The 57527-nt window shown below is 59.9% G+C and carries 50 protein-coding genes and 2 pseudogenes (2 of these 52 cut by a window edge); 25 read left to right on the top strand and 27 right to left on the bottom strand.

The annotated features are described in order from the left end of the window. A protein-coding gene (locus tag MRBLRC7O_RS14775; RefSeq protein ID WP_080570359.1) for a VOC family protein crosses the window boundary here: on the bottom strand, positions 1-248 show its 5' portion. The gene continues 226 nt to the left of window position 1, outside the view; the window shows 248 of its 474 coding nt (coding positions 1-248); it begins with the start codon at positions 246-248; its stop codon lies off the left edge, out of view. Between the two features lie 490 nt (positions 249-738). Here MRBLRC7O_RS14775 and MRBLRC7O_RS14770 point away from each other — a divergent pair, with 490 nt between their 5' ends. The 3 genes from MRBLRC7O_RS14770 to MRBLRC7O_RS14760 all read left to right on the top strand — a co-directional run bounded on the left by MRBLRC7O_RS14770 (position 739) and on the right by MRBLRC7O_RS14760 (position 4278). Next, positions 739-2523, top strand: a complete 1785-nt coding sequence (locus tag MRBLRC7O_RS14770; protein ID WP_087745477.1) for a methyl-accepting chemotaxis protein — start codon at positions 739-741, stop codon at positions 2521-2523. Positions 2524-2805: 282 nt separating this feature from the next. After that, a complete protein-coding gene (locus MRBLRC7O_RS14765; RefSeq protein ID WP_367727476.1) occupies positions 2806-3699 on the top strand; it encodes a lytic transglycosylase domain-containing protein in 894 nt (297 codons plus the stop codon). Between the two features lie 165 nt (positions 3700-3864). Then, the gene (locus tag MRBLRC7O_RS14760; RefSeq protein ID WP_111794125.1) at positions 3865-4278 is read left to right on the top strand and encodes a hypothetical protein; all 414 of its coding nucleotides are present in this window, start codon (positions 3865-3867) and stop codon (positions 4276-4278) included. A 36-nt stretch (positions 4279-4314) separates the two neighbouring features. On the opposite strand, the gene MRBLRC7O_RS14755 is transcribed toward MRBLRC7O_RS14760, so the two are convergent. Then, complete coding sequence (locus tag MRBLRC7O_RS14755) at positions 4315-5217, bottom strand: hypothetical protein (protein ID WP_060723491.1); 903 nt, start codon at positions 5215-5217, stop codon at positions 4315-4317. 191 nt (positions 5218-5408) lie between these two features. Here MRBLRC7O_RS14755 and MRBLRC7O_RS14750 point away from each other — a divergent pair, with 191 nt between their 5' ends. The 6 genes from MRBLRC7O_RS14750 to MRBLRC7O_RS14725 all read left to right on the top strand — a co-directional run bounded on the left by MRBLRC7O_RS14750 (position 5409) and on the right by MRBLRC7O_RS14725 (position 11706). Continuing rightward, a complete protein-coding gene (locus MRBLRC7O_RS14750; protein WP_020812846.1) occupies positions 5409-6389 on the top strand; it encodes a 3'-5' exonuclease in 981 nt (326 codons plus the stop codon). A gap of 181 nt (positions 6390-6570) precedes the next feature. Then, positions 6571-7656 (top strand): ABC transporter ATP-binding protein, encoded by a 1086-nt coding sequence (locus MRBLRC7O_RS14745; RefSeq protein ID WP_020812847.1) that lies wholly within the window; start codon positions 6571-6573, stop codon positions 7654-7656. A gap of 30 nt (positions 7657-7686) precedes the next feature. After that, the gene (locus MRBLRC7O_RS14740) at positions 7687-8976 is read left to right on the top strand and encodes an ABC transporter substrate-binding protein (protein ID WP_099086929.1); all 1290 of its coding nucleotides are present in this window, start codon (positions 7687-7689) and stop codon (positions 8974-8976) included. A gap of 228 nt (positions 8977-9204) precedes the next feature. After that, on the top strand, positions 9205-10116 hold the full coding sequence (locus tag MRBLRC7O_RS14735) for an ABC transporter permease (protein WP_003508215.1): 912 nt from the start codon (positions 9205-9207) through the stop codon (positions 10114-10116). Positions 10117-10120: 4 nt separating this feature from the next. Next, positions 10121-10939 (top strand): ABC transporter permease, encoded by an 819-nt coding sequence (locus tag MRBLRC7O_RS14730; RefSeq protein WP_026372407.1) that lies wholly within the window; start codon positions 10121-10123, stop codon positions 10937-10939. Between the two features lie 11 nt (positions 10940-10950). Continuing rightward, entirely contained in the window at positions 10951-11706 is a 756-nt protein-coding gene (locus MRBLRC7O_RS14725; protein WP_080866705.1) for an aspartate/glutamate racemase family protein, read from the top strand. On the opposite strand, the gene MRBLRC7O_RS14720 is transcribed toward MRBLRC7O_RS14725, so the two are convergent. Continuing rightward, entirely contained in the window at positions 11649-12275 is a 627-nt protein-coding gene (locus MRBLRC7O_RS14720) for a hypothetical protein (RefSeq protein WP_080866704.1), read from the bottom strand. The two genes, MRBLRC7O_RS14725 and MRBLRC7O_RS14720, sit on opposite strands and share 58 nt — an antisense overlap. Positions 12276-12353: 78 nt before the next feature. Between MRBLRC7O_RS14720 and MRBLRC7O_RS14715 the strand changes: the two genes are divergently transcribed. The 6 genes from MRBLRC7O_RS14715 to chrA all read left to right on the top strand — a co-directional run bounded on the left by MRBLRC7O_RS14715 (position 12354) and on the right by chrA (position 18714). Continuing rightward, positions 12354-12521, top strand: a complete 168-nt coding sequence (locus MRBLRC7O_RS14715; RefSeq protein ID WP_155272865.1) for a hypothetical protein — start codon at positions 12354-12356, stop codon at positions 12519-12521. Between the two features lie 594 nt (positions 12522-13115). After that, positions 13116-14018 carry a hypothetical protein gene (locus MRBLRC7O_RS14710; protein ID WP_107677477.1) on the top strand — a complete coding sequence of 301 codons (903 nt, stop codon included), beginning with the start codon at positions 13116-13118 and terminating at the stop codon, positions 14016-14018. Between the two features lie 50 nt (positions 14019-14068). Further along, positions 14069-15937: a hypothetical protein gene (locus MRBLRC7O_RS14705; RefSeq protein WP_003508220.1), complete on the top strand. Its 1869-nt coding sequence runs from the start codon at positions 14069-14071 to the stop codon at positions 15935-15937. Between the two features lie 217 nt (positions 15938-16154). After that, a complete protein-coding gene (locus tag MRBLRC7O_RS14700) occupies positions 16155-16697 on the top strand; it encodes a hypothetical protein (protein ID WP_060723484.1) in 543 nt (180 codons plus the stop codon). Between the two features lie 139 nt (positions 16698-16836). Continuing rightward, complete coding sequence (locus MRBLRC7O_RS14695) at positions 16837-17319, top strand: hypothetical protein (RefSeq protein WP_087745469.1); 483 nt, start codon at positions 16837-16839, stop codon at positions 17317-17319. A 165-nt stretch (positions 17320-17484) separates the two neighbouring features. Continuing rightward, on the top strand, positions 17485-18714 hold the full coding sequence (gene chrA / locus MRBLRC7O_RS14690; RefSeq protein WP_111798448.1) for a chromate efflux transporter: 1230 nt from the start codon (positions 17485-17487) through the stop codon (positions 18712-18714). Between the two features lie 3 nt (positions 18715-18717). Here chrA and MRBLRC7O_RS14685 read toward each other — a convergent pair whose 3' ends face one another. Next, positions 18718-19599, bottom strand: coding sequence for a LysR family transcriptional regulator (locus MRBLRC7O_RS14685; RefSeq protein ID WP_111821038.1), 882 nt, complete (start codon positions 19597-19599; stop codon positions 18718-18720). 133 nt (positions 19600-19732) lie between these two features. On the opposite strand from MRBLRC7O_RS14685, the gene ampC reads away from it, so the two are divergent. The 3 genes from ampC to MRBLRC7O_RS14670 all read left to right on the top strand — a co-directional run bounded on the left by ampC (position 19733) and on the right by MRBLRC7O_RS14670 (position 23855). Then, complete coding sequence (gene ampC, locus MRBLRC7O_RS14680) at positions 19733-20890, top strand: class C beta-lactamase (protein ID WP_367727474.1); 1158 nt, start codon at positions 19733-19735, stop codon at positions 20888-20890. A 133-nt stretch (positions 20891-21023) separates the two neighbouring features. Beyond that, positions 21024-22187: an MFS transporter gene (locus MRBLRC7O_RS14675; protein WP_060723480.1), complete on the top strand. Its 1164-nt coding sequence runs from the start codon at positions 21024-21026 to the stop codon at positions 22185-22187. Between the two features lie 345 nt (positions 22188-22532). Then, positions 22533-23855: a solute carrier family 23 protein gene (locus MRBLRC7O_RS14670; RefSeq protein ID WP_035213212.1), complete on the top strand. Its 1323-nt coding sequence runs from the start codon at positions 22533-22535 to the stop codon at positions 23853-23855. 80 nt (positions 23856-23935) lie between these two features. On the opposite strand, the gene MRBLRC7O_RS14665 is transcribed toward MRBLRC7O_RS14670, so the two are convergent. The 4 genes from MRBLRC7O_RS14665 to MRBLRC7O_RS14650 form a co-directional block, all read right to left on the bottom strand. Then, on the bottom strand, positions 23936-24508 hold the full coding sequence (locus MRBLRC7O_RS14665) for a cytochrome b (RefSeq protein WP_367727473.1): 573 nt from the start codon (positions 24506-24508) through the stop codon (positions 23936-23938). 66 nt (positions 24509-24574) lie between these two features. Beyond that, positions 24575-26113 (bottom strand): MFS transporter, encoded by a 1539-nt coding sequence (locus MRBLRC7O_RS14660; RefSeq protein WP_060726485.1) that lies wholly within the window; start codon positions 26111-26113, stop codon positions 24575-24577. Between the two features lie 164 nt (positions 26114-26277). Continuing rightward, positions 26278-27342 (bottom strand): ATP-binding protein, encoded by a 1065-nt coding sequence (locus tag MRBLRC7O_RS14655; RefSeq protein WP_107677486.1) that lies wholly within the window; start codon positions 27340-27342, stop codon positions 26278-26280. Further along, entirely contained in the window at positions 27339-28028 is a 690-nt protein-coding gene (locus MRBLRC7O_RS14650) for a response regulator (RefSeq protein WP_003508238.1), read from the bottom strand. Before MRBLRC7O_RS14650 ends, MRBLRC7O_RS14655 begins: the two co-directional genes overlap by 4 nt. Positions 28029-28191: 163 nt before the next feature. Here MRBLRC7O_RS14650 and MRBLRC7O_RS14645 point away from each other — a divergent pair, with 163 nt between their 5' ends. After that, positions 28192-29358 carry an efflux RND transporter periplasmic adaptor subunit gene (locus MRBLRC7O_RS14645; RefSeq protein ID WP_087745456.1) on the top strand — a complete coding sequence of 389 codons (1167 nt, stop codon included), beginning with the start codon at positions 28192-28194 and terminating at the stop codon, positions 29356-29358. A gap of 14 nt (positions 29359-29372) precedes the next feature. Next, positions 29373-32453, top strand: coding sequence for a multidrug efflux RND transporter permease subunit (locus MRBLRC7O_RS14640; RefSeq protein WP_367727472.1), 3081 nt, complete (start codon positions 29373-29375; stop codon positions 32451-32453). Between the two features lie 43 nt (positions 32454-32496). On the opposite strand, the gene MRBLRC7O_RS14635 is transcribed toward MRBLRC7O_RS14640, so the two are convergent. After that, complete coding sequence (locus tag MRBLRC7O_RS14635) at positions 32497-33381, bottom strand: SDR family oxidoreductase (protein ID WP_367727471.1); 885 nt, start codon at positions 33379-33381, stop codon at positions 32497-32499. 107 nt (positions 33382-33488) lie between these two features. Here MRBLRC7O_RS14635 and MRBLRC7O_RS14630 point away from each other — a divergent pair, with 107 nt between their 5' ends. Next, entirely contained in the window at positions 33489-34307 is an 819-nt protein-coding gene (locus tag MRBLRC7O_RS14630) for a helix-turn-helix transcriptional regulator (protein ID WP_060726481.1), read from the top strand. A gap of 15 nt (positions 34308-34322) precedes the next feature. Here the strand turns inward: MRBLRC7O_RS14630 and MRBLRC7O_RS14625 are convergent. Then, positions 34323-35874: pseudogene (locus MRBLRC7O_RS14625) on the bottom strand (FAD-dependent monooxygenase). 428 nt (positions 35875-36302) lie between these two features. After that, positions 36303-37484: a citrate/2-methylcitrate synthase gene (locus MRBLRC7O_RS14620; RefSeq protein WP_223565229.1), complete on the bottom strand. Its 1182-nt coding sequence runs from the start codon at positions 37482-37484 to the stop codon at positions 36303-36305. Between the two features lie 44 nt (positions 37485-37528). Here MRBLRC7O_RS14620 and MRBLRC7O_RS14615 point away from each other — a divergent pair, with 44 nt between their 5' ends. Together MRBLRC7O_RS14615 and MRBLRC7O_RS14610 are read left to right on the top strand one after the other, a co-directional pair. Continuing rightward, a complete protein-coding gene (locus tag MRBLRC7O_RS14615) occupies positions 37529-38677 on the top strand; it encodes a citrate synthase/methylcitrate synthase (protein ID WP_309957621.1) in 1149 nt (382 codons plus the stop codon). 29 nt (positions 38678-38706) lie between these two features. Further along, a pseudogene (locus MRBLRC7O_RS14610) lies at positions 38707-39280 on the top strand (L,D-transpeptidase); the annotation flags it as partial. A 95-nt stretch (positions 39281-39375) separates the two neighbouring features. Here MRBLRC7O_RS14610 and MRBLRC7O_RS14605 read toward each other — a convergent pair. Continuing rightward, positions 39376-39894: an Lrp/AsnC family transcriptional regulator gene (locus MRBLRC7O_RS14605; protein ID WP_060726479.1), complete on the bottom strand. Its 519-nt coding sequence runs from the start codon at positions 39892-39894 to the stop codon at positions 39376-39378. 161 nt (positions 39895-40055) lie between these two features. Here MRBLRC7O_RS14605 and MRBLRC7O_RS14600 point away from each other — a divergent pair, with 161 nt between their 5' ends. Then, the gene (locus tag MRBLRC7O_RS14600; RefSeq protein WP_060726478.1) at positions 40056-40622 is read left to right on the top strand and encodes a PPC domain-containing DNA-binding protein; all 567 of its coding nucleotides are present in this window, start codon (positions 40056-40058) and stop codon (positions 40620-40622) included. Beyond that, a complete protein-coding gene (locus tag MRBLRC7O_RS14595) occupies positions 40609-41016 on the top strand; it encodes a PPC domain-containing DNA-binding protein (RefSeq protein WP_060726477.1) in 408 nt (135 codons plus the stop codon). Before MRBLRC7O_RS14600 ends, MRBLRC7O_RS14595 begins: the two co-directional genes overlap by 14 nt. Positions 41017-41054: 38 nt before the next feature. On the opposite strand, the gene MRBLRC7O_RS14590 is transcribed toward MRBLRC7O_RS14595, so the two are convergent. The 15 genes from MRBLRC7O_RS14590 to MRBLRC7O_RS14520 form a co-directional block, all read right to left on the bottom strand. Continuing rightward, complete coding sequence (locus tag MRBLRC7O_RS14590; protein WP_080864998.1) at positions 41055-41948, bottom strand: PCC domain-containing protein; 894 nt, start codon at positions 41946-41948, stop codon at positions 41055-41057. After that, entirely contained in the window at positions 41945-42724 is a 780-nt protein-coding gene (locus tag MRBLRC7O_RS14585) for an SDR family NAD(P)-dependent oxidoreductase (protein WP_060726475.1), read from the bottom strand. The genes MRBLRC7O_RS14590 and MRBLRC7O_RS14585 overlap by 4 nt, the downstream gene beginning before the upstream one ends. A 31-nt stretch (positions 42725-42755) precedes the next feature. Beyond that, positions 42756-44396 (bottom strand): acyl-CoA synthetase, encoded by a 1641-nt coding sequence (locus tag MRBLRC7O_RS14580; protein WP_111797091.1) that lies wholly within the window; start codon positions 44394-44396, stop codon positions 42756-42758. Further along, positions 44393-45562 (bottom strand): acetyl-CoA acetyltransferase, encoded by a 1170-nt coding sequence (locus MRBLRC7O_RS14575; protein WP_060726473.1) that lies wholly within the window; start codon positions 45560-45562, stop codon positions 44393-44395. The genes MRBLRC7O_RS14580 and MRBLRC7O_RS14575 overlap by 4 nt, the downstream gene beginning before the upstream one ends. After that, positions 45559-46422, bottom strand: a complete 864-nt coding sequence (locus MRBLRC7O_RS14570; RefSeq protein ID WP_060726472.1) for an IclR family transcriptional regulator — start codon at positions 46420-46422, stop codon at positions 45559-45561. Before MRBLRC7O_RS14570 ends, MRBLRC7O_RS14575 begins: the two co-directional genes overlap by 4 nt. A gap of 1 nt (position 46423) precedes the next feature. Beyond that, on the bottom strand, positions 46424-47227 hold the full coding sequence (locus MRBLRC7O_RS14565; protein WP_162266699.1) for an SDR family NAD(P)-dependent oxidoreductase: 804 nt from the start codon (positions 47225-47227) through the stop codon (positions 46424-46426). A 76-nt stretch (positions 47228-47303) separates the two neighbouring features. Next, positions 47304-48314, bottom strand: a complete 1011-nt coding sequence (locus MRBLRC7O_RS14560) for a TRAP transporter substrate-binding protein (RefSeq protein ID WP_060726470.1) — start codon at positions 48312-48314, stop codon at positions 47304-47306. A gap of 65 nt (positions 48315-48379) precedes the next feature. Further along, positions 48380-50257 carry a TRAP transporter large permease gene (locus MRBLRC7O_RS14555; protein ID WP_003508278.1) on the bottom strand — a complete coding sequence of 626 codons (1878 nt, stop codon included), beginning with the start codon at positions 50255-50257 and terminating at the stop codon, positions 48380-48382. A gap of 742 nt (positions 50258-50999) precedes the next feature. Then, on the bottom strand, positions 51000-51809 hold the full coding sequence (locus tag MRBLRC7O_RS14550) for a cyclase family protein (RefSeq protein ID WP_107677504.1): 810 nt from the start codon (positions 51807-51809) through the stop codon (positions 51000-51002). Between the two features lie 94 nt (positions 51810-51903). Further along, positions 51904-53016: an FAD binding domain-containing protein gene (locus MRBLRC7O_RS14545; protein WP_087745440.1), complete on the bottom strand. Its 1113-nt coding sequence runs from the start codon at positions 53014-53016 to the stop codon at positions 51904-51906. Between the two features lie 110 nt (positions 53017-53126). Continuing rightward, on the bottom strand, positions 53127-54374 hold the full coding sequence (locus MRBLRC7O_RS14540; protein WP_060726467.1) for an oxalate decarboxylase family bicupin: 1248 nt from the start codon (positions 54372-54374) through the stop codon (positions 53127-53129). 1 nt (position 54375) lies between these two features. Further along, positions 54376-54843: a hypothetical protein gene (locus tag MRBLRC7O_RS14535; RefSeq protein ID WP_087745436.1), complete on the bottom strand. Its 468-nt coding sequence runs from the start codon at positions 54841-54843 to the stop codon at positions 54376-54378. Between the two features lie 312 nt (positions 54844-55155). Further along, the gene (locus MRBLRC7O_RS14530; RefSeq protein WP_003508307.1) at positions 55156-55530 is read right to left on the bottom strand and encodes a response regulator transcription factor; all 375 of its coding nucleotides are present in this window, start codon (positions 55528-55530) and stop codon (positions 55156-55158) included. 66 nt (positions 55531-55596) lie between these two features. Further along, positions 55597-56253 (bottom strand): response regulator transcription factor, encoded by a 657-nt coding sequence (locus tag MRBLRC7O_RS14525; RefSeq protein ID WP_060723814.1) that lies wholly within the window; start codon positions 56251-56253, stop codon positions 55597-55599. After that, positions 56246-57527: the 3' portion of a sensor histidine kinase gene (locus tag MRBLRC7O_RS14520; protein ID WP_364653781.1), read on the bottom strand. The gene runs 299 nt beyond the window's last position; only the last 1282 of its 1581 coding nucleotides appear in the window; its start codon lies off the right edge, out of view; it ends in the stop codon at positions 56246-56248. Before MRBLRC7O_RS14520 ends, MRBLRC7O_RS14525 begins: the two co-directional genes overlap by 8 nt.

Below are 57527 nucleotides of genomic sequence, written 5' to 3'. Positions count from 1 at the left end.
TCTTCGGTCGATATCTGGAACGAAAAAGCTTCGCTCTGTTTGAAGGCCGGTCCGCCATTGAGGCCGATGCAGGATACGCCTGCAACGGTGAACTGCACCGTCAGCACGTCTCCCTTCTTGCCGGACGGATAATCGCTCGGCGCATGGTGGACGGCGGTTACCGCGCTGTCTGGAAAGGTCTCGGCATAAAATCTGGCGGCTGCCTCCGCATCCTTGTCGTACCAGATACAGATCGTGTTCTTTTCCACGTGCATAATCCTCCCTAGTTGAAATCGTCCCCCTGTCGCCGGTCAACTTGCTTGCCTATTGCCGGCTCCCCATCAGGCATAAAATGCAGCCGCGGCGCAAACGTTCCGAAAACGCTGCGTCGACCACCGTTAAGCCAGCGCCAATAGGGCGGTCAGCCAATAAAATCCGCCGACATAGGCCCACACCGCAAACACGACCATCAAATCAGCCATGTTTTCCCAATGCATTGTCGAGCCTTGCGATCTAGACGGAAAGCAAGCTACCGACCCGGAGCCAAAGTAACTATAGAACTGTTACACCGTCGTGACTTCAACCACGGGAACACGCCTGAAATTTTTAAAGGAAAACCGGAGAATGGACATTTTTATGGGCCATTTAAATACATATGACAAAAATCAATATTGCCCTTAAATGTAATTTAATAATGTAATCGTAATATTCGTGAATAATTTTGGATGGAAACATTCTATTTTAATCGGAGGATTGTGCGTGAGTATTCTTGATCGTGGTGCCAATGCTTTTGCGGTTCTCGCCGCGCTTTCCAAATCCCAGGCCATTATAGAATTCGACCTTTCGGGAAAGATTCTTACCGCCAATGAGAATTTTTGTCGGGCGCTCGGTTATGAGCTTTCGGAAATCGTCGGCAGGCACCACAGCATGTTCGTGGAGCCCTCCGTCGTGTCTTCGCAGGATTACAAGGCCTTCTGGTCCAAGCTTTCGGCCGGCCAGTTCGATCAGCGGCAATATAAGCGCATCGGCAAGGGCGGCCGCGAAGTCTGGATCGAGGCATCCTACAATCCGGTGTTTCGTCGCGGCAAGCCGGTGAAAGTGGTCAAGATCGCCACCGATATCACCGATCGCAAGCTGAAGGCGGCGGAAGATGCGGGCAAGATCGACGCCCTGTCACGGGCGCAGGCCATCATCGAATTCTCCCCTGATGGAGAGGTGCTGACCGCCAACGAGAATTTTCTGGCGGCGCTGGGGTATTCGCTGGCGGAAGTGCAGGGCAGGCATCATTCCATGTTCTGCGAACCGGCCTATACGCAGTCGCCGCAATATAAACAGTTCTGGGAAAGGTTGGCCGGCGGCGATCTCGTTGCGGACGAGTTCATGCGGCTTGGCAAGGGCGGCCGCAAGGTCTTCATTCAGGCGTCCTATAACCCGATCTTCGATCTCAGCGGCAAGGTGTTCAAGGTCGTCAAATTCGCGACCGATGTGACCGGCCGCGTCGAAAATGTCGAAAAACTTGCGCAATGCCTCACCGATCTGGCCGAGGGCGATCTTGCCCAGAGCATCGACAAGCCTTTCATCCCTTCGCTTGAAAGATTGCGCACGGATTTCAACGCTGCTTCGGAAAAGCTCAAGAGGGCAATGACGCTGGTGTCTGAAAATGCCGGCGCGATTTCTTCCGGCTCCAACGAGATCAGGTCCGCTGCCGATGATCTCGCTCGCCGTACGGAGCAGCAGGCCGCCTCCATCGAGGAAACGGCAGCCGCGCTGGAAGAAATTACCACTGCCGTCAACGATTCAAGCCGCCGCGCGGAAGAGGCGGGCAAGATCGTCGCCCGCGCCCGTGACCATGCGGAACATTCGGGCCAGGTGGTGCGTGATGCGATCGGCGCCATGGACCAGATTGAAAAATCATCGCGTGAGATCTCCAACATTATCGGCGTGATCGATGAGATCGCGTTCCAGACCAATCTTCTGGCGCTGAATGCCGGCGTGGAAGCCGCCCGTGCGGGTGAGGCGGGCAAGGGTTTTGCCGTGGTTGCGCAGGAGGTTCGCGAACTCGCGCAACGCTCCGCAACGGCGGCCAAGGAAATCAAGAGCCTGATCAATGCCTCCGGCACGCAGGTGGAAAACGGCGTCGGTCTTGTCACCAGGGCTGGCTCGGCGCTGCAGGAAATCGCCGAGCAGGTGCGGGACATCAACACCAATGTCGTGGCGATTGTCGATGCAGCGCGCGAACAGTCCACGGCGCTTGCGGAAATCAATCAGGCGGTCAACACCGTCGATCAGGGCACCCAGCAGAATGCCGCCATGGTGGAGGAGCAGACCGCCGCAAGCCACAGCCTTGCGCGGGAAGCGACCGCGCTGTTCGAGCTTCTCGGGCAATTCCGGTTCGATGACGCGACACGATACACAGCCTCGCCGCGGGGGGGCTTCGAGCAGCAACCCGTGCCGGCGAGCCCGCGTCGTGGCGCATCTCGCCCGCTTGCGGCGCGCGGTTCAGCTGCGGTTGCTGTCAATCATGAGGAATGGCAGGACTTTTAGAGTCGGGCTGCAGTCGCCCTGAGCCCGGTGGTAAAGTGCGCATCCTCTCGACGTCATCCCCGGCCTCGTGCCGAGGATGACGTTTAATAAAATCACGCCGACATCATCCTCGGGACAAGCCCGAGGATGATGTCGGCGTGATTGGCTTGGCTCATCCTCCCATCTGACGATACGGGATGACAAGCCCCCAAACTGGGCATATCTTCCTGACTGGCCGATAACAGGCATATTGTGTTTGGAGTTTTCGGGGACGCGCGCTTGGCAGGGATATCGATAAGCCGCTTGGCTCTTGTCATCTGTCTGCTGGCCGCAGCCTCCGGCGCGGCGCAAGTGGAAGAGCCCGCCAAGGGAAAGACCTCCTGCGCCTACACCCATGATGTCGCGCCGGAATTATGCATCAATGCCGGCAGTTACAATAATGATCTTTGCCACGCCATGGAGGTTCTGGCCGCCCGCCATGCCGTTCCGCCTGATTATTTCGCACGGCTGATCTGGCGGGAAAGCCTGTTCCGGGCGAGTGCGGTCAGCCCGAAGGGGGCGGAAGGCATCGCCCAGTTCATGCCGGGAACGGCGCGGCTTCGCGGTCTTGACGACAGTTTCAACATCATCGCCGCCCTTGAGGCATCTTCCCGTTATCTCTCCGAATTGAATGTGCAGTTCGGCAATTTCGGCCTTGCCGCCGCAGCTTATAATGCGGGCGAGGCGGGCTTGCGGAACTTCATCGCCAACGGCCGCCTGCCGACCGAGACCCGGGATTATGTGTTTGCGATCACCGGTTATCCGGTGGAGACCTGGAAGGACAACCCGCCGGAAAAGGCGGCGCCGGCACTGGATGACAGCCGCCCTTTCCTTGATGCATGCGTGCGCCTCGCCGACACCCGCACCATGAACGATCCCGTCCTCATTGCATCAGCCGACTGGGCGCCCTGGGGCGTGCAGCTTGCGGCGCATTATAACCCTGTTGTAGCGAACCGGCTGTTCACCCGGGCGATCCTGCAGCTTTCGGAACCGCTGAATGCCGAACGGGCTCTGATCGTGCGGCAGAGGGGTGGAAACTTCGGGTCGCGGCCGCGTTATGCCGCCCGCATCGGCCGCGAAACCAGAGCCGAAGCCAACACCCTTTGTGGCGATATCCGGCGGGCGGGTGTTCCCTGCACCGTGTTCCGCAACCGGTAAAAACGGCCGCGTCGGACCGATAAGTCTTCCTCCCGCGACAAGGCTGATCATAACAAGTTGATCGGCTTGAAGGCCGTCCCATCTTTCAGGGGGGAGTGATCGTGCATAGATTTGCCGCGAATGCTGGCCGACAGGGGTCGGCTGCATGTGGGGAATGATCTGGAAATGAAATGGTTTGAAACCGGATGTCTGGCGGCCGTTCTGGTCGTCGTTGCAGCGTGCACCAGCACCGACGAGACGCAGGTCTCCCGCACGGTCGCAAGTTTCGTGGGGCAACCGCGTGACGCCGCAATCGCCCGGCTTGGCCGCCCGAACAAGGTTATCATCGAAAACGGCGAAACCGAGTCCTATTGGCTGAAGGTCGATGTGGAGACCTATGCCGGCCTCAGCAATAGGCGCGAAGTCAAGACCGTGGACGGGCAGGCGAGGGTCTCGGAAACCGAAGGCATGAAGATCAAGGAACATCGTCGCGACTGCATCATCAAGATCACCGCGAATGCCGCCTCAACCATCAAGACGAGTGAGATCATCGGCAATCCCGCCAACTGCGAGACGCTTCTCAATCGTCCAGCCTCCTGAGAAGGTCCGTCGCAGCCGCTCCGGTTCCCGAGTGCCTCAGAGCTCCATCTTGATGGTCAGCATATATTCGGTGCCCTTTGCCCGGTCGCGCGTGCGGGATACTTCAAGTGTGACCTTGTCCAGTTTGTGCCCGAGGCTTTCCTTGATCGTTCCGCCCGGCGTGTCTTCGCGCCGGAACGAGGTGTTGCCGTAACCGACGCCCATTTTGCGTGTAATGGCGTTTTCCGTGTAGGTTCTTCCGAACATGGCGGAAGCCTGGCCGCTGCGCACCGTCGTTTCGAAGCCGCGGGAATCGATATCCCGATAGGCCGAGGCGGCAATCGAATTGTCCGAACTGCTATAGCTGCCGCCAGCACTTATTCTGGCGAGGCGATGACCGTCGTGCTCGAGAGAGAAATTGCCGTCGGCCGAAGGTCCGAAACGCCCGCCGTTCATGGCGTCCTTATAGGTGAAGCGGAAGCGGCCGCTGCGCGCATCCACCTGATAATTATAGGAGGCGTCGCCGCTGCGGATCTGGATGCCGGGCGCCGGCTCGCTGCCGAGGATCGGCGAAACCTTGTCCGCGAACTGGAACAGTGGTTTGGTGACCTGATCGAACTCCGACTTCGACAATTCCAGCGGCTTGCCATCGGGGTCGAATTTCCCAACCGCCAGGCAGGGGCGCTGGTTGATGATGCTCTTCAGGGCAAAGACTGTGCAATTGTCGCTGGTCGTGCCGGCAATCGCGGCGTGGACGGAATTGCGCAGTGTGTAGCTGCCGCAGCAGGAGAAGGCTTCATTGTCCAGACTCGCATCGCGCGTATAGCCCGTAAAAACAATGCCGCTCGCCCCGTTGGTCAGGCCGACATTGGCAAAGTGCGGGCCGCTTTGTAGCGGAAAGAGCTTCAACTGGCCCTGGTCGGCAAGCGTTTTCGGGTTGGAAGGTGATGGAAGCGGCATTCTTCTTCTCTCCTGAAACACGGGAACGGTGTGTTTTTTTTACCATCGTAAATTGAAGCCGCAACCCTTAACTGTACCCCGTGATATATCCCGTTCCTGTGGATGAGAGTGACCGCTGTTGTTACTGTGAGCCTGTGCGCATATGTTGGAGTACTTAATCTTGATTTGCGTGCAAGGCGGACAGGCGCATAATGACCTCCCAGTTGGATTTTTTCGCACCCGCGTCAGCGCGGCTTCCTCAGGCTGAAAGAGGGCGAAAAGCGGGTGGTCGCGAAACGACCCAAAAGACCGCTACGGACGATGAGACCCTTGCCGGATACCTTGAATCCACCGGCAATTACCGTGTCCTGCGCCGGCTGCAGCCGCGCGCGGTCGTCGACCGTCCAAGGCCGGAATTTCCCCGCCAGGGCGTCATCCTCGATACGGAAACGACGGGCCTCGACCATCGCACGGACGAGATCATCGAAATCGGCGTCATCACCTTCACATTCGACGATAACGGTGCGATCGGCGATGTCACCGGCATCTATGGCGGGTTGCGGCAGCCTGCTATTGCCATTCCCGAAGAGATCACCCGCCTGACGGGGATTACCGACGAGATGGTCGCGGGACAGTCGATCGACATGGCGCGGCTGACTTCCCTCATTGCCGATGCCGATTTGATCGTCGCTCACAATGCGAGTTTCGACCGCCCCTTTTGCGAGGCGTTTTCACCGATTTTCCGTGACAAGGCATGGGCCTGTTCCGTTTCGGAAATAGACTGGCGGGTGCGTGGTTTTGAGGGCAACAAGCTTGGCTATCTGATCGGACAGTCAGGCTATTTCCACGACGGCCATCGCGCGGTGGACGATTGTTTCGCCCTGCTGGAAGTGCTGGAGCAGACGCGCCCCGGCCAAAGCAGCGCGCCCTTTGCCGAACTCCGTGAGGCGAGCCAGCGGTCAAGGGTGCGCCTCTACGCGGAAAACAGCCCCTTCGACATGAAGGATCATCTGAAAAAGCGGGGTTATCGCTGGTCCGACGGTTCCGATGGCCGGCCGAAATCCTGGTGGGTGGAACTGCCTGAAGAAAAGCTCGATGAGGAACTGCATTTCCTGCGGACCGAAATCTACCGCTGGGATGCCGACCCGACAGTCAAATATCTCACCGCTTTCGACAGGTTCAAGGCTGGCTGAAACGCGAGATATTTCGGGCTTCAGATTGCATACAATTTCTGCAATGAATCGAAAACAATCGATGTAAAATTGAGCAGGTCCGCACACGGGTTTCGGGTGCGCAGAAAAATATCATTTTACATCAATGGCTAAGCCGATTGGCACGCCTCCTGCATGACAAAGACGTCGCAGGAGAGTGTTTATGAGCAAAGCCGCAGCAATCGACATCGCTTCCGTATCCAAGATTTACGGCAACACCACCGCCGTGCATGCGATAAGCCTCAAGATACCGGCCGGGAGCTATTGCTGCCTGCTCGGCCCGTCGGGCTGCGGCAAGACCTCGACGCTCAGGATGATCGCTGGTCACGAGAGCATCTCCAGCGGTGATATCAGGCTCGGCAATACGGTGGTGACCGATCTGCCGCCCGCCAGACGCGGCACGGCGATGATGTTCCAGTCCTACGCGCTGTTTCCACATCTCGATCTCGTCGACAATGTCGCCTTCAGCCTCAAGATGAAGGGTGTGGACAAGGAAGCTCGCCGGGCGAAGGCGCTTGAGATGCTGCAGCTGATGCAGCTTGAGCCCTATGCCAACAGGCGTCCGGCCCAGCTTTCCGGTGGGCAGCAGCAGCGCGTGGCGCTGGCGCGTGCGCTCATCACCGATCCCGAGGCGCTGCTGCTGGACGAGCCGCTTTCGGCGCTCGATCCGTTCCTCAAAATCCGCATGCGCGCCGAATTGAAGAAGCTGCAGACCTCGCTCGGCATCACCTTCGTCCACGTCACCCACAGCCAGGAAGAGGCCATGGCGCTGGCCGATATCATCGTCGTCATGAATGACGGCCGTATCGAACAGTCAGCCACCCCGCGCGAGGTGTTCGAGCGTCCCGCCACCGCCTTCGTTGCCCGTTTCATGGGCGACCACAACGTTATTTCCGGGCGTTATCGGGAAAAATCGGATGATCTCGTCACGCTCGAAGTGGTGGGCGGCGGCACTTTCACAGCAAGCGGCGTCGCCCCCGATGACGGCGCAGTCGACATCGCCGTGCGCACCGACCGCGTCCGCGTCGGTGAAGCAGACCAGCCGGGGCTCGGTTTCACCGGCATCGTCTCGAATGTCGAATATCGCGGCGCGAGCGTGAAAATCGCCGTGACCGGCGCGGGCATCGAGGATTTCAACGTCATCCTCAGCGATGCCGCCTTCTTCGAAAATCCGGTCAGGACCGGTGACGCCATACCGCTTTCATGGAATGCGGCCGATGCCATCGTGCTCGGCCGGGTAGAGAAGTGACCCCAAAAATAACCAGAGGAGAACTTTGAAATGACAGATACTACCAACAGCAAAATGGGCCTGTCCCGCCGCGGCCTCCTGAAGGCGGGCGCTGCCGCCACGGGCGCCGCAATCGGCTCCGGCCTCATCACCGGCTTCCCGACCATCTGGGCGCAGAACCCCATTACCATCCGCCAGTTCGGCACGGGTGTGTCGAACCTCAACGCCATTGCCGAAAAGTGCAAGGCCGATCTCGGCATCACGCTCGAGATGACGGCGACGGATTCGGATGCTGCCGCCCAGCGCGCCGTCACCCAGCCGAACTCCTACGATATCGCCGATATCGAATACTGGATCCTGAAGAAGGTCTATCCCGCCGGCGTCATCCAGCCGATGGAAATCAAGAAGCTCAAATATTACGACAAGATCGTGCCGCTGTTCAAAAACGGTAAGCTGAAGCCGGACAGCGTCGTGGCGCAGGGCACGGCCCCGCACACGGTTGGTTTCGTCGAAAAGCCCGGCGACAAGAAGTTCGCCAAGGGTGAGACCGATTATTTCACCATGGTCCCGACCATCTACAATGCCGATACGCTCGGCATCCGCCCCGATCTCGTCGGCCGCGATATCACCAGCTGGGCCGATATCATGGACCCCAAGTTCAAGGGCAAGACCTCGATCCTCAACATCCCCTCCATCGGCATCATGGATGCGGCGATGATCATGGAAGCCATGGGCAACATCAAATATGCCGACAAGGGCAACATGACCAAGGAGGAGATCGACAAGACCATCGACTTCCTCATCAAGGCCAAGAAGGACGGCCAGTTCCGTGCCTTCTGGAAGAGCTTCGATGAAAGCGTAAACCTCATGGCCTCGGGCGAAGTCATCATCCAGTCCATGTGGTCTCCCGCCGTCGCGGCGGTCCGCTCGAAGGGGATCGCCTGCAAATACCAGCCGCTGAAGGAAGGTTATCGCTCCTGGGGCGGTGGCCTTGGCCTCGCCAAGCATCTTTCCGGAGCCAAGCTCGATGCGGCCTATGAATATATCAACTGGTACACCTCGGGCTGGGTCGGCGCTTACCTCAACCGCCAGGGCTATTATTCCGCCGCCATGGAAACGGCTAAGGAGCACATGTCCGCCGACGAGTGGGGTTACTGGGTCGAAGGCAAGCCGGCGCAGGGCGACATCATCGCGCCCGACGGCAAGGTCATGGAAAAGGCCGGCGCGGTGCGCGATGGCGGCTCTTTCGAGGAGCGCATGGGCAAGGTCGCGTGCTGGAACTCCGTCATGGACGAAGACCGCTACATGGTCCGCCGCTGGAACGAATTCATCGCGGCCTGATGTTTTTCAAGGACGAAGCCGGCGGCGAAGGCCGCCGGTTTTGAGAACGACAGCGCGTTCAGACCTCTCCGCCGTCATCCTCGGGCTTGACCCGAGGATCCATGATCACGCCGGGTTGTGGATCCTCGGGTCAAGCCCGAGGATGACGGGAGAGTGGAGGGAGCCTCGTAAATATTCTCATCGGCGGTCAATGCCGGTGTTTCTCCAAATTCAGCGAAAGGCACAACCATGGTGACGGTCAGGCTCATCGGCGTCAGCGACAAAAAGGACAGGCCGCCCCGCAGCTTCGCGCTGCCGCAAAAGCTTGTGTCCTATGTGCAGGCCGCCCCGCTTCTGCTGATCCTCGGCTTTTTCTTGGCTTTGCCGATCCTCATGATCGCCGTCGTCAGTTTCTGGGATTACGATTTCGCCCAGATGTATCCCGACTTCGTGACCTTCAATTATCTGGAAACGCTCGGCTCGTGGGTCACCTGGCAGACCTATCTCAACACCCTGAAATATGCCGCCGTGGTCTGGGCCATAACGCTGTTCTGCGGTTTCTGGGTGGCCTATTTCCTCGCTTTCCATATCCGCACCACCACGATGCAGATGGTGCTGTTCCTCGTTTGCACCGTGCCCTTCCTGACGTCGAACATCATTCGCATGATTTCCTGGATCCCGGTTCTGGGACGAAACGGTCTCGTCAACAGCGCGCTGGTCGGCACCGGCATTATTCCCGAGCCGATCGAATGGCTGCTTTATTCGGACTTCGCCGTGGTGCTGGCCATGGTGCATCTCTATACGCTGTTCATGGTCACGCCGATCTTCAACACGCTGATGCGCATCGACAAATCGCTGATCGAAGCGGCGCGTGATGCCGGTGCGACGGGCTGGCAGACGCTCAGCAACGTCATCATTCCCCTTGCGAAGCCCGGCATGGCCATCGGCAGCATCTTTGTCGTCACGCTGGTCATGGCCGACTTCTCCACGGTTCAGGTCATGTCCGGCGGCCAGAGCGCGTCGGTGGCGCTGATGATGAAGAACCAGATGTCGCTGCTGCAGTATCCTGCCGCCGCCGCCAATGCCGTCATCCTGCTCATCCTCGTTCTTCTGATGGTCGCGGGCATCCTGCGCATCGTCGATATCCGCAAGGAGCTATAGTCCCATGCATCAGGAAAAACGCGGCCGCGAATTCTATATCCTCGCCTTCTTTTTCGCCCTCTTCGTGCTGTTTCTTTACGGCCCGTTGTCGGCCATCCTCATCCTCGCCTTTCAGGGGCCGAATGGCGGCCTGACCTTCCCGCTGAACGGCGTTTCGCTGCACTGGTTCGGCAATCTCTTCGAACAGCAGGCGGTCGGCGATTTCGGCGGCTCCTTCCGCCGCTCCTTCGGCCTCGGGCTGATGGTCATGGCCGTCACGGTGCTCGTGTCGCTGCTGGCGGGCCTTGCCTTCCGGCGCAGGTTCATCGGCGCGACGCCGCTATTCTACCTGTCGGTCGCCAGCCTGGTGGTGCCATCGATCATCATTTCGCTCGGAATTGGTGTTCTTTTCCAGCAGCTTGGACTGGAACCTTCATGGTATACATCAGCTTTCGGGGCACATCTCACCTGGACGCTGCCCTTCGGCGTACTCATCATGCTCGCCGTCTTCAACCGCTTTTCGCCGTCCTATGAAGAAGCTGCCCGCGATCTCGGCGCGTCTTCCTGGCAGACCTTCGCCCATGTGGTGCTGCCGATGATCGCGCCGAGCCTGATCGGCGTCGGTCTGTTCGGCTTCACGCTTTCTTATGACGAATTCGCCCGTACATTGATGACGTCAGGCACCTACAACACGCTGCCGCTGGAAATCTACGGCATGACCACCAATGTCACGACGCCGGTGCTTTATGCGCTCGGTGCTGTTACAACCCTGTTTTCCTTCCTGGTGATTGCGGCCACGCTTGGCCTGATCGTTACGCTCAATCGCCGCCATTCACGCGGATAAAGAAACGTAAAATGCGCATTCTCGTCATCAATCCCAATACCACGCAATCCATGACCGCGACCATCGCCGACGCCGCGAGGCGGATAGCCGGCCGCGATACGGAAATACTGGCCGTCACCTCGTCCATGGGCCCCGTCTCCATCGAAGGTTATTACGACGAGGTTTTCGCCGTGCCCGGCCTCCTGCTGGAGCTTGCAAAGGCCCCGGCGCTGGGAGCCGACGCGGCGGTCATCGCCTGTTTCGACGATACCGGGCTCGATGCGGCCCGCGCGCTCGCCGATATTCCCGTTATCGGCATCTGCGAGGCGGCGGTCTCCGCCACCGCCTTCATCGCGCAGAAATTCACCATCGTCACAACGATGGAACGCTCACGGCTGCCTCTGGAACATCTCGTCCACCGTTACGGCATGTCCGCCCGCTGCAACGTGCGCGCTGCCGATATTCCTGTCCTGTCGCTGGAAGATCCCGGCTCGAACGCCCGCGAAAGGCTGCGGGAGGAAATCTCGCTGGCGCTGAAAGAGGACAGGGCGGAGGCGATCGTGCTGGGTTGCGCCGGCATGGCCGACCTTGCCGCCGAACTGCGCGATGAATTCGGTGTACCGGTTGTCGATGGCGTCGCGGCGGCCGTCAAACAGGCGGAATCGTTGGTGTCCATGGGGCTGTCAACCGCAAAGCGCGGCGCTTATGCCACGCCACTTGTCAAACCCTATCACGGATTGCTGGAGGTATTCCGGCCGGACAGGCTCTCCGGAGTATCGGGAGATTGAGATCGTGAGGTTTTCACTATCTCCGACCACAAAATGACGAATGCCAGCTGATAGGCCAGATCGCGCTGGACGTTGTGCAATGTCAGATCGCTCAGAACTATTCTTGATCCATTTCTCTTCAGCATGTTCAGCCGCTCGGCCCTGGCAAGCATGGCCGTGACGTGAGCGCGGCTGATCCCATAGGCCCGTGCCGCCGCCTTGCGGGAGAACGCGCAACCCGTCGCATCGCAAGCGCCTGTTTTCGCGGCCGACAGCAAGTCCAACAGGATGGGGAAACCGGGCGCATGCCCAAGGAACATCCGCATCTCCTCCGAAAGAAAAGACAAGTCCTGCGCGTGCCGCAGTGACCAGCTCACACCGTCGATAACGGCGTCTGTTCCGATAGCCTCTTCGTCTGATGCCTCCATTGCCGGGGAGATTCCCCATGGCGAAGCCGCGGTGAGATAGGCCGTGGCGAGCGTCTCGATTGCCGCAATGAGCCAGCCATTCAGGCTCCACGGCCGCTCGCGATTATCGCCGCCTGGCGGGTGCCGCTGCGCTGTATCTTCCAGTTCCAGCCAGTCGATCAATGCGCGTGTCCTGCGGCTGGATGCCCAGCCAGGTGGAACGACAACTGCCTGAACCGCCGCCAGCGTAAATTGCCCGCCATGAACAGATCCGAGGCCGACGGCGCACATGACGGTGGCGAAAGCGCCGAAGTCTCCGAACGCGCGGACGAGGCGCTGCTCCTGTTTGAAGACGGCCGATATGTGGGTGCAAAGATGGGTGACAGCATCACCAAAGGCGTCATCGTTCAGGATGCGGTTCGCAAGTAAGCCCAGCCTCTCTCGAAGCACGTCCGGCTGAGACCGGACGAAGTCCCTTTTGGGGTGCGTCTTTGAAACTGGAGCGCCTGCTTTTCCGGATACCTTTCTCCCGTGGTTTTTTGCTCTTCGCTACTTTATGGCGAATTCGAAAACGTGAGTTCTGCTCGCTGACGACGGCTGCTTGGGGCAGGCGTGACAGCCGAAAGGTTCCGCTCCGGAAGATGCGTGCATTTTGTTGCACTCCCCCGAGGCTCTGTTGCGCGGTATTAAAAAATACTCTCATAAATTGAATGTTAAGGGGCGCGTTAAAATGTGTTCCCTTTTGAGACGGTTTGTGAAGGTGACGCTGACAATGACATTATCTACTGTTTTTATTGCATAATTTAATGAAGCCATGGATGCGAAATCTTTCGTCCATTTGCCGTGAATACAATCTTTGATGGTTGCTTTTTAGGCATTGACGGCGTCGCGAAAGATGCATCCGAAACCACATGACACCCGAATGTTACTGCCATGTCTCTGGCACGGTCGGCAGCGATGCCGGGCGGCGTGTAGAGCCCGTCATGCCTTTTATTCATCCCCAATTCTCCAGAGGAGGTTGAAATGATGCAACTTAAACATGTTTTTCTTGCCGGCCTTGCGGCCATCGCGATGCAATTCGATATTCCGTCCATGGGCCAGCCGGCCCTTGCGAACGCGGCCACCCTCACCACCGAACAGGTGGCGGATTTCCAGTCGAAACTGGAGCAGGCGGAAGCGAGCCGCGAGCTGCTCGGCCGCCGATCCGTGTGCCTGATGGAGCATCTGACGGCGCAACAGCAGCTCAGCGCCGACCGCGAGAAGGCGCTGGGGCAGGCCATGTACCTGCAGATCGAGCTGGAGCGGCAGGTGGTGCAGTCCGAAACCAGCGTGAAGGGCTATGAGGAGCTGGTTCAGTCCGAGAGCGAGAACGTCAGGACGCGTCAGATCGCCTTCGAAAAAGCCCGGAGGGAAATGGACGAACAGGCCAAGAGAGTAAAAATATGCAGCGGGGTCCTCTTCTTCCTGCCGGGAATCTGCCAGGCCGGTGACGCTGCGGTCAAGGCGTTCGGCTGGATGAAGGATGCGGAGAGGGAATACCGCACCGCGCAGCCACGTCTGGACAACGCCCGGGCGGCTCTTGAAGGCGTTCGCAACCAGCTCGAAAACAATCGCCGCCAGCTTGCGGCGGCACAGCAGAGCCACGCGGAAAACCAGAAGGCGGTGAAAACTCTGGAAGAGCAGATCACCAGGCTCAAAGCCACGATCTCCACCATCAACGTCAAGGTTCAGGACTTCAACATTCAGGTCGGCAACTTCACCAGTGCTCTCAAGGAAGCGAGCGAGGTCAATCCTGACGACGCGAAAATACGTCAGGTTACGCGGCTGTCCACCGAGATCGACGGCCTGACCAAAGACGTGCCGCAGTTCATTTCCTCCACCGAGGCCGGACTGCCGGACGACGCGAAGAAGCAGTGCGGATCGTGAACGATCAATCCCATGACTCTCCGTAACCACCCATCAACAGGAGCATGAAAATGAACAATGTCGTGACTTTCGAAAGCCGGACCGCCCAGATCAACAGCGCAATCGACGCCGGCGTCGATGCGATCGTTTCGCAACCGAATTTCAGCCTTCCCAAGTCGGATACGGCGCTTGTCCGGTCCTATGTCGATAAGATCCAGGGAACCTATGATGTCGAGCGCGCCAAGCGCGACACCGACAATGCGATTGATCTGCTTTACATCGCCTACAACACAACACCGCAGGAAAACGGCGATATTCGCGTCCGCATCAGCGCTATCATGAACAGGCTGATCACGTCGCAGCAGAAAAGCGAAATAGTCATGAAGAACGCGATGGAGGCGGCCACCCGCATCGGCCTGTCCATCGCCGATCTTTTCCCGGACTGGCTCGATGTCAGGGAAGAAAACGATCAGGCCGAAATAAAGGCATTCGTCTCCAACGATCTGATAAAGCTCGCAACGGGCATCCGGGACAGGGCGCTCAGCGTTCGAGACGAGCTTCTTGCCCTTGCTGCGACCTATGACGCCATCATCAGGGACACGGCCCAAACCACGGATATGAGCGAAACAGCCTTGAGCAAACGCCTCGCCGATAAAGCGGTGATGGAACGGGAAATCCGGGAGGCGGACGCACGACGGGAACAGCTTGAATCGCTTGTCAACGATCTCAAGGAACAGGTTGCGGCATTCGAAAAGAAGGCTCGGGAATATGAGCAGCGGGCCAATACGGCCGAGCAGCGTGCTTTTGTCATGTCGATCGTCCGGGTCGGCGCGCAGATGATTTCAAGCGCGATTCCCGCCATTGCCATGGTGGCGGGCGGTCCCGCCTCCATGCTGGCCTCGTCGGTTGGCGGCGCGCTTTCGGGACAGTCCAAGGCCGGACAGGATACGGACGGGCAGGGGCAGGGCGGCGGCTCCCGCACCCCGTCAGGCGGCGGAAGCAAGGCCGATGCGGCCGCCAAGCAGAGCGAGCTTTCCGAAAAGAAAGCCGAGCTTCGCAAGAGCGAGGAAAAACGCGACGCTCTGAAGGGGGATGTCAAGTCGCTCGAGGACGCCAAGGCAAAGCTTGCGGAGGACGCGGAGAGCGCCGACCCCAAATCGAGCAAGGCCATCGAGCTTGCCGAACTCGATAAACGTCTGGCTGCACGCGCCGCAGAACTCAAGGCGCAGGAAGAAAAGATCGCCGCTCAGCAAACGGTTATTTCCAGCCTGCAGGCCTCGCTCGATGCTTTGGACAAGGGGCTGGGCAAGCTTTCCGAAGAGCAGCAGCAGCAGGCGGCCAGCCTGCGCGAAATCCAGATGCAGATGATCGACAAGGCGGAGGCCTATGAGAAGGAGCGCCGTACCCAGGCGGCCGAGCTCATCAGGATCAACGCCCTCCTGAAGGGAAAGCAGGCAGAGGATGACAAGATCAAGCTTGCGGTGCAATCGCTCAATGTCAGCATTTCGGCGCTGAAACGCATGAAGGAAATCGTTGAAGAAATAGCCTTCTTCTTCAAGGGCTTCGCCGATTTCATGCAAGCGGTTGCAGATGATGCCCAGCATCAGATCACCGGCATTGAAAATGTCGCCGGGCAGGAGACGCTGCGAAAGAACCGCTTCGCGCAGCTCATCCGTTCTGTCGACGAGTTCTTCGTCAGGCAAACCGCCCAGTGGCACGCGGTGGTGATCGTCTCCGACCGCTTCAACCGCAGCTTTGCCGAAGGATGGTCGAAGCTGAACAAGTTGCAGGGCGGATATATCGACAGTGCCAATCTGCCGGCCTATCTGGCAGGTGTCGCGGAGAAGCTCTCGGCCATCGTCGCCGAACGCGAGGCCGCTGCGGACGCAAAAATCGCGTCGCTGCAGGCCTATCGTCAGGATCTGAGCAAGACCGCCTGATCCCCTGAGACCCTGCCGTTCCCTTTCCGGCCCGGCAGGAAGCGCATCCATGGTCTCAGCCGGAATCGTCCCCCTTGGCATGGATCATGGGCATGTCCTGCCGGCGCATATGCCGGCAGGACGGCCGCCGGAACTTCGACATTCACCAAATCAACGACGGGCACCGGGCCGCCATCGAAGCGCCCCATGCCGCGTCATTTTCAGAAAGGAGAAGACCATGCCGACAGTCAATAACCCTCCCGTTTTGGTGCCTCAGGACACCGCCGCCTGGTGCTTTGCCGCCGTCGAGCAGATGGTGCGGGCCTATCGCGGGCTTCCTGCGGCCACGCAATACGACATTGCGAGACGCAATACCGCAGCGCTCGCGACCGTCGATCCGCAGGTTCAGGAACGCTGGGAGCTGGCGCAAGTTCTGGATCAATCCGCCGGCATCCTTGAACTGGGTGGGGCAAATCCGAACAGCAATATCGTCAAGCTGGTGTCCAGCCAGTGGAACGCCTTCGATCACACCACGACCGGCGGCCATTTCGTCAACGGTCTGACGGCCGATATCGTCAGGAGCGAGATCGATAACAACCGCGTCTTCGTGATCGGAACCGAATACCATTATTACCTCGTCTACGGCTACACTGTGAACGGCAAGGATCTCGAACTGCATATTCTCGACCCATGGCCGGCCGGGCGGGGCGGGGCCAGAACGCGCCTCGGCCTGCAGGAATTTTTGGGCATGCCGGCCCGCGTCGCCATTACCTTCGGTTAGGCCGGCAAGCCGAACACTGACCACATTCCCATCGATTGCCGGAGATATTCCGGCACCCAATCAACACAGAATCCCACCATGCGATCCCGCACGTCAACGTCCGGAAACAGGTGGCTCATGTCCAAAAAAGGAGACAAACATGCCAATTCTCAGCAATTTCGTGGTCAAGCATATCCGGCCCTTTGGTGAAGCGGGCTATGACGCTTTCGGCAATGCGCAGACCATCGAATTCCTCTCAAGCCTCGGCCTCAGCACGGGGGATATCACCAATATCTTCGCGGCATGGCGCCTGGCGGCCCTGGCCGATCCCGTCGGCGAGAGCAATCTTCTCGTTGCCGCGGCAAATGCGCTGGCGCAGGCGCGATGGGAGAACCTCTATGAGACCCAGATGAGCACGGTGCTGTTCCTCGATGATGTCCAGCTTGAATCCCTCAGCCATCTCGAGCCCGGTCCGAACCGCAACTTTTCGTGGCGGTCGCCGACCCCCATCGCCGCCGCGGTGACCATTCACAACGGCAGCAACAGGCATCACATCATCTGGGAGGCAACGGGTTTTTCCGGCGGCACGGATGAAAATGGCTGGATTTCGCACTTCACCGACTTATTGCCGACCGAGCGATAGGCCCTTCGTCGGATAATCGCCAGACGACGCCGGAAAGTTATCGCAACTTTCCGGCGTCCCTGCCGCCAGCCCCTTCATATCCCTGTCATAATGGTGTCTGATACCGAAACCGTCTTGAGGCCGATATGTGTTGACGAATAACCGTTGCACGCAGGGAGTTCTTTCGTGAAATCGTCAACACGAACCATAGAGACCGAAGTGCGCAGCCAGAGGCACGGCACGCCCGGCGAGGTTTTTGCGGCCTTCCTGAAGCTCGGCGTCACCTCTTTCGGCGGCCCCATCGCTCATCTCGGTTATTTTCGCGATGAGCTGGTCGTGCGGCGCAAATGGATCGATGAGGCCGGTTACGCCGATCTTGTGGCGCTGTGCCAGTTTCTGCCCGGCCCGGCCTCCAGCCAGGTGGGGTTTGCGCTGGGGCTGCTGCGCGCAGGTCCGCTCGGCGCGCTGGCGGCCTGGACGGCATTCACATTACCATCCGCCATTCTCCTCCTTCTCTTCGCCATGGTCGCCGCCTCCATCGATGGGCCGGTCGGCACCGGCCTCCTGCATGGGCTGAAAATCGTCGCCGTCGCCGTCGTCGCGCAGGCGGTCTGGGGCATGGCGAAAAGCCTCGCGCCGGATCGTGAACGCGCCAGCATCGCGCTGGCCGGCATCGTCTGCGTGGTGTTTGTCGCCGGCGCCTTCGGGCAGGTTCTGGCGCTTGCCATTGGCGCCGTTGCCGGGCTTGTCTTCTGTCGTTCGGATGCCGCGGGGCAGGCCACCCATCTCGCCTTCCGGGTGCCCAAAAGCGTCGGATACGTAGCGCTTGCCGCCTTCGCCCTGCTTCTCGCCCTCCTGCCGCTGCTTGCGGCTGCGGCAGCTTCACAGGGCCTCTCCTTGTTCGACGCCTTTTATCGCGCAGGCGCGCTCGTCTTCGGCGGCGGCCATGTGGTGCTCCCGCTGCTGCAATCCGAAGTCGTCGCCACAGGCTGGGTTACGGAAGATGCCTTTATCGCGGGTTATGGCGCAACCCAGGCCGTGCCCGGCCCGCTCTTCACCTTCGCCGCCTATCTCGGTGCGGTGGTGGGGCCGCAGCCCAACGGTGTTGCGGGCGCGGCGATCGCCCTTGTTGCGATCTTCCTTCCCGGCATGCTGCTGCTCGTCGGCGCGCTGCCCTTCTGGGAAGGGTTCCGCAAGCACCTTCTGGCGCAGGCTGCCATGCGTGGCGCAAATGCCGCCGTCGTCGGCATTCTCGGCGCAGCGCTTTATGATCCGGTCTGGACAAGCGCCATCTTCACCCCGAAGGATTTCGCCCTGGCGCTGACAGGCTTCATCCTGTTGACGATCTGGAAAACGCCGCCATGGGCCGTGGTGGTCCTCTGCGCGGCCGGCGGCGTTCTACTTGCCTTGATATAGTCGTCATACTGCGGTGCCCATGGTCTCGAACATCCAGTCGGAGAAGGCCTGCATGGCGGGTGTGGGCGGTTTCGATTGCAGCCGGGTCAGCCAATAGCTTCCGAGCGAAATGGTAACCGGAAAAGGCTGGATGATTGCACCGGAGGCGAGATGCCGCGAAAACATCGATGGCGGCGCCAGCGCCACGCCGAGCCCCTGCAGGGCGGCTTCCATCATGCCCAGAGACGTGTCGAAAACAATGCCTGCATTCACCTGTGCTGCAGGCGTTACGCCGGCGGCCGCAAACCAGTTGCTCCATTCATCGGCCCTGTAGCTGCGCAGCAGCGTCGCTTCCATCAGATCGGCGGGCGTTTTCAGCGTCTCCGCCAGTTTCGGGGTGCAGAGTGGGGAAAGAGGCGCCTCGAATAGTCGAAAGGCATCCGTGCCGTGCCAGGAGCCCTGGCCGAAACGGATGGCGAAATCCAGCCCTTCCGCCGCCATATCGACGCGGTTGTTATTGGTGGAAACCCGCAAATCGATGAAGGGATGCTGCTTTTGAAACGCCTGCAGCCGTGGCAGCAGCCAGCCCACGGCAAAGGTTCCCACGACACCCAGAAACAGCAGCTCGCGCACCTGTCCGGCCTCGATCCGGTCGAGCGTCGTCGCCATCTGGTCGAAGGAGCTGGTCACCGTCGGCAGCAGGGCCTCACCTTCGGCGGTAATTTTCAGCCCGCGTGGAAGCCGCTGAAACAGCGCAACCCCCAGCCGCTTTTCCAGCCCCTTCACCTGCTGGCTCACGGCCGCCTGCGTCACGCACAGTTCGATGGCCGCGCGGGTGAAGCTCAGGTGCCGGGCGGATGCTTCAAAGGCCCGCAAGCCGTTCAGGGGAAGAAATTGCCGAACCATTCAAGACCTAGATTTTCTTGTGTCTCTTCCGAGATATCATGATTTGTTCGTGCAATGTAGGGCAGTTAAACGTTTTTCGCTGGGGATGGCGAACAAGCCGAAAATCCACTCAAGGTTTTGGAGAATGCAAAAGATGAAACTTAATCGCAGACATATCGCACTGGCTGCGTTGCTCTCGACGAGCCTGTTCACGGAGGCCTTTGCCGCCGATGAAACGAGGCTGAAAGCGATAACGGATGCCGCGATCAAGCCGGTCATGGAGAAGAACGGCATCCCCGGTCTTGCCGTTGGTATCAGCGTTGATGGTCAGAGCCACATCTTCACCTATGGCGTCATGTCCAAAAGCACGAATGAGCCCGTGACCCCGCAGACGCTGTTCGAACTCGGCTCCATCTCCAAGACATTCACCGTCACGCTCAGCACCTATGCCGAGATAAACGGCCAGCTCTCGCTTTCCGGCAAGGTCGAAGATTATCTTCCTTCCATGAAGGGCAAGCCTTTCGGCGATGTCACGCTGATGCATCTCGGCACCCACACTGCCGGCGGCTTTCCGATTCAGGTGCCCGACAACATCAAGACGGAACAGCAGTTGCTGGCCTATCTCAAGGCCTGGAAACCCTCCTACAAGCCCGGAACGCACCGAAGCTACGCCAATCCCAGCATCGGAATGCTGGGATACATCACCGCAAAAGCCATGGGGCAGAGCTTTGATGGCGCCATGCAGGACACGCTGTTCCCCGCGCTTGGCCTGAAGAACACCTTCACCGTGGTGCCCAAGGCAAAGATGGGTGACTACGCGCAGGGTTATAAACGAACCGGCGAACCAGCCCGCATGACGCCCGCCATTCTTTCATCCGAGGCCTACGGCGTCAGATCGACAGCGCAGGACATGATCCGCTTCGTCAACGCCAATATGGGCCTTGAAAAGCTGGACGGAAAAATCCAGCAGGCGCTCACCAACACCCATACGGGATATTTCAGCGTCGACGCCATGACGCAGGATATGGTCTGGGAGCAATATGCCCATCCAACGCCGCCTAAGACGCTGCGAGAGCTGAATTCCGGTGCGTTGCTCAAGACCGTTCCGGCTTCTGAAATCTCTCCGCCGATGAAGCCGCGTCAGGATGTCTTCATCAACAAGACCGGCTCCACCAATGGTTTCGGCGCCTATGTGGCGTTCATCCCCAGACAGAAATTGGGCATCGTCATTCTGGCCAATAAAAACTATCCCAACGAGGAACGTGTCTCCGCGGCCTATGAGATCCTGACGACGCTTGAAAAGGCGGAATAGGAAGCGGCATTTCGGTGCTCCTCATTGCGACGCGGGAACTCGTTACCCTCGCGCCATTCGCACCGGTCACCCCGGAGGCGGGTGGTGCCCGCGCCGTCATCAGGCCATCACGCTTCGGTTCTAAGGGTGGACGATGCACTCTCGTTACGTCCTCCTTCTCATTGCTCTTACCCAGATAACCGGCTGGGGTGCGGTTGGCATCCTGCCCGTCCTGGCCGGCCCGGTCGCGACAGAATTTGCGACCTCCCTGCCATCGGTTTTCGTGGGAACCTCTGTCATGTTCGCGGCAATGGGGCTTGCCGCGCCTTGGGTGGGTCGCGCGTTCCGGCGGTTCGGTACGCGGCGTGTCATGGCGACCGGTGCCGGCATCATGGGATTGGGCCTGTTCCTGCTCGCCCTGTCTGTGAACCTCGCCATGTTCTGGATGAGCTGGGCGTTGACGGGACTTGCCGGCGCGATGTTCCTCACAACGTCTGCTTATGCCTATATTGCCGAATATGCAGCGGACAGGGCGCGCAGCCTGATTGGAACGCTGATGCTGGTGACCGGACTGGCCGGCAGTATCTTCTGGCCGATCACCACGTTCCTCGATCACGGGCTGGGATGGCGCGGCGCTGTCTCCATTTACGCCGGCATCATGCTCATGGTTGTCTGCCCGCTGGTGTTTTTTGGCCTGCCGGTCACCGATGGAGCGGCTCAGCCCACGGCGAGACCGGGCAGCGAGAGAAGAGGGCGGGTTTTTATCTTTCTGGTCACCGCCATCGCCTTGAACAGCTTTGTCACCTTCGGCGTCGATGCTCTTGGCATACAGCTTTTGCAGGCGATGGGAATGGAGCTTGCCGGCGCCGTTGCGGTCGCCTCCCTGCTCGGTGTTTTCAAGGTTGGAGGGCGCGTCATTGACCTCGCGGGTGGACAGAAATGGGATGGGCTGTCCACGGCGGTCATATCGGGGGTGATGATCCCCATGGGCCTCACCGCAATCTGGCTCGGAGGGGCGGGATTTCTGTCTGTGGGCGGTTATCTTGCGTTGTTCGGTATCGGCAGTGGCGCCTTTGCCGTCGCGCGGGCGACCATGCCGCTGGTGTTTTTCGAAAAGTCTGATTACGCGGCTGCAATGGCCACCATCGCCCTGCCGATGAACCTGATCAACGCCCTGGCTCCGCCGGTGCTGGCGGCGTTGATGGGCAGTATCGGCCCACACGCGGTGTTTGCCGTGCTCGGTATCATGAGCACAGCGGCATTGGCGGTCCTGCTGCGGTTGAACGGTATGAGGGCGAAGCCAGCCCCGGCTGAATAATCATTTGGGACGGTATCGCGAATGTCGCGTTGCGGTCCCCAAAGGAAACCTCGGGTCAAAACGACGGGATGCTATGGCACGAGGAAAGCCAGGGCAGGCAAGGTGGCGCGGCTTCAACCTTCACGACTACACTTCGCCGCCAATCCGCCTCAAAAATGCATCCCGGTGGAAACAATCCATTCCCGATGACAGCGACATCTAATCGCGCTAACGGAGAAAAGATGCGCCGGCTGCCGATTCGATCTCGGTTACACGCGCAAATCATAAAAGCAAATCTCTGCGCGGCTACGAACTGAAACGGGAAAGCCCGGGAAGCGCGTGCCGGCTGTTTCCTGGGGGGACGACATGAGCGATACCGGTGGTTATTTTCCGCGCTGGCGACTGAAAACCGAAGGGCGCATCCTGCCCGATGAGCGGCTGCCTGCGGGACAGACAGCGGTGCTCGGTCTTCAGCATGTCGTGGCGATGTTCGGTTCCACGGTTCTTGCGCCGCTGATCATGGGGTTCGATCCGAATGTCTCGATCCTGTTTTCGGGTATCTCGACGCTCATTTTCTTCATTGCCGTCGGCGGTCGTGTGCCGAGCTATCTCGGCTCCTCCTTTGCCTTCATCGGGCCCGTGCTTGTGGCAACGGGTGCAGCCGCGGGTGCGGCAAGTCCTGATATCGCGCTGGCACTCGGCGGAATCATCGCCGCCGGTGTGCTTTATGCGCTGATCGGCGTCATCGTCATGATCGCTGGCCATAACTGGATCGAAAAGTTGATGCCGCCGGTTCTGACCGGCGCGATCGTTGCAGCAATCGGTCTCGTTCTCGCCCCCATTGCGATCGCAAGCGCTTCCGGCTCCGGCCCCGGCAATCCCGATGGCGACCAGCTGTCGCGCTGGATTGCGATCCTGACTGTCACATCGGTCGGTGCGATTGCTGTCTATGCCCCCGGCATGGCGCGCCGTTTGCCCATTCTTCTCGGCGGCGCGATTGCCTATCTCGCTTATCTCGTGCTCGCCAACGGCTTCGGCTTTGGCAAGTCTGTCGACTTCTCGGGCGTGGCGGCTGCACCGTGGTTCGGATTGCCGACATTCACCGCACCGGTGTTTTCAGGATCCGCGATTGCCCTGATCGCGCCGGTCGTCGTCATTCTGGTGGCGGAAAATCTCGGACATATCAAGGCGATAGGCGCGATGACCGGGCAGAACCTTGATCGTTATCTCGGCCGCGCCTTTATCGGCGACGGCATTGCGACGATGTTTTCAGGCGCCTTCGGCGGAACCGGCATGACGACCTATGCCGAAAACATGGGCGTCATGGCGATAACCCGCATTTTCTCGACGCTCGTCTTCATCGTGGCTGCTCTGGTCGCCATCATTCTCGGCTTCTCGCCGAAATTCGGTGCGCTCATTCAGACTATACCGGGGCCGGTCATCGGCGGCCTTTCTGTCGTGGTCTTCGGTCTCATCGCTGCGACCGCCGGACGGATCTGGGTTGAAAACAAGGTCGATTTTTCCGAACCCCGCAACCTCATCACCGTGGGTATTGCGCTGGTATTGGGCGCGGGCAACTTCAAGCTTAATGTCGCCGGCTTCACGCTTGATGGTATCGGCACGGCAACAATTGGGGCGATTGCCTTTTACCACCTGCTGGGCCTTGGCAGGCCGGCGTCGGGCAAGTGATGCCTGCCGCCTGAACATCCACCATATCGAGAGGCGGCATCGGTTTTCCGATGCTGCCGGGATTTATCGGTCAAGCCCCGTCATAACATGCGCGGAAGCACATCGGTCGGGCCGCGTCTGTCCATGAGCCTGTGTTTGAGAGCACCCAACACGTGAAGGCCGATCAGAACCAGAATTGCGTAAGCGCCGTATCGATGCAGCGTTTGGAAAACCACGAAGGCGCTGTCGTTTTTGGGGAGCAGCTCCGGCAGATGTGAAATCACGAAAAACGGTACCCCGTCGCTCTCAGAAAAACTGCTGGACAGCGAATATCCGAGCAGCGGCACAAGGAAAGTCAACAGGATCAGGAGCTTGTGTACCGCATGGGAGAGAATTCTCTCCCATGGCGCCAGACCCGATGGCGCTGAAGGCATGATCTGCCTGTAGCGCCAGCGAAGCGCCAGATGAACGAGGGCAAGCAGCCAGACCAGAACGCCGAACTGTTTATGGTTGGGATAAAAGATCGAGGCGGTGGCCATGTCGCTTTCCGGCAATCGCGTCATGTACCAGCCGGATGCGATAAGCCCGATGATGAGCGCCGCCCTTACCCAATGCAGACAGCGTATCGGCAGGGGATATTTTACGGCTCGGCTCTCATTGATGATGTGTGACATCGCAATATCTCCTTGATCGAGGTCCATTCGGCCCGATTGATTTTGGCGAATGATGAAAAGACGGGCTCAGTGGCCCGCCTTCACATTTTTCAGGGCAAAGAAGACCGCTGCCGAAAGCAGACCGATCAAGGTTCCCGCCGCGGTCAGCAGAACCGCATGCGCCTGTGAAAAGGCGCTCTTGCCGGCGGTTACCAGAGCTGCCGCGAGGTCTTGCGGCAATTTTCCCGCCAACACGTAGGTATCGCCGATCGAGTGGCTTGCCGCGTCGGCCAGTTGTGGCGGAATGCCGGCCGGCAGCACCAGCGCCCCCATGTAGATCGCCGATAGCGCCACGCCAAAGAAAGTGATGCCGAGGCCCGCGCCGAGTTCGTAACCCGTTGCCTCCAGGGAGCCGGCAGCGCCCGCCTTTTCAGCCTCAACTGCGCCCATGATGGCAATCGACGAGGCGGTCAGGCCGATGCTGAGGGATAGGCCGAGCAACGTCAGGCATGCCGGCACGGCGAGGCCAGGATCATGGAAATCGGACTGCGCCAGCGTCACAAGGCAGGCGGCCGCAATAAGGAGAGATGCGCTCGCAACCGCTCGAAGGCCGAGACGGTTCGACAGGAAGCCGGCAACCGGGCCGCCAACGGCCGCCGCGACCATGATGGGCAGCATGAAGAGGCCGGCCTGCAGCGGCGACTTGCCGAGGACGAACTGCAGCTCCTGCGCAAGCGTAAGCTCGACGCCCGCAAGCGCTCCGGCGGTGACGACGGCCATGCCGACACCCGTGACGATGGCCGGGCGGGAAAAGAGCGTCACGTCAAGCATGGGTTCTGCGACGGAGAGCTGGTTGCGAACGAAGATTGCAAGGGCAGTCGCGCCGATCAGAAGGGCCAGTCCGACGATTGCGAACGGCTCTTTACCGCTGAAACCGGTTTTGGCGGCAAAGACCAGTCCGATGATCCCCACGATCAAAAGCAGGGCCTGGCTTATCTGCCATTTGCCCGGAGAGAGGATTTCCTTTTCCGGGAGGATGAAGGCGATGATCGGCATGATCACAAGCACCACGGGAACATTGATGAGGAAGACCGATCCCCACCAGAAATGCTCGAGAAGGGCGCCGCCCACCAGCGGGCCGACCGCCGCACCCGCTGCGCCGACCGTTCCCCAAAGGCCGAGCGCCATGGCGCGCTCGCCCGGATCTTCGAATGTGCGCCTGATGATGCCGAGCACGCAGGGCATGATCATCGACGCGCCAAATGCAAGCAGGATGCGTCCGGCGATCAACATCGACGGCGTGAGCGAAAACGCCGCCACGACGGAGGCGAGGCCAAAAACGAACAGGCCCGTCAGCAGCATTTTCCTGTGGCCGATCCTGTCGGCGAGGGTGCCCATCGGCACCAGCAAACCGGCCATGAGCAGCGAATAGATATCGATGATCCACAGGACCTGTGTGGTCGATGCCTGCAGCGCAAGCGTCAGCGACGGCACGGCGATATGCAGGATCGTCATGTCGAGAACGACAGGCAGAAATGCCAGCATGACCGCAATGAGAATGATCCACCGGTGCGCATGAAGCGGCGAGGGCGGGGGGACGTGGTTCGGGTCGAAAGACACCGTCATTGTTTTCACCATCAAAATGCCAGATCGCGGCAGTGAGACGTCGCTGTTGCGGCGGCGACTACTTCCGCAGCCTGAACGCTACCGGCTGCGCTTTGTGGTTTCATGGAGGAAGTGTGGAGAATGTGTGGAGATGGGTGGCAACCGGCAGCGGGCGCTGGTTGCGGTCAGGACACTGGCTGACCGAGCGAAATTTCGAACATGGCGCCGCCTTTTTCAGATGGCGCATAACGTATCTTGCCGCCGTGAGCCTCCACGATTGCGCGAACGACGGAAAGGCCGAGCCCGTTGCCGCTCTCTTCCGTCAAGCCGGTCTGGCTACCCCTTCGAAACGGTTCGAAGGCGCAAGGAGCGATATCACCGTCAAGCCCGGGCCCTTCGTCCGTGACCCGCAAGACCGTGACACGGTTTTCAACGCCAAGGCTTATGTCGATCGCGCCGCCCAGGGCGTAACGGCGCGCATTGGTGATGAGCGCAAGGAGGGCCTGTCGAATGCGCATGGTATCGGCCCGCACCACCATATCGGAGAGGTGAAGCCGAAGCTCGAAACCTTCCTGCCTCAATTCCTGTTCCAGCACGGCGGCAAGCTGCTCTATTTCTTCCTTCAGCCGCACGGGTTCGATACGCAGCTCGAGATGGCCGCTATCGGCAAGTGTGACGGTGCGCAGATCCTCGACAAGCCGGGCAAGGGAATCCACCTGCAGCACGAGACCCTGAAGCGACGTCTCATCCGGTTCGAACACACCGTCGATCATGCCGCGCAGTTGACCTTTGAGGATAGTGAGCGGCGTGCGCAACTCGTGGGCAATGGTTGCATTCCAGAGCTTCATATCCGCCGCCATATCCTCCAGACGCTGGGCCATGGCGTTGAAGTCCTCGACGAGATGGGCTGTCTCTCCCAAAGAATGATCACCCGGCAGGGCGCGCGCCGAAAGATCGCCGTCCTTGATGCGTCTTGCGCTGTGGGCAAGGGATTCGAGCGGCTGCAGAATGCGCCGGGTCAAGCGGACGGAGGCGATGGCGGCAACGATGAGGGCGATGAAGATCAGGACGGAGAGGATGATGAAATCAACGCCCGTCAGCCAGTTGTCCTCGCTTTCAGACCAGGGATAAAAATAGAAGATGATGCTGAAGGCGATGTAAGTGCCGAAAAAGACCACCAGGCCGGCAATCACCGTCATTGATGACATGGCCAGCAATATTTGGCGGCTGAGGCCTTTTTTCAGCATCATGGCTCGACCGCCAGACGATAACCGACACCTCGAATGCTGGCCAGCATGCCTTCGCCACCGGCCTGCTCGAGTTTCTTGCGCAGTTTGCTCAAGTGGCTGTCTATCGTGCGGTCCAGCGCATCCGAACCGGGCAGGCAGGCATCGACCAGCTCGCCGCGTGTAAAGGCCTTGGTCGGCGTGCGCGCAAGATGCGCCAGCAGCCTGAATTCGGTCAATGTCAGCGACAGGCGAATGGTGGCATCGTCTTTTTCGATCTTTGCCTCGTAGCTGTCGAGATCGATGGTCAGGTTGCCGACCCGAACGACGGCGCCCGCCTGCCTGAGCCCCGCGCGCCGCAGCACCGCCTTTGCCCGTGCGACAACTTCGATGGGATTGAACGGCTTGACGATGTAGTCATCCGCCCCGATGCGCAGCCCCTGAAGACGATCAACATCCTTGTCCAGTGCTGTGACCATGATGACGGGCGTATGGCCGCGCCTTTGTATCTCCGCCAGAACCTCCCAGCCATCCAGCCGCGGCATGGAGACATCCGCCAGCACGATATCTGGTTTCAGGGCGCGATGAAGTTCCAGCGCCACCTTGCCGTCACGGGCATGCACGGTGCGGAAACCTTCGCGGGTAAAATAGGCTTCGAGAATGCCGGCGATCTTCATGTCGTCTTCAGCGATCAAAACTAGTTCTGCCATCGTCTTCAAACTCCTTGATACATCCATGCCACCGAACGGCCACGCCGTCGAGTATTGGGTGCCGGCCTCCACAAAGCCGCAACAAAACCTCCACAAAGCGCAAATGCACAGAGCCTAGATAGCCGCCATCGAGCTCGTTGTTTAAAATGGATGGTGGATACTCATGCGACGCGGATCATACTTCTGGAAACTTGGCGCGCTGTGCCTGCCGATCTTTCTTCTCTGTGCCTGCAGCGATAACGGAACGGGTGCCGGTGGTGCCGCCGAAACGACGCCGCCCGCACGCGTCAGCGTCATGACCGTTCAGCCGGAACCCGTGACGGTCTACGACGAACTGCCCGGCAGGGTGTCGGCCTACCGCACGGCGGAGATCCGGGCGCAGGTGAGTGGCATCATCCAGAAGAAGCTCTTCACGGAAGGTGCCTTCGTGGAAGCCGGCACACCGCTTTTCCAGATCGATCCCGCACCTTTTTCAGCCGATGTAGACGCTGCAACCGCCGTGCTGGCGCGGGCGGAGGCGGAACTTCTGAACGCACAGGTTAAATACGAGCGCGCCAGATCGCTGTCTTCGCGCGAGATCACCAGTGCGGAATCCTTCAATAACGCCACCGCCGCCCTTGCGCAGGCGAAGGCGAATGTCGCGGAAGCGGGCGCCATTCTCGCCCGGCGAAAGCTGGAGCTTTCCTATGCGACGCTGCGCAGCCCGATCAGTGGGGTCATTGGCCAGTCCTTCATGAGCGAAGGCGGACTTGCCTCATCCTCGGCAACTGCACCATTGGCGGTCATTCAGCAGATCGATCAGGTCTATGTGGATGTTCGCCAGTCAGCGATGAGCCTGGAGGCCCTGCGTGACACGGCTTCCGGGGCGGGCACCGAAAATCCGGACGAGCTTCCGGTGAAGATCATCACCATCGCCGGCAAGCCGTTCGGCCACGATGGAAAGGTCCTGTTCTCCGACATCTCCGTCGACAGCGCCACGGGCAGCCTCGGCATTCGCATCCTCGTTCCAAACCCGGAGGAACAGCTGCTTCCGGGCATGTATATCCGCGCGATGGTTCCGCGCGCCATATACGGCGCTGCGATCCGCGTGCCGCAGGAAGCAATCATCCGCGATCCGGCCGGACGGCCGCAGATCGTTGTTGTCGGCGCAGACAAGACCGGTGCGCGCCGCGCGGTGGAACTGGGGCCGCTGGCCGACGGTCGATACATCGTCACGGGAGGCCTTGCCGCCGGAGAAACCATCGTCGTTCTGGGGCAGGATCGCGTCCAGGGCGGACAGCCGCTCGAAATCTCGCCCTTTTCCCCTGCCGCCCCAGAGACCCGAACCTAAGGAGCGGACAGATCATGCCGCAGTTTTTCATCAACAGGCCTGTTTTCGCCTGGGTCATCGCCATTCTGATCGTGATCGCGGGGGTGATGTCCATCCCGCAACTGCCCGTCTCACGGTTTCCCGTCATCGCTCCGCCCAGCGTTTCGATCTACGCCACCTATACCGGCGCCACGCCGCAGACGATCAATGACAGCGTGACGAGCCTGATCGAACGCGAACTTTCGAGCGCGAAAAACATCCTCTATTTCGATTCATCGGCCGATTCCTCGGGCTCGGCCACCATTACCGTCACCTTCAAACCGGGCACCAATCCCGAGCTTGCGCAGGTGGATGTTCAAAACCGGCTGAAGGCCGTGGAACCGCGTCTGCCGGAACAGGTCCGCCGCGCCGGACTGACTGTGGAATCGGCATCGTCAGGATTTCTGATGATCGTTTCGCTGAAATCGAAGGAGGGCTCGCTCGACGCTCTCGCTCTCGATGATTATCTCGTCCGCAACATTGCGCCGGAACTGAAACGTGTCGGCGGTGTCGGTCGCGTGCAATCCTTCGGGTCCGAAGCGGCGATGCGTATCTGGCTCGATCCCGTCCGCCTTGTGGCCCATTCCATCTCGATGGCCGAGGCGACACAGGCCATACAGTCGCAGAATATTCAGGTCGCCCCCGGCCGTCTGGGTGAAACGCCAACCGTGCCGGGCCAGAAGGTCAGCGTGCCGCTCAGCGTAAGCGGTCAATTGCAGACGCCCGATGAATTCGCGCAGATCATTCTGCGTTCTAACCCGGATGGCTCCAGGCTGACACTGGGAGACGTAGCGACAATCGAAGTCGGATCACAGACATCGAGCTTCTCCATCCTCGATGGCGGCAAACCTGCGACGGCCGCTGCCATCCAGATGACGCCCGGCGCCAATGCGGTGAGCACCTCGACCGGTGTGCGGGAGCGTCTGGCGGAGCTTTCCACGACCATGCCGGAGGGAATGGAATTCGCCATCTCCTATGATACGGCACCCTTCGTGAAGGTTTCGATAGAGAAGGTAGTCCAGACGCTCGCCGAGGCCATGGTCCTGGTTTTCCTGATCATGCTGCTGTTTCTCCAGAACCTGCGTTACACGCTCATTCCGGCCATCGTTGCACCAATCGCACTTCTCGGCACATTCGCGGTCATGCTGGCGATCGGCTATTCGATCAATGCTCTCACCATGTTCGGCATGGTTCTGGCAATCGGCATCATTGTCGATGACGCCATCGTGGTCGTTGAAAATGTCGAGCGCCTGATGGCTCAGGAGGGCCTGTCGCCGCTTGAAGCGACGCGCAAGGCGATGACGGAAATATCCGGCGCGGTCATCGGCATCACGCTGGTCCTGACCGCCGTCTTCCTGCCGATGGGCATGGCCTCCGGTTCGGTTGGAGCGATCTACCGGCAATTTACCGTATCGATGGCCGTATCGATCCTGTTCTCGGCATTTCTGGCCCTCAGCCTCACGCCCGCTCTGTGCGCGACCCTGCTGAAGCCGGTCGGTCACGATCACCATCAGAAGAAAGGTTTCTTCGGCTGGTTCAACCGCGCCTTTGAGCGCCTGACCGCGCGTTATGCCGGCTGGGTCGCCATCCTTGTGCGCAAGACCGGGCGTACCATGGTGGTTTACCTCGCTATCATCGGCGCGGTTGCCTATGGATATGGCACGCTCTCGACGGCCTTTGTGCCGGATGAGGACCAGGGTTCCTTCATGACATCCTTCACCCTGCCGGCGGAGGCCACGGCCGAGCGCACCCGCGTCGTCGTCGACCTCTTCGAAAATCACGTCAAGACCCGGCCTGACATCGCCAATAATCTGACGGTGATGGGTTTTGGTTTCTCGGGCTCAGGCCCGAACACGGCGATGTCCTTCACCACGCTCAAGGAATGGGGCGAGCGCAAGACAGGCGTGGACGACGAAGTCGGCGCTGCGACGAGCGCGATGGCGGCCGCCGACGAGGGGCAGATATTCAGCCTCAAGCCGCCCGCAATCGATGAGCTCGGCACGACGTCGGGCTTTGCGTTGCGGCTGCAGGACCGCGCCAACCACGGGGCGAATGCGCTCGGCGAGGCTGCGGCCCAACTGACCCGGCTTGCGGCGGAGAGCAAGCTCGTGACCGATGTCCGCATCGATGGTCTTCCCAGCGGCCCGAGCGTCACCGTGAACGTGGACCGGCAGAAAGCGAGCGCGCTCGGCGTGTCCTACTCGACCATCGCCGATACGCTCGGCGGGGCCATTGGTTCGACCTATGTCAATGATTTCCCGCGCGATGGACGCCTGCAGCAGGTGATCGTGCAGGCCAGGGCCGCAAGCCGCATGCAGGTGGATGACGTGCTCAACCTCCACGTCCGCAACGATGCCGGCAAGATGGTTCGCCTTTCGGAAATCGTCACGCCGCAATGGTCGACAATGCCGCTGCAGTTCACCCGCTATAACGGCTATCCCTCGACCAGCATTTCCGGCTCCGCCGCATCGGGCGTATCCAGCGGTAAGGCGATGGAAGAAATGGAACGGCTCGCAGCCAAATTGCCCAAGGGCTTTGCGGTTGAGTGGACCGGTCAATCGTTGCAGGAACGCCAGTCCGGTGCGCAGGCGCCCATGCTGATGGCGTTTTCGTTCCTCATCGTTTTCCTTGTTCTTGCAGCACTTTACGAAAGCTGGACGGTGCCGCTTTCCGTCATGCTCGTCGTGCCGCTCGGCATTATCGGCGCTGTCATTGCGGTGCATCTGCGCGGGCTGGAGAACGACGTGTTCTTCAAGGTCGGCCTGATCACGCTCATCGGGCTTTCGGCAAAAAATGCCGTGCTGATCGTGGAATTTGCCCGAAAACGCCAGCAGGAGGGGCAGACGCTTACTGATGCCGTCATTGCGGCATCACGCCTGCGTCTGCGGCCGATCGTGATGACATCGCTCGCCTTCACGCTCGGCATCGCGCCGCTTGTCATCGCCAAGGGCGCGAGTTCGGAGACGCAGAACGCCATCGGCACCGGCCTTTTCGGCGGCATGATTTCGGCGACCGTGCTGGCGGTGCTCTTCGTTCCCGTCTTTTACGTCGTCGTGGCCCGTCTGCGCCGCAACTGATGCTGGAGGCAGGCGTCCGCCTCAGCGGACGCCTGCCTCCAGATTAGTAGTCCATGGCTCTGAGATCATCGAGCAGGTTCGGCCCTTTCGGCTCCCAGCCGAGCTTCTTCCGTGTCAGGGCGCTGGAGGCCCTGAGATCCATCGAAGCGAACAGGGCAAACCAGCCGAAATGGCCGGCGGCCTCATCTTTGCCTATGGAAACGAGTGGCAGCCCCAGCCCCTCGGCAACGATCCCGGCAATATCGCGCACGACAACGCCTTCTTCCGCCACGGCATTATATCGAGCACCCCGTTCACCCCGAACGAGCGCCATCACGTATAGCTTTGCCACATCGTCCACATGACCAGCCGACCAGCGATTGCCGCCGTCTTCGACATAAGCGACGACGCCTTTGTCGCGCGACATCTCGATATAGGGCGAGATGAGACCCTGCTTCACCGTGTCATGCACCTGCGGAAGCCTGATGACGCCGAGGTTGACGCCCGCCTGCAATAGCTCCTGGCCCGCCAGTTCGGAGGCGATGCGCGGGTTGAAATGATGCGTGTCGAACACATTCTCCCGTGCAGGTAAGCCATTGCCGGGATCACCCATGCCGACCCCTGAGGTGATGAGCATCGGCCGTTCGGAGGCAGCCAATACAGAGCCCAGCGCCGCGATCACCCGGCGATCCTTTTCGCAATTGGCGGCAAAATTCGCAAAATCATGATCGAAAGCCGTATGGATAACGGCATCGGCAGTTTCCGCACCCGCGGCAAGCCCTGCCGCATCTTCCAGCGTGGCGATATGGGCGGAAGCGCCTGCGGCCTGCAGCGCTCTTGCGCCGGCCTCCGAGCGGGTGAGACCGATCACCTCATGGCCACTCGCCAGCAGTTCGCGAAGAATCCGGGAGCCGATGAACCCGGTGGCACCTGTCAGAAAAACACGCATATAGATCTCCCGCGTTGACGGGAGAGGTGATCTCATGAAGAGTTGTCCTGTTAAAGTAGTGACCTTATCGTGGTATAATTCTCAACAGGCTGCGGCGGGGAAATGCAATGACGGACAATGCACTCAGCACCTTCCTGCGCGATCGTCGCCTGCGGCTTGATCCCGCAACCTTCGGTTTTCCCATCGGCCGTCGCCGCACACCGGGCCTGCGCCGGGAAGAGGTTGCCCAGCGCGCCAACATAAGTCCGACCTGGTATACCTGGCTGGAACAGGGTCGTGGCGGTTCGCCCTCGGCGGATGTGCTGGATCGCATCGCCAAGGGATTGATGCTGACCGATCCCGAGCGCGATCACCTGCATATACTGGCCTTCGGACATCCGCCCGAGCAGCGTTACCGTCAACCCGAGACCATAACGCCCCGGCTACAGGGCGTGCTAGACGCCATGCCCTTCAGCCCCGCCATCATCAGGACGGCGACATGGGATGTTCTGGCATGGAACCGGGCCGCCGCCCTCATCCTGACGGATTACAGCAAACTGGCGAGGGAGAACCGCAACATCCTTCGCCTGATCTTCTCAGACGAACGGGTGCGCACCGCCCAGGAGGACTGGCGCAATGTCGCCCGTTATGTCGTCGGCGCGTTCCGGGCGGATGCTGCGCGCGCCGGCGCGGGGGCCGGCATCCAGCAACTGGTCGATGAGCTCTCGGCCGCCAGTCCTGAATTCAAGACCATGTGGGATGACAATGAGGTCACAAGCATGCATGAGGGCCTCAAGCGCCTCCACCACCCGGTTCTCGGAACGATTGAACTGGAGTTTTCAAGCTTTGCGGTGGAGGGACGCTCGGATCTCAACATGATGGTCTATAATCCCGCCAATCCCGAAATGACCGAACGGTTTCGCTCGCTCATTGCAAAATCCGCTTGATCCCGTCACGCCGTTCTATTGGCAGTCGGGGCGCTCCAGATCCAGAACCGAGACGCCCAGCCAGCGAGCGATACTCTCTTCAAGTTCCGCCTCGTCGGGGGTGGCGTCACAGGCCCATGCGACAATGCCATCGGGGCGTACCAGCAAGGCACTCAGTCCCATTCGATCTTCGGCATTCACCGCAACGTAGTCTAGCCGATCAGACCAGCGTTCCGCGACATTGCCGAGCATTGGGCGCGTATCGAAATCGAGTAGCACCGCATGGCAGCTCCGCAGGTGCTCATTCAGTCTTGTGCCGTCAAGGAGCGCGAAATCCGGCGCGCTGCGGCCGACAAGGGCTTAGGGAGAGGCAAGATCGTAGCGGATACCGATGCCACAGACGCGCTCGGCGAAATAGGTTGCGCCATCGCGCGTGGCGGCGAGATCGCGGATGATGCCTTCCAGCGCCCGCGAGCTTCGGCTGGGCCGCATCAGCGCCACCTGCGCACGCGACCAGTCCAGAACCTGCGAGGCTATGGGTTGGCGCTCGATGGCATAGCTGTCGAGCAGGTCCGGCGATGCGTCGCCGCGGATGACCGCAGCGAGTTTCCAGCCAAGGTTCATCGCGTCACCAAGGCCGAGATTGAGCCCCTGGCCGCCCAGTGGCGAGTGAATGTGGGCGGCATCGCCCGCCAGCAGCACGTGTTTCCGGCGATATTCCACCGCCATGAAGGCGCGGTCGGTCCATGTGGTGGCCAGATCAAGCCTTATTACCGAAACATCCGTGCCCGAGACCCTGCGCAGCACCGCTTCGACATGTTCACGCGTGATCGGTGCGGAACGATGAAAGGCGCCACCGTCGAAATCGGCCATGGCGATCGTACCTGTTGGCGTGAACATGTACATGCCAGCAGCGGTATAGTGGCGGCCGGGCTTCAGCGCCCCGGCATCGGCCAGTTCGACCTGCGCGGAATAGCCGGTGAATTCGGGTTCAGTGCCGGCAAAAACGATCCCTGCCACCTTACGCACTATGCTGCGAGCGCCATCGGCGCCGACAAGCCAGCGGCCCCGAAACACCGCGCCGCCCGCGTGAACGGCGATCCTCCTCGGATTGCTTGAAGCCTTCCACGGCAAACCCACGCCGTATCTCGACGCCCAGAGCCTCGGTCCGCGCCGCCAGAACGGTCTCTATACTCGCCATATCGGTGGCAAGGTTGCTGGCCGAACCGGCAAGGCGATAAGGCCAGCGTTGCGCGTCGATCTGGTCGTGAAAAAACTGGATGCCCGCGAAATGCCCGGCGGGCCGCCGCTGCCCTTTCATCCAGTGCGCCGTCCCGGGCGTATCACGGCCGGCCTCCCGCTCTTTGATCGCCTCGAGCAGACCGCGTCGATCAAGGCTTTCGATCGTCGGCACCGTCAGGCCGCGCAGGCCGAAGGGAGGCCGTTTCAGGGGTGAATCCGGATATGGCGATGCATCGAGAACTAGCACCGAGCAACCGGCCTGCCTTAACTCGTAGGCGAGAAACAGGCCGACCGGGCCAGCGCCGGCGATCAGGACGTCATGAAAACAAATAGAGGGTGTATGCACGGTCGGGCTCCTTCAAGTCGATGTTCGACCGGAGCGTTTCTCCAACCCGAGACCCACACGGACGAACAGATGGATGCACAATGCATCCTTCGTTCGTCGTGGGGATCCCCGACCAGAGGCCAAAGACCAGAGATTCCGTTACCAGAAGGACTTGGGCTTACCAAACCAAGTCTGCCTTTTCCGACGGGGCCAAAATAGCGCAATGATTGGCGGTATGCAACGGATGCAATTGTCGAGGCCAGTGATGGCCATGCCAACGCTCTGGGGGCACTGCGACCTTGCCTAGTTTCAGGAGACCCTCCCGGTCTGGAAACGACCGTTTTAGCCTCGAGGCCAATCGGTTCATGCCTGTGGGCGGGCCAGAGCTCAAAATCATTATTCGCTTAAGCTTGACGTGAATGCTGCGGATGCTCCAACACCTCAATTGCCTATTGCCCCACATAGCGGGCGCGGGGTCGGATGAGTTTGTCATCCGATTTCTGTTCCAGGGCATGAGCTATCCAGCCGGCAGTCCGTGCGACGGCGAAAAGCACCAGGGCCGAGCCGCGCGGCAGCCCTAGACTGCGTCGCAGGCTCACCAGTGCTACATCGCAGTTCGGCAACTGACCGGTAGTATCGTTCATCACCTGCAGAAGCTCATCTCGCTGCGCGTCCGGCGGGAGATGGGGCAGGAGGCCGGCTGCTCGCGGATCGCCGTCCGGGTAAAGTGGATGGTGAAAGCCCGGAATAGCTTCACCGCGTCGAAGCCGTTCATCAATCACCCGTTCTACATCGCTACACCGCTCCAGTTCATCGAACAGAAGTTCGACAAGACTAGTCATGCCGCCATGCATAGGTCCGCTCAACGCCGAAAGCCCCGCATTCAGACACGCGCCGAGCGAAGCGCCTGTAGAGGCGACGACGCGCGCAGCGAATGCGGAAGCATTCAACTCATGATCGGCCTGAAGCACCAGGGCGCGACGGATGATATCCGCGCCTGCCGCATCCTTCTTCCAGGCATCCGCGAGAAGCAGGTGAACCGGCTGCGTACCGGGCTGGCTGAGGCTGCAGGCGCTGGCGACAGCCCGCAGCAGAGCGGCGGCGCCGGACCAGAGACGATTGTTTTCGCGCCTCCAAGTGGTAAGGCGGCCTGCTTCAACAAGAGGGAGAAGCGTTTGGCACCGCTCCGTCAAGGGCAGGGTGCTGACGTAGTTAAAGATTGGCTGTGGCCATGGAGCCGGGGCGGCCTTCACGTCATCGAAAGGGTTACCCTCACCGCAGTCCCATAGCAGACAAGCCACTTCCTCCAGGGTCGCCGTTTGTGAAAGCACAAGCGCGTCCTGGCCGCGATAGCGCAGGTGTCCTTCTGTTATCTCCGTAATCGAGGATTCGAGAACAGGCAGCCCCCAGTCAAGCGCGGTAGCGGCAACCTGTCCGGGACGTCGCCCGACGGTTTTCCTCTTCTTCAGCGTCTCAATGTCATGGGTGCTGTAGAGCTTGCGACGCGGGTCATCCTCAGCAGCGTTCGTCTGGATCAAACCCCGGCTGACATAGGCGTAGAGCGTTGCGCGGCTGATACCGAGCTCGGAAGCCGCGCGATCGGCGCTCATGTATTTGTCGTAAGGCTGCATTCCATATCTCATATTGATTAAAACAATCAATATTGACCATATATATGCAATTCAACATCCTCAAGCGCATTCGTATTCAGATTGAGGAAAATTCAATGTCAGCGATAGCAGCTTTGAGTAACGACAAGACCGTGATCGGCCTTGATGACGTCGTCGCAGCCGAAACTGTACTCAGCCATGTGGATGGGACGGCTGGTGAACTGATTATCCGCGGCCACCACCTTGCAAGCTTGGCAGACTGGTCTTTTGAGCAGGTTCTGGAGCTTCTATGGGCCGAGCAAATCCCCCAGCCGGCGACGGCGCAGGATATTCGTTCTCAGCTTGGTTCGGCCAGGCAGCGGGCACTTGAACTGATTCATCCCCTTCCTGACCTGTCGCGCCTTTCTTCCGTAGAGGCCTTGCGTCTTTTGCTTTCCGCGTTGCCGGATGATGAAACAACCGCACACCATATCATGGCCGTTGCGGCGGTACCGGTCTTTGCCGCGGCAATCATCCGAGACAGGCAAGGGCTAACGCCGATCGCGCCCGATACCACACTCAGCCATTCGGCGGATTTTCTTCGAATGATTTCCGGTGATCACCCTTCGCCAGAGAAGGTACGCGCGCTCGATACTTATCTAACGACGGTTTCCGATCATGGGTTGAACGCCTCGACCTTTACGGCTCGCATCATTGCGTCGACAGAGGCCGGAATGTTCTCATCAGTGGTTGGTGCGCTATGTGCCTTAAAGGGGCCTCTTCATGGCGGGGCGCCGGGTCCGGTGCTTGACATGTTGGATGCGATTGGCGCGGAGGCTGACATTCAACTGTGGCTGGAGGATGCGCTTGCGCGCGGGGAGCGCCTTATGGGCTTTGGCCATCGGATCTATCGTGTCCGTGACCCTCGCGCCGACGTTCTGAAAGGCGCGGTGTCGGTTCTCAAGGACGGATCCAGCCGCATTGCCTTCGCCGGCAAAGTGGAGGCGGCGGCGCTAGCGCTCCTCCAGGAAAAAAAACCTCTTCGGCCGTTACAGACAAACGTCGAATTCTACACGGCGCTGGTACTGGAGGTGTTGGGTTTTCCACGCGACAGCTTTACCAATGTCTTTGCTGCCGGTCGCATGGCAGGATGGACGGCGCATGTGCTGGAGCAGGAACGGACTGGGCGCCTCATTCGTCCGCAGTCCCGCTATATAGGTCCTTCGCCTGAATAGGGTTTCTTTGCCAACGCTTCGTGGGGCACTCGTCGTTGGACGCCCGTTACGCGGCATTTGAGGGTGATGGACATGCCGTCGCCGGCATTCCCTATCGGCATATTTATCCAAAATTTTGTCGCCAGCGCGTCGCCAATCCGACGGGTGAAGCAGCCGGAACGGTCGCCATCGATACCCCAAACCGCTTCCTTTATCTGGTCGAGCCCGATGGCGCAGCCACGCGTTATGGTGTCGGCATTGGCCGGGATGGATTTGCGTGGCAGCGGCGGGGGTATCATCCATTGGCGCCAGCCATGGCCGAGATGGAAGCCGCCAGCCAAAATGAAAGCCCGCCAGCCGGAGCTTGAAAAATACTCGATTGCCAATGGAGGCATGGACCCCGGCGTGCAAAACCCGCTCGGCGCAAGAGCCTTGGATATCTTCCAGAATGGGCAGGATACGCTTTACCGCATGCACGGCAATCCGGAATGGAAGTCCATCGATAAAGCGGTTTCTTCGGGCTGCGTGCGTCTCTTGAATCACGACATTGTCGATCTTTATGACCGCGTCCCTTACCACGCGCCGATTGTCGTGCATCACACGCCACTCGTCGGCACGGCGTGATAAGACTTATGAGGCCAGATGGCTCGGCAGTGCGCCTTTACGAACTCAAGGCACAGGCACCCGCAGACCCGGCAAAAGAATGGGAATGCATTCCGCTATCTTGCCGGCACGCGGCCAATGCCCGCCGCTTCGATTAAAGGAGGTTCGGGATCGGGTACGACCGATAATGTGTGTTTGAGACATTTGAGTGCGAAACAGGATCGGGAGTGGCGCACGCCCTCAATCTTATAGAGTTTCCGCCGCAGAAACTGTTCGTAGCCTGCAGTTCCCGCCACCGCCACCTTGATGAGATAATCATATTCACCTGTTGTCAGATAGGCTTCCAACACCTCCGGAAGAGCGGCCATCGCATCCCCGAAACGTTCCAGAACCTCGTCGTCGTGGCGCTCCAGCATCACCTCGATGATGACGGTTTCGGTCAGTCCGAGTTTGGCTTGATCGAGAATGGCGGTGTAGCCGCGAATGACCCCTTCGTCCTCCAGCCGCTTGACGCGCTGCCAGCAGGGGCTGGGCGAGAGCCCTACCTTTTCCGAAAGCTCCGAATTGCTCAACCTGCCGTTCTCCAGGAGGGTACGCAATATTTTGCGGTCAATTCTGTCTAGCGGCTTCGTCATGCCGGCCTCCCCCAACTACGTTGCAAAAAAATCTGCCGTCGATGCGACAGCCTGCGAAAGAAGTGTTTTCCGACGCGCCGTTTGGTGGTGTCATTCGGAAGCACCTTCGGCTGATATTTGAGTACCGTACTGCAAGGTACAGGCAGCAGGGAGGAGCAGGCGTGGCATCGATAGAGCAGCAACATTTTCCAAGGCCGAGAACGCTCATCCATCCCGGCATTTCCGCGCCGGTGCGCATCAACAGCCTTCGCTCGCCATCTGCGCGCCATGTGCGGCTGTTCCTCGCGCCGGGGCGTAGCCTTTACGATGGCATCGTGCGGCCGCTTTTCGAAAATGGCATTGAGAATGCCTCGCTCACCATTCTCGGCGGCTATTTTGACATATTGTCCTATTGCGTAGCCCCGCCCGACCCTTCCGGCAGGGCGGTCATTGCCTATACGAAGCCCATCAACGCCGGTGCTGCCTGGCTTGTCTTCGGCAATGCCACGCTGGGGCGCAGCATGAAGGGAGAGCCGATCGTCCATTGCCATGCCGCTATGCGCACCGCGGCGGGTGTGGTCAAAGGCGGCCATTTGCTGACTGAATCCTGTATTGTCGGCGAAAGCGGCGTTGCCGCCCTGGTGACCTCACTCGACAGTTTCGTGCTGCAGCAGTCCTTCGACCCTGAAACCAATATTCCCCTTCTTCAACCAAAGAACCGTACGGAGCGCGCCGATGAACACGCCTAACACTGTCGAATCTGGCTCCATGGGCCGTGTGGCCTATGCCCGCATCGCGCCCAATGAAGACCTTGTGCTCGGCGTCGAGAAACTGTGTCTTGCCGAAGGTTTTCGAAATGCCTTCGTGCGCGGTGCGCTGGGTAGTCTGGTCGATGCGTGCCTCGGCACGCGCAGCGGCGCGTTCTTGCAGATACGCGGTCCCGCCGTTGAAATCGTCTCCATCGCCGGTGAAGTGCGCGCCCAGCCCGATGGCTCTTTGCGTGCCGCGTTGACCGGCGTCGTCGCCGATACCGAAGGTTCGGTTTATGGCGGTCCCTTCATCGCCGGAGCCAACCCGGTTTGCATGACGTTTGAAGTGACTCTGGAAGAATGGTTGCCTGCGGAAAAACCGCAGGCGGCGTGATTTGCGGTGATGCTGGCCGTTGAGTTGCGCAGCGCAACTCATGCGGCGTGCCCCTGTCTTTCGGTCAGAAGTAGCTCGAAAGTGACGCAGACCGGGTTCTTGCCGCGCACCAGCCGCCCGCCGCTGATATGTGTGGTGAGGTCCACCATCGCAATATCCAGCTTTGCTTGTCGGTCTCCCGACGCGGCCGGGCCGATACGGCCCTTGTTTATGAGGATTTCGCTCGCGTAGGCGTTGAGGCTTGTTCCGTCTTCATAATCCGCACCGACCAGGCTGCCAATTCCATTGACTTCGGCTTCTCGCAGGCCAAACTGGGTAGAGACCTCTTCAAGTGCCGTGCATATATCGGTATTGGGGCGCACTGTGCATAAAAGCGCCCGAAGACCCGAACCCTTTTGGTGGCGCTGTTGCGCGATGGGTGTAAAAAGGGGGAAGTTGGTTTCCTCATCCTTTTGCACATCGAGGATCGCTCCATCTAGCGCCAGAGCTTCAAGCGTTGTTTCTACAGCAAATTCGGTCTCGAAAGGCAGCAGATGCCCCATGGAGACAACGCCGTCGGCACTCTTCCATGAACCATGGCAATGCAGAAACGGCGCACTATCGCGCCGGCCCATATGAAGGCCGGCATTGATGATTGTGCCACCCGGCATGGAAAAGGTTTCGCTATACCATGCGGCATGTGCGTCATCCGGTGCGGCTGCCGGCATGACATATTGCAACCGTTTCATCGGTACGTTCTTCAGTCTGACGTAACCACCTTCGAACCCCAACTCCGCAAAGGCATCGGCAATCGCTTCGTTGGCGCTTACGCCGGACCGGACCGTCAGAGTAACAGGATAGGCGTGGCAGCCGACGGCGCGAAAACGTTCGGGCGTTACCGGTCCGGGATGGACGATGCGACGGGGGAGCTCTTGCGTGCCTGTCTCCGTCATACCGCGAGCCCGGCGGTAATGAAGCCGCCATCCACGGCAAGCACCTGTCCGTTGATGTAGCTTGCGTCATCTGACACGAGGAAAGCCACGGCAGAGGCGATCTCGTCCGTCCTGCCATAGCGATGCATGGGAACGCGGCTATGCCATTGGTTGCGGACATTTTCCGTATGAACCGCCTGGGTCAGCGGGGTATCGACCGGACCGGGAGCAATCGCATTGACGCGAATGCCCGATTGTCCCAGCTCGTTTGCCATCACCATCGTCAGAAGATTGACGCCGCCTTTCGAAGCGCCATAGGCGCTACGGCCACGATTTCCGCACATGCCGGAAACAGAGCTGATATTGACGATCGAGCCGGCAATATCGCGGTCCAGCCAATAACGTGCGGCAGTGCGCGCTACCGCGAAGCTGCCGACGAGATTGACGTCAACGATACGGCGAAATTCTTCGACGCTGGTGTCGACGGACAGTTTGTCGATACCGATGCCGGCGCTGTTGACGACGGCCACCAGATCAACCGCATGATCGGCGCCGCCTGCCGTCAGGGCGGCGAAAGCCTTCTCTATCGATGCCTCGTTCGCAACGTTGCAGACGATGCCGCGCGAGAGATCGATACCGAGCTTTTCGCAGGCTATATCCAGCGCCTCGCGCTTGAGATCCAGCAACCATGGCTGCCAGCCGCGCGCCATCAGGAGCTGCGCGGTGGAAAAGCCGATGCCGGATGCACCGCCGGTGATCGCGACGGCCCCTTTTGTCCCTGTTTTCTCTTGTGTCATACCGTCTCCTCCCGATTGAATGTCACGCCTGTCAGCCTGTCCGCTTTTCTTCGAAAGCCGGCATCTGACCGCGTTTCTCCAGTTCCTCGCGGATCATTTTCTTGGTGATCTTGCCGTAGGCGGATTTCGGCATGGCATCCCAGAACACCACTGATTTCGGCAGCTTGTAGCGGGCCATCTTGCCTTCCAGATAGGCCTTCAGATCGATGGCGGCGATATCCGCGCCCTCGCGGGCCACGCACACGGCCACACCGACCTCGCCCCACACCGCGTCCGGCACACCCAGAACCGCAGTCTCGCTGATGTCAGGATGCATGAGGATTTTTTCCTCGATTTCACGCGGATAGATGTTCGAGCCGCCGGAAATATACATGTCGGAGGCGCGCCCGGTGATGTAGAGGAAGCCGTTCTCATCGCGATGACCAAGGTCGCCCGTGCGGAACCAGCCATTGCGGAAGGCTTTGGCATTTGCCTCGGGATTATCGTAGTAGCCGGCGAAAACGGCGGGACCGATTACACAAATTTCGCCGGTTTCGCCTGCGTCAACTTCCTCGCCCGCATCGTTCTGGATCTGCACTTCCATGCCGGTGCGGTCGAAGCCGCAGGTGCCGATGCGCGTTTCCGGACCGTCCTCGGCGTTATGAAAAGAAGGCGGCAGCACGGTGATGTTACCGGTGACTTCACCCAGGCCGAAATATTGCACCAGCACCGGGCCGAGCTTTGCAAGCGCGCGCTTCTGGTCCGCGCGATACATCGGCGCGCCGGCATAGATGACATAGCGCAGTGAGGAGTGATCGAAACGATCCACAGAGGGGTCTTCGACGAGCATTTTAAGGATGGTCGGTACAGTGAAGGCGTTGGTGATACGCCATTTTTCGATCAGCGCCCAGACGGCGGGCACATCGAGCTTTTCCGCCGCCGGAAGCACGGTTTTCGCGCCATGCGCCACCTGCACCAGCTGGTGAATGCCCGCACCGTGTGAAAGCGGGGCAACGACGATGGAGGCGTCGTCGGATCCGGTGCCGGGCATCAGATCGCAGAGATGGTTGGTGATGACGAACGCCATCTGGCCATGGGTAAGCACTGCAGCCTTGGGCCGGCCGGTGGTGCCTGAGGTGAAGAAGAACCAACACGGGTCATCCCGATCCACTGCCTGGCTTTTGACTTTGTGCCCCATATGACGGGCCACGATGGCATCGTAATCCTCACCGAACTCAGCCGTGCCGATGGCAATGCTGAAATCGATCGTGCTTGCCTCGTGGCTGGCTTTTGCATGATCGGGAAAAGGACTGGCGCAAATCATGCCGCGCGCCCCGCTGGCCTTCGCCAGATAGGCAACTTCATCGGGCGATTGACGGTAATTGGTCGGCACCCACACCGCACCCACGCGGAAGCATGCGAACATAGATTCGAACATCTGGTTGTTGTTGGAGGACTGCACCAGAATGCGGTCCCCCTTTCTGACGCCGAATTCAGTCTCCAGCGCATGGGCCATTGCGTCGACGCGGGCTTCCATTTGAGCCCAGCTCCAAGTCTTTTCACCCCAGACGAAACCGATATGGTCCGGGTTGCGGCGTGCCGCCTGCGTCAGGAAATGCGAGAGGTTCATCACCCGCGTGGTGGACGGCGCAACCCCGCCCGCGGGATGCTGTACGGCACTTTGCATCGTCATTTCACACGCTCCATGATCGAGACGTAATTGGCAACCGCCGTGCCACCCATGTTGAACACGCCAGCCAGCGAGGCATTGGGAATTTGCATGTCGCCTGCCTCGCCCATCAATTGCATCGCCGCCATGACATGCATGGAAACGCCGGTCGCCCCGACGGGATGACCTTTCGATTTCAATCCACCCGATGGGTTGATTGGCAGGCGTCCGGTCTTCAGGGCCGTTCCATCCTGGACAACGCGATATCCTTCACCGGGCTTCGCAAGCCCCATGGCCTCATATTCGATAAGTTCAGCGATGGTGAAGCAGTCGTGCGTTTCAACGAAAGAGAGGTCGTCGAGCGTTGCTCCGGCAAGTTCCAGCGAGCCGGCCCAGGCGCGGCGCGCGCCTTCGAAGGCCAACGGATCGCGACGGCTCAATGCCATGATGTCGTTGACATGCTTGCGGCCCCGGAAACCGATGGCTCGGTTGAGTGTGGCTGCCGTTTCCTCGTCGGCCAAAATGATCGCGGCAGCGCCATCAGAAATCAGCGAGCAGTCGGTGCGGCGCAGCGGGCCTGCGACGTAGGGGTTCTTGTCCGAAACCGTATTGCAGAAATCGAAGCCGAAATCCTTGCGCATATGGGCATAGGGATTGACCGCGCCATTGGCGTGGTTCTTTGCGGCAATCATCGCCAGCTCTTCCGAGCGGTCGCCATAACGTTGAAAATATGCCTGTGCGATGCGGCCGAACTGGCCGGCAAACCCGCCGGGAATATTGGCCTCCTCCGCACGGTAACAGGCGGAAAGCAGGATTTCGCCCACCTCTGCGGTCGGCAGCGCCGTCATTTTTTCGGCGCCGACAACGAGTGCGATGCGGCCGCGCCCGGCTTCGATGAAGTCCATGGCGCTGTAGAGGGCGGCCGATCCTGTTGAGCAGGCATTCTCGAAACGCACTGCCGGCGTATAGGCGAGGCGCTCATCGCCCATCGCTACCAGGGCGCCCTGAAAATCCTGTTTCGAGAAGCCATTGTTCATCACGCCGACGAAAATGCCGTCGATATCGCTGACATCGACGCCAGCATGGTCTATGGTCGGCGCCACGACCGAAGCCATCAGTTGCTCGGTATTTTCAAGGGCCGACTTGCCGAAAGGCGAATGCGCCCAGCCGACGATCTGCGCTTTGCTCATTTGCTCGTTCTCCTCGTTTGCCGTTTCGTGTCGCCTTCACCGCGCGTGCGGGCGCGGCTGGCCATCATTTCTGCAATGCGTGTCTCGATGCGGGTTACTTCCTCGCGCAGCAGCGCTGCCAGTTCCGGCTGGCGCTCCGGCCGCATGCGGCTGTCCACAGCGGCAATGCTCAGCGCTCCCGCCACAGCGCCATCAGGCGCGCGGATGGCAACGCCAATACCCCAGGAATTAGAAAGGATCAGGCCGGGGTTGAGCGAATAGCCATTGGCTCTCGTCAACTCGACATCACGGCGCAGGCCCTCAAGCGTTATGCCGGGATAATTAGCGGCAATCAGCCCGCTATTGGCCGCAATGATACTTTCCACCTCGGCGTCTGGCAGCGCCGCCAGCATGGCGAGCGAACCCGCACCAATACCCAAGGGGTGTTCGAAACCGGCCTGAAGTGCATGGGTGCGCACCGGCCAGGTGCCTTCTTCGCGGTAAAGGCACAGGGCAAATGTATCTCGGCGCACGGAAAGGAAGCTCGAATCCTCCGAGCGGCGGGAAATGCGCGTCAGGCCGTCCTGCGCCATTTGAAGAAGGCCAAACCGGCGCGATGACAGGCTGCCCAGCACATAGGTTTCTTCGCCGAGGTAATAACGCCGCGTTTCCTCATCCTGCTCCACAAGCCCGGCGCGGATCAGAGCCAGCAGCAGGCGGCGGGCCGTGGGTTTGTTCAGTCCGCTTTCTGTCACGATGACCGAAAGCGCCACGCCGCGTTCCGCGTGCCTCCCGACCATGGAGAGCAGCGCCAGAGCCCGGTCCACCGCACGCGCGCCCGTCAGATCTTTTTCAACCGGGATCGTTGTTGTTGCTGCCATCTCAGGAAAACGCCCCCACCGCACAGCTTTGCCCGCCATCGACCGGCAAACAGACGCCAGTGATGAACTTAGCCTCATCAGATGCGAGAAAAACGGCGGCGCGGGCAATATCGAAGGCATCGCCCATGCGACCCACCGGGACAGCCGCATTGCGCGCCGCCACCATCTCCTCGACAGACGCATATTGATTGCTGATCTGCTTGTAGATCAGTGGGGTGTCGATCATTCCCGGAAGAATGCAATTGGCGCGAATGCCCTGCCGAGCATATTGCATGGCCAGCGCCACAGTCGCCTGATTTACAGCTGCCTTCATGGCGTAATAGGCAAAATAGGGATAGCCGGTCCAGCGAATGGAGGCGAGCGACGAGATATTGATAATGGCCCCGCCGCCCTGCGCCAACATCACCGGCAACACAGCCTTGGAGGTGCGATAAACGGAGCCGATATTGAGATCGACCGAGGCGCGAAAGCTTTCCTCATCCAGCTCAACCGGCCCGCCCATATGGGTCACGCCGACATTATTGTGCAGAATATCGATGCCACCAAAGGCCTCGCAGGTGCGGTCAACGGTGGCCGATACGGACTGTAGTTCCGTGACATCGGCGGCAACCGCAATAGCCTCCAAGCCTTCGCCGCGAATGATCTCAGCCGTCTCTTCGGCTGCGTCAGCGGAGAGGTCGACACAGGCTACGCGCGCGCCTTCGCGGGCAAATTGCACGGCCGCAGCCTTGCCGTTGCCAAAACCCGGCCCCGATGATCCTGCGCCAAACACAAGCGCGCGTTTTCCCGTCAGGCGACCTGTCAAAGCAGTCTCCATTCCAATCGTCAGACATAGTCGGGTTGGCCCCGCTACGGGCGGGGCCAGTTACTCAACGGACCGGTCAGGTCAGGCTTGCACCAACGGCCTTTTCAAGAATGGCCCAGGCTTCATCGCCGTATTTGCCTTTCCACTCGGAATAGAAGCCTGCCTCTTTCAGCGCGGCGCGGAAAAGTGTCGCATCCGTGTCGTTGAAGGTCATGCCCTTGGAAATCAGATCTTCCTTGACCGAGGCATTGAGCTTCGCCACATCGGCGCGTTCATCCTTGCCCGACTGGTTGAGGTTTTTGGCGACGATGGCGCGCAGGTCATCCGGCAAACGCTCCCAGGCGCGCTTGTTGGCCAGGAACCAGAACCCGTCCCACATGTGATTGGTGACCGAGCAGAATTTCTGCACTTCGAACAGCTTTGCGGTGGAAATGATCGCCAGCGGATTTTCCTGGCCATCGACCACGCCGGTCTGCAGTGCAGTATAGACCTCGGCGAAATTGATCGAGGCAGGGGCAGACTTGAACGCCTTGAACATAGAGGTCCAGAGCGGGCTCACTGGCACGCGGATCTTGAAGCTTTCGAGATCGGCCGGCGTGGCGATGGGCTTGGAAGCGCTGGTGATCTGGCGGAAGCCGTTATCCCAGATGGTGTCCATGGCAACGAGGTTCTGCTTGGCAATTTCGCCGCGTACATATTTGCCGAGGTCGCCATCCATGGCCGCCCATACGGAATCATAGTTCGGGAACGCGAAACCGATGCCGCTGATGGAGGCGTTCGGCACCAGCGTGGACAGGATCAGCGGCGACAGCGTGAAGAATTCAACGCCTCCCGAGCGCACCTGGCTCAGCACGTCCGTATCCGCGCCCAACTGGCTGCTGGGGAAGATATTGATCATCACCTGACCGTCGGTTTCCTTGGCGATCCGGTCAGCGGCCTCCTTGGCGCGAATGTTCATCGGGTGCGCGGCAGGCAGATTGTTGGCATATTTATAATTGTACTGGGCAGCGCGGGCGCGCGACACGAAGGCTGTGGCCAGAACGGCGGAACCGGCGCCGGCGAGTATGGTACGTCTGTTGATATTCATTGCTTTCTCCTCCCAAAATAAAGCATGCATCATTCATCGGCGTGGCGGGTGGACCCGCCACGGTCTTAGAGCAGAATGGTCGAAAAGCCGGGGATTGCGGCAATCAGCAGCAGGCCGATGACCATGGCCGCAAGATAGGGCCAGATGGCGCCCATGGCTTCATCCGGCGAGACGTTGCCGATCTTGCAGGCGATATAGAAGCCGATGCCGATGGGCGGCGCCATAAGGCCGATATTCATGGCAACCACCACGACCATGGAATAATGGATGTCATTGATGCCAAGCGTGCGGGCGATCGGGAACATGATCGGCGCGAGCAGAACGATCGCCGGCAGTCCTTCCAGGACGCAGCCAAGGATCATGAAGATCAGGATCGACACGACCATATAGGTCATCCAGCCGCCCGGAAGATCGGTAATCATCGCGGTCAGCTGGAAAGCAAAGCCGCTCTGTGTCAGCCCCCAGGCCATGGCCGATGCACAGCCGAGGATCAGCAGGATCGCCCCGGAAAGGGCCGCCGTCTCCACCAGCATGGAATAGAGCTTCTTGAGGCTGATGCCGCCATAAAGCACCGCGCCGATGATCATGGCGTAGAGCACGGCGATAGTGGACACTTCGGTTGCCGTGGCGACACCGCCGCCCACCAGGCTGCGGATGAGGAAGGGCAGAACGAGCGCCGGGGCGGCAATCAGGGCTGCCTTGCCCACCAGCGGCCAGGGGGTGCGCTTTGCACCTTCCATGTTTTCATGCCGCGCCTTCCAGCGGGCCAGAACGGCCAGCACCAGAAGCAGCACCATGGCAATCATGAAACCGGAGGTGAAGAGACCGGCAATCGACACACCGGCCGCCGACCCCAGGACGATCAGCACGATGGAGGGCGGAACCGTATCGGCCATGGCGGCACCGGTGGCCAGAAGCGCGATCATTTCCTTGGGCTTGTGGCCACGGCGCTTCATTTCCGGAAAAAGCGCCGGTGCAACGGTTGCCATATCGGAAACCTTGGAGCCGGAAATGCCGGAGACGAGAAACAGCGAACCGAGCAGCACATAGGACATGCCCGCCCTGATATGGCCGAACATCGAGGACAGAAGCTCGACAATCGCCCTGCCCATGCCGGTGGCATCGAGCACGCAGCCCAGCAGCACGAAGACCGGCACTGACAGCAGAATGATGCCGGACATGCCCTCGTCCATGCGCCCGATCATCACAATGGTCGGGACCCAGGTGGTGAAGGTCAGATAGGCGAGGGTTCCAAGGCCGAAGCAGAAGGCAATCGGCACGCCCAGCACCAGAAATACCGCAACGAACAGGCCGAGGAAGATCGCCAGATTAAAATTGCCGAGGGATTCCAGCATCGGCGATGCCAGATAGAGCAGGCCGGAGGCAACCGCGACGGTTACAAGGGCCGTGATGATATCGCGCAGCTTTTCCCGCCGGAAAAGATTGTTGAGTACCAGAAGCAGCATGAGACAGGCGCCGACCGGCAGCGCCGCAGCGCGAAACGACATCGGAATATTCAGCGCCGCTGACGTGACCACCCATTCCTCGATGGCGTATTCCATGGCGGGCTTGATGATTGCTGCAAGAAATGTCGCCACCAGCACCAGCGCCAGCGAATTGATATAGCCCAGAACACGTTGCGGGAACATGTTGAGAAACAGCGTCAGGCGCAGATGTTCACTGCGATCGATGGCAATCGCCGCGCCCAGCATGGCAAACCACAGGAAGCACAAGGACGCCGTTTCATCGATCCAGACAATCGGCAGATGCAGGGCATAACGTGACGTCACGCCCAGCAGAAGCAGGCCGATCATCACCGCCAGCAGCACGGCCGCCACGGCCTCGATGGGGCGCATGAACCACGAGCCCGTTACCGGTCCGGTGTGCAACAGTTCGCCATCGAGTACAAATACGTCGTCATTCGCGTCTGCGGTCATGGTCATCGGGGCCTCCTCTCCCACAGAACAACCTTCGCAATAAGATGTCAGCAAAACAGGATGTCCATGCCACGACCGCGACATCAGGATAGCTGTTGTTGCCAGACTGGCCAGACCCCTCCAAAAGTCTGAATGTATCGGTATATTGCCTCCACAATATGGACCACTACAAAACCATGTATCCGGGATACACAGGAATATTTGTGAAATCAACAGTAAATAGACGGATTTGTGCAGTTTATTTGCGCATCTACAAGGTCCATATAGTGGATCATACTTTGTGTTGACCTTCATTCGCTGGTAATGACCATGCAGCACGGCACCTCATGCAAAGGCCAGCCAATGCAGATCGTGTCAGCCCGACCGGGGCAGGCCGCCATACATGCGGGGTGCCTGCGTCGCGCCACGGAGAGCCGGAAGACATTTCTGCTTAGCCTTGAACTGGCTGGGATGGGGAAGGGCCTTGACGTGACGACCACTGGTCGAACTGGGAAAAATGACGGTGGTGCGGCTGAGCACTCTCTAACCGGCAATCCGGGCGTTGATTATCTCTTGAAACTCTCCCGTGCGGAGGTTTTGCGGCAAGGGGATATGTTCTCAGCGATGCCGCCGCCCGGCATTCTTCCTGTCAGGCGCGGGGCGATGTTTCGCCCCGCCTTTTCCCGAACAACCGCGGCGGATTCGGAGCGGCTTTATCTGATGCAGCAGGTGAGCCGCTGGTGCATCCGGGCCGCCCGCCATGCTGCTTTCAGATCAGGGCCAGAATCCGGGCCGGACCGCCGGTTCCGCCACGATGTGCCGGCGCGCCGACGACGACGGTTGCGCCCTTGACCGGCAAAGCCTCGAGGTTGTTGAGGCCTTCGATACCGTAGCGCCCGGCCGGAAGCCAGGAATTGTGAACGGCGAAATCGGCAGAGTTGCCCGGATCCAGCGAAAGCGTGTCGACGCCGATCGCGACCGTGTCGCGCTTGAGCAGAAGGTCGGTTGCCGACTTGCCGAAACCGGGAAAGGCGAATTTTCCGGCGTCGTCGGTGCGGAATGAGGGGCTCTTCACTCTGGTTGCCCAGCCGGAGCGCAGGGCGACGATCGCGCCTGCCGGGATATCGCCATTTGCAGATATCCAGCGCTCGATGTCTTCAGCCTCGATGGTGGAATTGGCATCCTCTTTTGCGCGGTCGGTGATGTCGATGATGACCAGCGGCGCGACAAGTTTCTGCGGCTCCAGCTGATCGACGCTCGCGCCGTCGGCGCTGAAGTGGAACGGTGCATCGATATGTGTGCCAGTATGTTCGTAGATGGTGAGCTTGTGGAGCTGATAACCGTCCTTGGTGATATCAGCTGCCCATTCGTATTCTATGCCCGGTTTGCCGTCGAAGGTGGGAAATGCGGAATCATAGGTGTGGGTGAGATCGATGACCCGTCCGGGTGTTTGCGCAAGCACCGGAGCCGCGAGGCTGCCTGCCGCCACCGCCGTTACACCGGCCACGGCGCCCTTGAACAGCAGGCGTCGTGACAGCATGTTCTTTTTCACGTTCTCGATCACGCAGTGGTTGCACATTCCTCAGTCCCTCCATTGAGAAATCCCTGATCGCAAGCGTAGCGCAAAGATGGGGTGAAGCAAGACAGGACCGTCCCTGATTTTTGACCCGTGTTCAGATGGCGGTTTCGGCAAGCCGCCGCCCATAGGCTGCAATTGCCTTGCCCACCGGCAGGCGGCTTCTCTGATATCGTGAAAGGGCGGTGGGCAGATCGTCCGTTTGCCGCAGGGCGTCGCGCAGCGCCATTGCGTCACCCGCGGCCTTGGAAACGCCCATCGCGGTGTGAGGGCGAACCACAAAGGCGGCATCTCCGACCAGCGCCATGCGCGGCGACACCATCTGTTCAGCCTTATAGTCGAAAATGCCCTGGATCGATGGGTTTTCCTCCGCTTCCACCGCAAGCGCCAATTGTGGCGGCAGAAGGGAGGACGCGTCCCTGCGCAGTTGCTCGCGGCGCTGCTCAGTCAGTTCGCCACGGGGTAGCGAATATTCGAAATGCCTGCCGTCGCGGCCGGTGAAGGTTCGGCCAAGCTCATCAGCTGGTGTAGGACGATACCACACCCAGTTGTAACGGCGCTGTCCCTGTTGTGTCTCACCAAGTGGCCCCGGCACGAGGTAACCCAGAACATGAATTCCGGGTGTGATGTAAAAAGCGAAGCGGTCGAGCAGCAGGGACGCATCGGCCGGTAATCTGGTTTCGGGTATCAGCCCGCGCCAGGCGACATAACCCGCAAAGGCGTTTTCCGAATGGCGATTGACCGCCTTGCGGATTGCCGAACCCAAGCCATCCGCGCCGATCACCAGATCAGCGCGCTCTTCCGTGCCGTCGGCGAAGGACAGCATCACTCCATCAGGGCCTTCCCTAACCGCGTCGACATGGTGTCCCAGACGATAGGTATCGGCGAGGAGGCGGGAGGACACGCGCTCAAAGAGATAGTCCCATGAAATCTGCATCTGCGGCGTCTTCTGGCGCTGGGCCACGCGGCCGCCAGCATCGAGGTAGATGCGCTCCTTCGCAACCACACCGACATGGGTGACGTCTTCGCAGCCGATCTGGTCCAGAACCTCGAACAGGTCCTGCTGCGGCACCAGTCCTGCACCACGCCCGCCGAGGCCGGACGAGGAGCGCTCGTAGACTTTCACATCGTGCCCGTCCTGCTGCAGCAATATCGCCGTGAAAAGACCGGCAAGCGAGCCGCCGGCGATGCAGATTGTCAATGGTTTCATGGCCGTTCCTGTCTTTCGATATTGGTTTTGCGGCGTCGCGCCTTGTCTCAGTGAGAAAAGACCGGCGGATCGGACATGCCGAAACGCCGGTCAATGGGCGGACAGGATGTTCAGCCCGGCATGATCGCCGGCTGGTTTGCGGGAAATTTCGCCACGTCTTCGACGCTGACGTTGAGGTGCTGGGCCACCAGCGCCGGTGGGGTATGCGTCAGCCAGGACGACAGGCTGACCTCCTGGTATTCGGCGGTCTTGAAGACCGCGACGAATTGCAGGTCGGTCTTCCCGGTATTTTCGATGATGTGGCCCTGGCTTCTTTTCACGTAACCGATATCGCCGGCGCGGAAATCGGCGGTCTGGCTGCGCGGGCCCGCGTCGAACACGGTCATCCGGCCTTCACCCTTGATCCAGTATTGCCATTCGTCCGCATTGGGATGCCAGTGCATTTCGCGCACACCGCCGGGCTTGATCGTTTCGATGGCGGCGGCGATGGTTTTGGACACGGTAAAGGCGCTGCTCTCCGCAAGGCGAATGACCCCGGCAGCATTTTCCTTCAGCGGTTTTGATGCCGCGAGCTTATAGGTGAACGGGAATGGGGGAAGTCCCGCGCCGGCAACGGCTTCCTGATCCCTGGAGAGCGGTCCCGGCTCCTTGCCCTGGAAAATCCAGAGGTTCTGCAGCGGAATGTTCCGGAACACGTCCTGCGCGACGCCGAAATTCTTGGCCAGCAGTTCGGGTGAGGTATGCGCCAGCCAGTCCGTCAGAAGCAGGGTGCCATATTCGGACTGGTCGCCTTCGTCGAACACGATGACGAATTCGCAACCTTCAGGGCCAAGTCCCTGCAGCGAATGGGGGTAGCCGGCCGGAAAATACCAGAGATCACCGGCCTCGACATCCTGCACATAGGCGCGACCCTGCGTATCGAGCACGGTGATGCGGCAATGGCCATTGGTCATGATCGCCCATTCTGCGGCACGGTGCCAGTGCATCTCACGAACGCCGCCCGGTCCGAGCCGCATGTTGACGCCGGACACGGCATCCGAAATCGCGAAGTCCGACTTGGTCACCTGACGTGCCCATCCGCCGTTCTGGATACGCTTGGCGGCGTTGTTGAACGAGCCCCAGAAGAGCTGCATGTCGCCCACATCGGTCGCCGGCGGGCTCTGGAAAGATGGAAACTGATCGTTGATCGCAGGGTTCTTCGGGCCGGGATCGCCTAGACCCGCGGCATTGGCATTGATTGCTCCCTCGGCGGGCTGGTCGGGATTGCCGAAAGAGGCTGCCCCGGCCGTGCTGGCGGCAAGGGCGGTGCCGCCGACGGCGCCGATTGCGAGGACTGCGCGTCTGGTCAACGTTTCCATTTCAGAACTCCTTGTTCATGGCGAGTTGGGACGAGGTGTCGATAGAGCGGGTCTGTGATGCGAGCTGGAGCACGGCGATGCGGTCGATCAGCTCGGCATTGAAGAGGCGGTGCTGCAGCTGGCAGAAGGCCTTGGGATCGAGCGCGTCGTGCCGGTCCGTTTTCTGGGCGGCGCGGGTGGCAACGCAGGATGTCTTGTCCAGTGCCGGAACAGCCTGTGCGCCTTTGGACGTTTCACTGAGCGTCGGCGCGGGAGCGGAAAGTCCGCCCAGCCTGTCGATCGCCTGTGGTGTGAGGGTGCGGAAGGCGCTGGCTGATGCGACGTCTTCGGAGGCCGCAAGCGCCGGTTCGCCATTCCTGATCAGGAAAGCATTGCCACCGAGCACGGCAACCGTACCCAGTGCCAACACCGCTGCGACTTTGAGACGACGGGGTCTCTGCTCGTCCGCATTCTTGCTGATGGAGGTCATGCCCTGCTCCTAAAAAGGGTGATGGTGTCGTCAGGAACGTTCGGAGGGGAAGCGCTTGACTGGAGCAAAGGCTACGGCGGAGAAGCGGAGCCGGCATCTATACAGAGGTCTAGTTCGTATAGCGGAAGGTGTTGGCGGCGGGATAAGCGCCGAGAGGCATCCGCTCAACGGCAATGCCTGCCCGGACGGCAGGGCGTCGGGGCATGAAATAACGACGGATTTCACTTGGAAGAGATGCAAGCAGAGCGATGGAAGGCTTGTCTGCGAGCGGATATAGGCTGGCTCGCCCGCTCGGTGGCGAAGCGTCAACCGTCAGGACGGCCGGGCGAGAACGGATTCCAGGCATCCGATCAGACTGACGATATTGACCGGCTTGCCGAGAAAGGCCAAAGCGCCGCCGTTCAAGGCCGCATTCCGGGTGCGCTCATCCTGATAGGAGGTGACGAAGATCATCGGCGGGTGGTTGCCGCGCCTGTTCAGCTCGCTCTGCAACTCGATGCCGGAAAGACCGGGCATTTTGACATCCACGACGATGCAGTCGATGTCCGCCTGCTGCTTCGATTCCAGGAATTGTTCGGCAGAAACAAACAGGCGGCATTCGTAACCGAAGGACATGATGAGATCATCCATGGCTTCGCGAATGGCGGGATCGTCGTCGACGACGGCAATGACGGGAACGGGGGGCAATGAAAGCGACCTTTTCTGTTTTTCTTTCTTTCTCTATGCGCCCATGCCGCTCTCAAAGATACCATACTAAGATACAGGTGGCCTGAACTTCTCGCCGATCAGCTCCGCTTTCCGCACGAGGTCGGCAACCGATCTCGCTTCCATTTTGCGCATGACATTGCCTCGGTGCAGTTTCACGGTGACTTCGCTGATGCCGAGCTCATAGGCGATCTGCTTGTTCATCAGGCCGCGGACAACGGCGCCCATGACCTCGCGTTCCCTTGGCGTCAGCTGTTCGGCAAGGGAGGTGACTGCCTCGTTCTGGGCGCTTTCGCGGCGGCGCGACGCATCCCGCTCCATCGCGGCCGCGACGGCGTCCAGAATGTCCTGTTCCTTGAAGGGCTTGGTCAGAAAATCGACAGCGCCGGCCTTCATCGCCCGCACGCTCATCGGGATATCGCCGAAGCCGGTCATGAAAATGATCGGCATCCGGTTGCCGACGCGTTCCAGCTGCATCTGGAAATCAAGACCGCTTATGCCCGGAAGCCGCACATCAAGCAGCAGGCAGCCGGGCCGGTTCAGATTGGCTTTTTCAAGAAAGGCGGCGGCGCTGTCGAAAGCTTCGGCATCGAACTTCATGGAGCGGAAAAGATCGGTGAGCGCCTCGCGCATCGACACATCGTCGTCGACGATGAACACGATGGGTGACGGCGGCTCCTTTGTCGTCTTGCGTGGCTCAGGCATGTTCCATCTCCTGGCTGATCGGCATGGAAATGGTAAAGACCGCCCCGCCGAGAGGATGATTGTCACCGGTAAGCCTGCCGCCCCGTGCTTCCAGTGTCGTGCGGCAGATGGACAGCCCCATGCCCATTCCCGTCTCCTTGGTCGTGAAAAACGGCGAAAACAGCTTTTCCTTCATCTGCACCGGGAAACCCGGTCCATTGTCGTGAACCGCAATATGAATATTGTCCCTGTCTTCACGCTCCTTCCGAACCGTGATGGTGCGATTGCCGGTGCCCGCCTCGTCCATGGCCTGAATGGCATTGGTGAGAAGATTGATGAGGACCTGCTGCAATTCGATCCTGACGGCCGTTATCGGCGGCGTGGCCGCTTTTTCCACATGCACCGTGGTTCCACTGCGTTCCAGCTCATGTTCGAGAAGGCTTAGCGTTTCGTCGATGAACTCATCGAGGTCGAAGGTTTCCACCTTGCCGCTCGTATGGGCGAGCAGGCTGCGCGTGTTCTGGATGATTTCACTGGCGCGCTGCCCGTCGCGGATCATGCGTTCGGCCGAGCGGCGGGCGGCGGCAATATCCGGCGGATCGCGATCGAGCCAGCGCAGCAATGTCTGCGCATTGACGATGATGGCGCCAAGCGGCTGGTTCAGTTCGTGGGAGAGCGATGCGGACATGGCGCCGACGGCTGCCGCCTTCGAGGCCTTTGTCAGCTCCGCCTGTGCCTCGGCCAGCGCCTTCAGCGCCATTTCGCGCTGGGTGATATCCACCATGCTGACCACCACACGGTTGAAGGAGGCCGCCTCCGCGGGGAAACTGATTGAAAGAAGCACCAGCTTGTCTTCGCCGATGTCGGTGCGCACCACCACCTTGTCTTCGAAAACACGCCGGTTGTCGATGATCGCCTGCAGGACATCGACGAACTTGCCGGACGAAGAAACGACCGATTGCTGGAGGGTGCCGCGGATAGAGGAATCGTAACCCAGCATTTCCTTTCCGGCTTCATTCGATGCAACGACCGTGATGAGATCGATGCATTGCTGCGTAAAACCCGGATTGGCGCGCGCATGGGCCTGCATGTCGGTGATGCCCCGTTGCTTGAGGCCCATCAGCAGGGCGTGAAGCTTCGAATAGTCGCGTTCCCAGAGTGCGACGCGCGTACGGTCGAAAATGGAACGATAACGCTCCTCGCTTTCCTTCAGCGCCGCATTGACGGATAGCATTGCCAGCCGGGCGGTCTCCGTTTTCAAAAGCAGCATGGTTGTGACGGCAAGTGCCGCAAGG

This window comes from Agrobacterium radiobacter (genome assembly GCF_040801995.1).
Taxonomy (GTDB): Bacteria; Pseudomonadota; Alphaproteobacteria; order Rhizobiales; family Rhizobiaceae; genus Agrobacterium; species Agrobacterium radiobacter.
This window is presented reverse-complemented; position numbering and strand designations above follow the sequence as displayed.

Excerpts from the sequence above, each read along its gene's own strand:
- MRBLRC7O_RS14760 (WP_111794125.1), top strand. The coding sequence starts at position 3,865 with ATGAAATGGTTTGAAACCGGATGTCTGGCGGCCGTTCTGGTCGTCGTT.
- MRBLRC7O_RS14755 (WP_060723491.1), bottom strand. The coding sequence starts at position 5,217 with ATGCCGCTTCCATCACCTTCCAACCCGAAAACGCTTGCCGACCAGGGC.
- MRBLRC7O_RS14750 (WP_020812846.1), top strand. The coding sequence starts at position 5,409 with ATGACCTCCCAGTTGGATTTTTTCGCACCCGCGTCAGCGCGGCTTCCT.
- MRBLRC7O_RS14745 (WP_020812847.1), top strand. The coding sequence starts at position 6,571 with ATGAGCAAAGCCGCAGCAATCGACATCGCTTCCGTATCCAAGATTTAC.
- MRBLRC7O_RS14740 (WP_099086929.1), top strand. The coding sequence starts at position 7,687 with ATGACAGATACTACCAACAGCAAAATGGGCCTGTCCCGCCGCGGCCTC.
- MRBLRC7O_RS14735 (WP_003508215.1), top strand. The coding sequence starts at position 9,205 with ATGGTGACGGTCAGGCTCATCGGCGTCAGCGACAAAAAGGACAGGCCG.
- MRBLRC7O_RS14730 (WP_026372407.1), top strand. The coding sequence starts at position 10,121 with ATGCATCAGGAAAAACGCGGCCGCGAATTCTATATCCTCGCCTTCTTT.
- MRBLRC7O_RS14725 (WP_080866705.1), top strand. The coding sequence starts at position 10,951 with ATGCGCATTCTCGTCATCAATCCCAATACCACGCAATCCATGACCGCG.
- MRBLRC7O_RS14715 (WP_155272865.1), top strand. The coding sequence starts at position 12,354 with ATGAACAGATCCGAGGCCGACGGCGCACATGACGGTGGCGAAAGCGCC.
- MRBLRC7O_RS14710 (WP_107677477.1), top strand. The coding sequence starts at position 13,116 with ATGATGCAACTTAAACATGTTTTTCTTGCCGGCCTTGCGGCCATCGCG.
- MRBLRC7O_RS14705 (WP_003508220.1), top strand. The coding sequence starts at position 14,069 with ATGAACAATGTCGTGACTTTCGAAAGCCGGACCGCCCAGATCAACAGC.
- MRBLRC7O_RS14700 (WP_060723484.1), top strand. The coding sequence starts at position 16,155 with ATGCCGACAGTCAATAACCCTCCCGTTTTGGTGCCTCAGGACACCGCC.
- MRBLRC7O_RS14695 (WP_087745469.1), top strand. The coding sequence starts at position 16,837 with ATGCCAATTCTCAGCAATTTCGTGGTCAAGCATATCCGGCCCTTTGGT.
- MRBLRC7O_RS14685 (WP_111821038.1), bottom strand. The coding sequence starts at position 19,599 with ATGGTTCGGCAATTTCTTCCCCTGAACGGCTTGCGGGCCTTTGAAGCA.
- ampC (WP_367727474.1), top strand. The coding sequence starts at position 19,733 with ATGAAACTTAATCGCAGACATATCGCACTGGCTGCGTTGCTCTCGACG.
- MRBLRC7O_RS14675 (WP_060723480.1), top strand. The coding sequence starts at position 21,024 with ATGCACTCTCGTTACGTCCTCCTTCTCATTGCTCTTACCCAGATAACC.
- MRBLRC7O_RS14670 (WP_035213212.1), top strand. The coding sequence starts at position 22,533 with ATGAGCGATACCGGTGGTTATTTTCCGCGCTGGCGACTGAAAACCGAA.
- MRBLRC7O_RS14665 (WP_367727473.1), bottom strand. The coding sequence starts at position 24,508 with ATGTCACACATCATCAATGAGAGCCGAGCCGTAAAATATCCCCTGCCG.
- MRBLRC7O_RS14660 (WP_060726485.1), bottom strand. The coding sequence starts at position 26,113 with ATGACGGTGTCTTTCGACCCGAACCACGTCCCCCCGCCCTCGCCGCTT.
- MRBLRC7O_RS14655 (WP_107677486.1), bottom strand. The coding sequence starts at position 27,342 with ATGATGCTGAAAAAAGGCCTCAGCCGCCAAATATTGCTGGCCATGTCA.
- MRBLRC7O_RS14650 (WP_003508238.1), bottom strand. The coding sequence starts at position 28,028 with ATGGCAGAACTAGTTTTGATCGCTGAAGACGACATGAAGATCGCCGGC.
- MRBLRC7O_RS14645 (WP_087745456.1), top strand. The coding sequence starts at position 28,192 with ATGCGACGCGGATCATACTTCTGGAAACTTGGCGCGCTGTGCCTGCCG.
- MRBLRC7O_RS14640 (WP_367727472.1), top strand. The coding sequence starts at position 29,373 with ATGCCGCAGTTTTTCATCAACAGGCCTGTTTTCGCCTGGGTCATCGCC.
- MRBLRC7O_RS14635 (WP_367727471.1), bottom strand. The coding sequence starts at position 33,381 with ATGCGTGTTTTTCTGACAGGTGCCACCGGGTTCATCGGCTCCCGGATT.
- MRBLRC7O_RS14630 (WP_060726481.1), top strand. The coding sequence starts at position 33,489 with ATGACGGACAATGCACTCAGCACCTTCCTGCGCGATCGTCGCCTGCGG.
- MRBLRC7O_RS14620 (WP_223565229.1), bottom strand. The coding sequence starts at position 37,484 with ATGCAGCCTTACGACAAATACATGAGCGCCGATCGCGCGGCTTCCGAG.
- MRBLRC7O_RS14615 (WP_309957621.1), top strand. The coding sequence starts at position 37,529 with ATGCAATTCAACATCCTCAAGCGCATTCGTATTCAGATTGAGGAAAAT.
- MRBLRC7O_RS14605 (WP_060726479.1), bottom strand. The coding sequence starts at position 39,894 with ATGACGAAGCCGCTAGACAGAATTGACCGCAAAATATTGCGTACCCTC.
- MRBLRC7O_RS14595 (WP_060726477.1), top strand. The coding sequence starts at position 40,609 with ATGAACACGCCTAACACTGTCGAATCTGGCTCCATGGGCCGTGTGGCC.
- MRBLRC7O_RS14590 (WP_080864998.1), bottom strand. The coding sequence starts at position 41,948 with ATGACGGAGACAGGCACGCAAGAGCTCCCCCGTCGCATCGTCCATCCC.
- MRBLRC7O_RS14585 (WP_060726475.1), bottom strand. The coding sequence starts at position 42,724 with ATGACACAAGAGAAAACAGGGACAAAAGGGGCCGTCGCGATCACCGGC.
- MRBLRC7O_RS14580 (WP_111797091.1), bottom strand. The coding sequence starts at position 44,396 with ATGACGATGCAAAGTGCCGTACAGCATCCCGCGGGCGGGGTTGCGCCG.
- MRBLRC7O_RS14575 (WP_060726473.1), bottom strand. The coding sequence starts at position 45,562 with ATGAGCAAAGCGCAGATCGTCGGCTGGGCGCATTCGCCTTTCGGCAAG.
- MRBLRC7O_RS14570 (WP_060726472.1), bottom strand. The coding sequence starts at position 46,422 with ATGGCAGCAACAACAACGATCCCGGTTGAAAAAGATCTGACGGGCGCG.
- MRBLRC7O_RS14560 (WP_060726470.1), bottom strand. The coding sequence starts at position 48,314 with ATGAATATCAACAGACGTACCATACTCGCCGGCGCCGGTTCCGCCGTT.
- MRBLRC7O_RS14555 (WP_003508278.1), bottom strand. The coding sequence starts at position 50,257 with ATGACCATGACCGCAGACGCGAATGACGACGTATTTGTACTCGATGGC.
- MRBLRC7O_RS14550 (WP_107677504.1), bottom strand. The coding sequence starts at position 51,809 with ATGTGCAACCACTGCGTGATCGAGAACGTGAAAAAGAACATGCTGTCA.
- MRBLRC7O_RS14545 (WP_087745440.1), bottom strand. The coding sequence starts at position 53,016 with ATGAAACCATTGACAATCTGCATCGCCGGCGGCTCGCTTGCCGGTCTT.
- MRBLRC7O_RS14540 (WP_060726467.1), bottom strand. The coding sequence starts at position 54,374 with ATGGAAACGTTGACCAGACGCGCAGTCCTCGCAATCGGCGCCGTCGGC.
- MRBLRC7O_RS14535 (WP_087745436.1), bottom strand. The coding sequence starts at position 54,843 with ATGACCTCCATCAGCAAGAATGCGGACGAGCAGAGACCCCGTCGTCTC.
- MRBLRC7O_RS14525 (WP_060723814.1), bottom strand. The coding sequence starts at position 56,253 with ATGCCTGAGCCACGCAAGACGACAAAGGAGCCGCCGTCACCCATCGTG.